We start from the raw sequence: 54,768 nt of genomic DNA on the forward strand, positions 1-54,768 counted from the left end.
CGCGAGGCCGGCTGCTGGTTTCTGTACCTGCCGCCGTATTCGCCCGATCTGAACCCCATCGAACAGGCCTTCTCCAAGCTCAAGGCGCATCTTCGTAAGGCCGGAGCAAGGACATTTGCCGAGTTGTTCAACACACTCCGCAGGATATGCGACCTGTTCTCTCCGGTTGAATGCAGAAACTATTTCCAGGCTGCCGGATATGCGCCAGGTTAACCCCGAAAGACTCTAGTTTGAACGTACGCCAGCCGGGCAAGAGATTCCCCGTCGACCTGCCCATGAGCATGGAATAAGTTCGGCCTGCCGGACCGGTACTGGGAGATGCGGATGAAGTACTATATCGCGGGCCATCGAGGCATGGTCGGGGGCGCGATCATGCGCCGGCTACAGGCGCGGCAAGCGCGCGGCGAGGCGATGGAGATTGTCACCCGCACCCACGCCGAGCTGGACTTGACCGATCAGGCGGCCGTGCGCGGCTTTTTCGCCGAGGAGCGCCCCGACGTGGTGATACTGGCCGCCGCGCGTGTAGGTGGCATCCAGGCCAACAACAGCTACCCGGCGGATTTTGTCTACGACAATATGATGATCGCATGCAACGTGATCCACCAGGCCTTCTCCGCGGGTGTCACGCGGCTGCTGCAGCTCGGATCCTCCTGCATCTATCCCCGCCTCGCCGATCAGCCGATGCGCGAAGACGCTTTACTTACCGGCCCGCTGGAGCCCACGAACGAACCCTATGCCATCGCGAAGATCGCCGGGATCAAGCTGTGCGAGAGCTACAACCGCCAGCACGGCACGGATTTCCGCTCGGTGATGCCCACCAACCTCTACGGACCCGGGGACAATTTCCATCCCGAGAATTCCCATGTCCTGCCCGCCCTGATCCGCCGCTTCCACGAGGCGGTTCAAGATGGCCGTGCGGAGGTGACGGTCTGGGGCACCGGACGCCCGCGGCGGGAGTTCCTGCACGTGGACGACATGGCAGAGGCCTCGCTGTTCGTGCTGGAACTCGATAAGGCCACATACGACGCTAACACCGACCCGATGATCAGCCACATTAATGTGGGCTCGGGCAGCGATGTGTCCATCCTGAAATTGGCGCAGATGGTGGCAAAGGCGACCGGCTTCACGGGCCGTATTACCACGGATCCCTCAAAACCCGACGGCACGCCGCGCAAGCTGATGGATGTCTCCCGCTTGGCGCGGATGGGATGGACCGCCCGGATCGGACTGGAAGAGGGCATCGCGGAGACCTATGACTGGTTCCACCGAGCCGAGACACTGCGCGCATAAGGCGACAGCGCGGGAGAAGGTCCTTGAATTCAAACCGGTTTTCCTTTTCTGCGGCTCCAGACCGAGTTTCTTGGCGTTGCGATACCTGAAGGACTGATCCATGCGCATTTCGGTTGTCACGGCTGTCTTTAATCGGCGCGGCACGATCGGCCAGACCATTGATAGCGTCAAGGCGCAGACATACCGCGACAGAGAACACATCATCCAGGACGGCGGCTCGACCGATGGTACGGCCGATGTCGTTGCAGAAAGGAATGCGCCCGGTCTTGTTTGGCTCTCTGAGCCGGACGGTGGAATATACGATGCGATCAACCGCGGGATCCAGCGCGCGAGCGGCGACGTCATCGGCCTGATGCACTCGGACGACTTCTTTGCGCATAACGAAGTTCTCGATCACGTCGCCGAAGCCTTCGCCGAACCAGATGTCGATGGTGTTTACGGGGATTTGGACTACGTTTCTGCCGCGGAGCCCAGTCGCATCATCCGGCGCTGGCGCTCGGGGCCGTATGATCCTACTCGTCTGACCAAGGGATGGATGCCGCCGCACCCGACACTCTATCTGAAGCGGGAAGTTTTCGAGACCTACGGGCTCTACGATACGTCATATCGCATTGCGGCGGATTACGATGCGATGCTGCGATATCTCGCCAAAGGAGAAATCAAGCTCGCCTATATCCCCGAGGTCATCGTCAAGATGCGGGTGGGTGGCGAGAGCAACCGGTCGATCCCGAAGATCCTCCGTAAGAGTCGCGAGGATCTCCGTGCCCTTCGTAGCAACGGCGTAGGTGGCATTGGAACGCTTGCCCTAAAGAACTTTTCGAAGGTGAAGCAGTTCTTTTGATTGCTACAGGTCAGCGCAAAAGACCGCCTAACAAAGTCTCCAGTCACCTACTCCCGGAATGTGACCTGCTATAGCCACACATTGTGCTCAGCATGCTCCAGGTAGCGGCCCAAAACATTCACGCATTTCCAGCCACCCGCTCGCATGATCGCGGCCGTGTCGTGCCCGGCGCACAGGAGGTCCTGAGCGGCACCCACGCGCAGGGAATGGCCACTGAAGGCGTTCACGAGGCTCGCGTCGAGGCCGGCACTTCGGGCGGCCGACTTGATGACCGCCTTCACGGTCGTCGTGCTGAGCGTTCGATTGATGGGTTTCAGCTGGTAGATCGGACAGAACAGCGGCTCGATAGCAATGCCCCGCCAGCCCAGCCACGCGTCCACGAGGTCGCATGTCCGCCGGGACGTGAAGGCGATCCGTCCCTCGCCGAATGGATCGGCCTTGCCTCGCCGGATGAGCACCTTGAGGGTGCCGTCGGCACGCCACGTCAGATCGGATTGTCGTAGAGCAACGAGTTCCGACCGCCGCGCCAGGATGTCGTAGCCGATCGACAGCAAGGCGCGATTTCGCAGCCCCCACGGGGTTTCGGGCTGTACCTCCAGAAATCGATCGAGATACTCACGGGTCAGGCCCTTTGCCTGGACCGGTCGGGTATGCTTTGCTCGGCGAACGCGGCGGAGGGTCAGGTTGATGTCTTCGTCCTGGGTCGGATCTGGAAGTCGGAGCAAACGGTGGGCTTTTCGAATGGCATAGAGACGGCGCCGGACGGAGGCGGGGGCCAGTTCCGGCGCCTGCGCCTCAAGAAAGGCGCAGACGGTTCGGACCTCTGCCGGAAAGGGGGGCAGGCCGCGCTCGGAACACCAGGCCACGAAAATCTCGACGTCCGAGTAGTAGGAGCGCATGGTGGCGGGCGCATAGGCGCCCTCGAGGCGCTGGAATTCGGAACGCCAGTTCATTTGTCGGTTAACACCATCCATAGCCAATATATGAGCTATTTCAGCTCATATGGCAAGCCTTGAGCCTCACGGGCCAGCAACTTCGGGCGGCGCGGGGGGCTCTGACATGGTCTCTCGAAACGTTGGCCGCTGCATCTGGTGTCTCAGTAGCCACGCTGAAACGGTACGAAGCTGTGGATGGTCAGCCTAATTCGCGAAAGGATCATCTTCGACGTCTGAGGGAAGTATTCGAGGCTGCTGGCATCGAGTTCATTGGCACGCCGGAGGACCGCCCCGGTATTCGCATCGGGCCGCCGCCCTTGGGGCCGGAGTGAGAGCACCGGCAATTATTCCCGTCAGTCTTCGCGTGAAGCGGAAACGTCGGCAGCTGGCCTTGGCACTGACAGCGCTCGTGTCGGTTGCCTTGCTCGTCCTGACGTTGACGCCGATCGAAGGACCCCCCGGTCATCCTCATGCCGATAAGCTCTATCATTTTCTGGGCTTTGCCGTTCTGGCGCTGCCTTGTGCCGCACTGTTCCGGCGCGCCTTGCTCTGGGTCGTACTTGTGGCGGTGGCACAGGCCGGGCTGATCGAGCTCGTTCAGCCCCATATCGGGCGCGACGCCGAGTGGTTCGATTTCTGGGCCGATCTGGCCGGGATCGCGGTCGGCGCCGGCCTCGGGCTCTGGCTTCCTCGGCAATTGCCGGCCTCCAACGCTTAGGTGAGCTTGCGGCAGCGCGCTCTCCTCGAGCCGAGAGTGGCCTGCCTCCACAAGTCGTCGTCGACGAGAGCATGACCCGACCGCGACCGCCCCATTCGCGCGGTCGTAAAAAGCTCCCTTGACTCCGGCTACATGTAGCGTTATACATCCACCATCACCACAACCAAATCTTGGAGAGCGACGTGAAACCAAGAAGGGAGTGGTGTTATGTCACCCAAAGATCATGGACCCAAGGCCGAACTGCTCGCGCTGATTCCACGCGTGCAGCCTTTGCCCGGAGAAGACGGCGCGCAGCTTGAGGCGCTCAGGAAGGCCATCATGGCGCAGCTTGAGCCGACATTGCCGCTGCAAGTCGCCTTGGTCGAGCGGATTGTCGAGTGTCACTGGGATCATTTCCGGAGCCTGACGCTCACGCGGGACCTGGAGATCGCAAACCGTCGCAAGGCGGTCCTTGGGTTGCTGTCGAGCAATGGTACCACGGTCGTTCCCGAACAGGAGCACCTAGGGCTTGCCGAAGCGGCTGTCTCCGAAAACAGCGCAGCACGTAAAAGCGCCATGATAACACTCGAAGTGAAATACCGCATCTCCGAAAGCGACATACGCGCCCAAGCTTACCTCGATCATATGACCGCCATGGAGGCGATGGAACGCAGGCCGATGCGGAATGACCAACGTCTACGCGACCTGATGAAATACTATTGGGACCTCAAGCAAGCAGATACGCTCGACCAGGTGCCCGATGCCGAGGTCATGTAGGATCATGACGACTGACCGCCAGCGCGCCGCCAATCGCGCCAATGCCCGCAAGAGCACGGGGCCGAAGTCGGCCCGCGGAAAACGCGCGGCCGGGCAGAACGCCGTGAAGCACGGGCTGACCCGTCCACCCCCGCTTAACGAGGTCCTGAGATGGGTCCGGATTTACCTTGAGGATGCCACAGTGACCATGGCGGATCTGGGCGAGGACCCGCTGTCACGCGCCGTGCTTGATCTGACGCAGGCGGAAGCCCAGCTGGAGCGCGCCTATGACGCCGAGCGCCGCTCGACCGCCGAGCTTGCCAGATATGCCCGGACCGACAAGGAGCGCGATCCGCGCCGGCTTGCCGCTGACGGGGTCGATCTGGACGACCCCGCCGTGCTGACCTTTCTGCTGGGTCGTCCGCTGGAGCTTGAGGCTGGCATGTCGCACAAGGAGAAGGAGAAGGCGAAAAAGGTGCATGAGATGGACCAGGAGACGTTTCGCATTCTCCTGGCCCGGAGCCGGGGGCACCTGAAAAAGCGTGCGGACGAGCTGGAGCGGCTGCAGCGCTATATCCGGGCGGCCGAGCGGCGGAAACGAGAGGCGTTCAATGTGTGGTTTGCGGCGCGGGCCGAGGCGGCCGATCAGAATTTACAAAACGAAGCCAATTTCTAGTCAGGGTTGTATTTCGGCGAAGTGTCAGGGGGCAAGTGATTGGTGTCAAAGCAAAAAGGCGGCTCGCATGACCTCGATGCAAGGCCGCCCCGGCGACTCCAATTCCCGATAACGCCAGGCATCGGTTTCGGACAAGCGGATCACCTCCGAAAGAGGTCATTCCGAATGAGCGTTGCGCGCCAACCGGTTCGAGCGCTCCCGCGAACGGGTACCGGTTTTCAGCCGAGAAGTTGGATGACGCGAGCGCGCTGCTCTCCGGACGAGAAGTCCTTTCCCCACGACAGACCCGCCTCACGCCACGCGCGCCTGCCAGACGACCGACGCATCAGCGGACGTCGTAGTAGTCCTTCCCATAACTGCCATAGGCGCCATACTTGCCGCCATAGCCATATTTCTTCATCCCCTTCGGATCGATCTGGGACAGGACCGTTCCGGTGACCCGCAGCCCGACCGAACCGAACTCGCGCAGCCCGGCCTTGACCTGCGCCGCGGCGGTCTCGTCCCATTTGACGGTATAGAGGATCGCGTCGGCCTCGCCGCCCATGATGCGGGCGTCCGGCACGACGAGCGATGGCGGCGCGTCGATGATCACGTAGTCATATGCGGCGCGCGCGGATTCCAGGAAGTCGTGGAACCGCTGGGACGAAAACAGGTCGCCGGCATTGATCGAGGACTTCTCGCCCAGCAGCACATCGGCCCCGAGGCGGCTATCGTGCAGCACCGCCTCCGCGAGCGTCAGCGTGCCGGAGACCACCTGGACCAGGGTGCCGGGCGGCTTGCCCCGGAAGTATTGGTAAAGCGTGCGGCGCCGGATGTCGCCTTCGACGAGCAGCACGTTCTTGCCCAGGCCCGCGAGATTGTGCGCAAGCGCGATGGCCAGCGTCGTCTTGCCCTCTCCGGGGATCGAGGACGTCGACAGGATCACCTTCGGCGGGCGGTCGACATTCGACATCAGCAGCGAGGTGCGCAGGTTGCGGATCGCCTCTGCCGCCGCGGATGTCGGGTTCTTGTCCAGATAGTCGATCAGGGCCGCGCGCCGGCGGATCGGAATCCGCGGCACCTGTCCCACGACCGTGTGGGCGGTGGCCTGTTCGAGGTCCTCGGCGGTCCGGAAGCCCTTGTTCAGGAACTGGCGCAGCAGGATGACAGCGGCCCCCAGCATCAGCCCCAGAACCAGGGCCAGGGCCAGGATCATCGAGGTCCGCGGCGCCACCTGTTTACCCGGCAGGGCAGAGGCCAGCATGCGGCTGTCGGCCTGTTGCAGACCGATCTGGATCGAGGTCTCCTTCAGCCGTGTCAGGAAGGTCTCGTAAAGTACCCTGGTCGCGTCGGCATCGCGCATGAGCTGGGAGAGCTCCTGGCGTTGCCCTTCGCGCTCCTCGATCTGCGCCAGCAAATCGTCATGACGCGGCTCGAGCGATGTCAGCTGTTGCTCCGCCGCGTCGGCCCGCTCCCGCGCGTCTTCGATCAGCGTGTCGAGGCGGGCGCGGAACGCCGCAGGCTCCCCGGCCACGGCGGCGTCCAGCGCCCCCTGCAGCGTCGCGTCGCCGGCGAGCGCCGCAGCCGCTTCGAATTCGCCGGTCTCACGGAACTCTTCGAGTTGAGCCGCCCGCGCGGAGGCGGCCTCCGCCGTCTCGCGAAGCTCCGTCATGCGCTCTTCCAGATCGCGCTCCTGTAGCTTGAGCGCCTGCAACCCGGCCTGTGTCTCGAAAGCGCCGCTCGACTGAAGATCGAGGATCGCATCCTCTTGTTCCTTCAGTTCGTGCTCCAGCTCGCTGACCCGCTCGGACAGCCAGTCCACCGCGTATTCGGTGGCCGCGAACTTGGTCTCGATCTGGTCGTCGAGATAGATCTGGGCCAGCCGGTTGACCATGTTCGCGGACTTCTCGGGATCGCCGGTCGTCGCGCGGAGGCTGAAGATGTAGCTTTCTCGTTCGTTGCTCGCCGTGATCGCGGCCGAAACGTTTTCGACCGTCTTGTCGAATATCTGCCTGTCCGTCGGCGGGGCCTCTTCTGCGGCGTCCATGCCGAGCCAGGACTTGGCCAGTGAGATCACGGTCGACGGGGAAAACGCGGACGGTTCGGTCAGCGAAGGGTTGAACTCCGGGTCTTCCAGCAAATCCAGGTCCCGGACCAGTTCTTCGATCAGGGGCCGCGCCACCATGATCGACAATTCGGTGTTCAGCGCCGGCGCATCGGTCGAAACGCCCGAGACGACGCTCTCGACGTCCACGACCTGCTGGTCGCGGGCCTCGAGCACCAGGCGCGACGTCGCCGAGTACTGCGGCTCGGCGACGCCGAACGCATAATAGCCGCCCGCCGCCACGGCCAGAATCGCGAAAAGGGCAATGACCCACTTGCCGCGCCACAGCGCGCCGAACAGTTCGAGCAGGTCGATTTCGTCGTCCGCTGCCGGAACCGGGGCTTCTTCGCGCGCATGCGGGAACCGAACAACCGGGCTACTGGTGATTTCTGTCAAGACCTGCTTCCGCTGACATTGTCTTTCCTCCGGCGACATTCGCACAAAGGCTGCACGCCGGCAAGCGCCACTCGGCGATCGACGGTCCTGAATTTCCCTTGCGGAACACAACCACAGGGCGCGGGCGCCATCATGTCGCACGTCGTCGACACGGCGCTGGACACCGCATTATTCCCGATGATCCGCCAAGGCGAGTTGGCTCGTCCTTCCGACGCGGGATGCGACGGCCCGGGACGCGATGCAGGGGAGGGTTGAGTGGTGGGCTCCCCAACATCCAAACGGACACTTGCCCGCTTGTGCCGCGCGCCGGACCCACGGCATGGAACACATAAAAAAACATTGAGAAATTTTCGGACCAGCACGGAACATTTCCGGACCTGCACGTGTTCCCCGTGATCAGCATATCGTGATCCGGGAGGTACCATGCAGGCCACGCGCAGGCTCGAGCCACCGCACGTCGCCAGCCAACCCACGCAAGCAACGGACCCGACGGCGCATTCCCGCCGACACATATTCCGCCGATCGCTTGCAGTCTGCCTCGCATTGATGGCCGGCCCGGCGCTGGCCCAGCAGCCCCCCATCCTAGAGGACGGCGACCTCGCCGTCACCGGCTTTCCCGGAACGACCGCTCCGCCCAACGCCGCGTCCCTGCCGGCGGGCGAGACCCAAACAGACGAAACCTTCATCGACACAGCCGGCGCCTCGCTTCGCGTCTTCGACGTCTCGGACCCGGCCGGCGCGCCGCAGGCCCAGGTGATGAACGCGCCCATCCGCTACGAGGCCGCGGCGCGCGATATCGGACAGGTCTTCGGCGTCGCCATCGACGATGCCGACCCCGCCAATATCTACGTCTCGGCCAGCGCGGCGCATGGCCTGAACATCGTCGCCCCCGACCGCGACGGCGACGGGCGGCCCGAACGCCTGCGCAGCGGCACTGCCCGGGCACAGTGGATGCAGGGGCAATGGGGCGACCGCCTCGGCGGCGGTCCCGGCTCGGTCTACCGGATCGACGGGCGGACCGGAAACGTCTCGCTCTTCGCACAGATCGCGCCGGGCGGCCGCGCCAATAGCGGCCCGGGCCTCGGCAACATCGCCTTCGACCCGGTCCACGGCCAGTTCTACGTCTCCGACCGCGACACCGGCTTCATCCACCGGCTCGACAGGAACGGGCGCGTGCTGGGTCGGTTCGATCACGGCCAGGACGCCCGGCCGCGGCTGGGCCTCGCGCCCGTGGCGCATGACCCGTCCGACCGGATGGACATCACCTCGTCCGCCTTCGACGCCACCGACCCCGCCACCTGGGGCCGGGCGGCCGAGGGCCGTCGAGTCTGGGGCCTGACCTATCACGGCGGCCGGCTCTACTACGCCTCCGACTTCGGGCCGCAGGTCTGGTCGGTCGCCATCGCCGATGACGGCCGCTTCTCGACCGACATCCAGTGGGAACTGGACGTGTCGCCCGATCCCACGGACCACCCGATCTCAGACATCGACTTCGACGAGGCGGGGCGCATGTACCTGACCCAGCGCGGCGGCGTGACGCCCAGCTACGACTATGCCCAGCATCACGATGCCGGACAGGTCCGCGTTCTGCGCTTTTCCCGCGAAAGCCCGGACGATCCGGCCACGCCCAGCCGCTGGCAGCGGCAGCCCGAGGAATACGCCATCGGCTTCCCCGGAAACTTCCGGAACACGGCGGGCGGCATCGCCATCGGCTACGGCTACGAGGAGCAGGCCGACGGCAGCTACACCTACGGCCCCTGCGACCGCACGCTCTGGACGTCCGGCGACGCGCTCCGCGACAGCACGCAGTACCGCGCCAACCTCTCCGCCGGCGGGCCGCTGGCCGTTCACGGGCTGCAGGGCAACGAGATCGCGCTGGTCCGCCCGGCGAACGAACCGCCGTGGCAGAGCCGCTATGTGGACTATGACGGCCAGGCGGGCGATCCCGACAAGCGCGGCCATGTGGGCGACGTCGCCGTCGTTCAGGAATGCGGCACGCCCGACCTGCGCATCGAGAAGCGCTACGATCCGCAGCGCTGCGACGAAGCGGGCCGCTGCACCTTCATCGTGCGCATCGTCAACGCGGGCGAGTTCCGCTATTCCGGCCGCATCCGCTTCCGCGACACCGCCGAAGGCCATGCGCGGCTGCAGGACCCGCCGCGGAACGAGAACGGCTGGACCTGCGAGGAACCGCAACCCGGTCTTGCCGAATGCGATGGCGGCCGGCGCGAGTTGGACCCCGGCGAAGGGATCGAACTGGAACTGGTCTGGCGCCTGCCGCAGACTTGGTCGCGCCCCGTGCTGGCCAACTGCGCCGAACTGGACTGGGCCGGCATCGAACAGGACGACGTCCAGTACAACGACCGTATCTGCACCTACGTCCCGCGCTGCGAGGACGGCGACCGGTACTGCAGCCCCGACCTGGAGCTGGAGAAATTCCCGCTCGCCTGGAACTGCGACTGGCACGACAACTGCCCCTATGTTGTCCGCGTGACCAATGTCGGCGCGCGCGACTACACCGGCCCCGTCGTGTTCAGCGACACCGCCCGCACGCCGGGCACCACGCTGAGCCGCTGGCGGCCCGACCCGCCGTGGCGCTGCAGCCCCGCCGGGGCGTCGCGGTTCGACTGCCGCCATCCCTCGACCACCCTTGCTCCGGGCGAGAATGTCGAGGTGGTGCTCTGGATGGAGGGCCCGCCTCTCGATGAGGGCTACCGCCAGGTACGCAATTGCAGCACGATCGACTGGCAGACGCGCGAGCCCGACAATTACCGGGGCAACGACTATGCCTGCGCCGACATCCCGCGCTATCCGCCGGGGCACGACCAGTCGCACCCCGAATTGCAGATCGGCAAGACGGCGCTGCCCAATTGCGCGCGGCTGCCGGCCGGCGACTGGGCCTGTACCTATGTCGTCGAGGTGCAGAATGTCGGCGGCGCGCCCTACAACTTCGGCTTCCGGCTGCGCGACATCCCCTCTGGCCCCGGCGCCGCCCGCCTCGTGCGCTATGGCGGCGATCCGGGCTGGAATTGCACCACGGGCAGTCCGCGGCCGCAGACCTGCACGCATCCGGCGGAACCCGGCGGCCTGCAACCGGGCGAGTCGCTGAAGCTCGAACTCGTATGGCGCATGCCGGCCACGGCCGAAAGCGGCACCCTGGAGAACTGTGCCCGGATGCAGCACGACCGTGACGATGACGGCACGGCCGAGACGCTGCAAGCGTGCGACACCGCGGTCATCTGCACCCCGGGCGCGCCGAATTGCCCCGAGGACATCACGGTGACCAAGGTGGCGGCCCCCGGCAACTGCGCGCCGGGCGAGCTTTGCTCGTTCCGCGCGCTGATCCAGAACATCGGGACGAATGCGCGCCCCGCCGGGCTGCCGTTCACCGACACCCTGGATCTGACGCCGCAGGTCATGCGGACGGTCAGCCCGGCGGGCACCATCTCCTGTAGCCCCGGTGGCAGCAGCGGCACCCTCAATTGCCAGACGACAACCCGCATCCCGCCGGGCGATCATCTGGAGATCGACGTCGGCCCGGTCCTCGCCGAGGACACGCCGGAGGATACGGTACAGAACTGCCTGGAGGTGAACCCGGTCAACCCGGACGCGGTCGCGTCGAACAACCGCGACTGTGCCACGGCCTTTATCGCAGCGGCCGACCTGTGGCCGCGCAGCCCGTCGACGACCTGCGAGCGCGGCCACGAGTGCCACGTCTACGCCGAGATCCGCAACGACGGGGCCCGCGGCTTCAACGGCACCGTCGGCCTCCGCGGCAGTTTCTCTCCATCGCTTCCGGTGAGCCGCATCGACGGCAGCGCCAGCGGGCTGGCCTGCTCGGCCACCGGCAGCGGCTGGGAGTGCCGTGGCAGCGGTGTCTCGATCGGGGCGGGCGATGCGGCCCATGTCAGCATAGTCCTGCAGATCCCGCCGGATTTCGGCCCCGACCGCGTGCCACACAACCAGGAGCTGTTCTGGCCCGTGGCCGCAGACCAGGACCGCACGCCGTCCAACGACCGCAGCAGCTCGACGATCCGCATCGAGGGCCGCACAGCGGTCAGCCCGTCGACCCGCGACGAGGAGGATGACGGCCAGGACGACGACGGTCGCGACCGCACCGACGACGGCGACGACGGCACCGGCGACGACGGGCCGCCGCCCGGCCGGCCCGATCTCGCCGTGAGCAAGCGCGCCAATGCCGAGGCCTGCGAGGCCGGGCAGGCCTGCGGCTTCGGCATCCGCGTCAGCAATGCCGGCAATGCCCCGTGGTCCGGTCCGATCGAGCTGTCCGACACGATCTCGCCGGCGGCGCGGCTGAGCTATGCCGGCCCCGGCGGCGTGTCCTGTTCCGGCTCGGGCAGCAACTACCGCTGCACCGTGCCCGGCGGCACGCTGGCGCCCGGCGAGACGGTCAGCTTCACGATGAGCTTCGTGCCCGGCTCGGGCGGCGAGATCCGCAACTGCGTCGGCGTGGTCGGGCAGGATATGCCCGACGGCGACCGGGTGCTGGCCGTGCAGCGCGAGCTGAACGCGCGCGGCTTCCGGGCGGGTCCGGAGGACGGGCTCTTCGGGCCGCAGACCCAGCGCGGCATCCGCGCCTATCAGCGCGCCAACGGCCTGCGGGTGACCGGTCAGGTCGACGCCGCGCTGCTGTCGAGCCTGTTCGGCGGCGCCGACGCGAACCCGGCCAACGACCGCGCCTGCGCCACGGTTCCGGTCGAGGGCCTGCCGGCCTGTACCGGCGGCCGCGTCCGCACCGGCGGGGGCGACTGCGTCTGTCCCAGCGACCGGCCGCGCTGGACCGGGCAGGAATGCCTGCCGCCGCGCGAGACCGGCGACGGCGGTGACGGCGGGGGCGACGGCCAGACCGGCCCGCTCTGCACCGGCGGCACCGTGCCGCGGGGCAGCGAATGCGTCTGCCCGGACAGCGCACCGGTCTGGAACGGCCAGCGCTGCGTTCAGCAGGACGACGGCGGAACCGGGCTGAACTGCACCGGCGGCCGGGTGCCGCGCGGCGGCGAATGCGCCTGCCCGGACAACCGCCCGTTCTGGACCGGCGAGCGCTGCGCCGTCGAGCCCCAGGGCGACGGCGGCGGCATCGACCCCGGCGACGTCATCGACGAGATCCCGGAGCTTCTGGGTGACGGTAACGGTGACGGTGACGATGGCGGCGGCGGCGAGCAGGGCCAGCAGCCCTGTCCCCCGGGCCAGGTTCGCGGCGTCGAGGGGTTCTGCCGTGAGGAGAACCAGGGCGTTTCCGACCCGCCGCTCGACAATCTCGACGGCATCGACCAGTTGAACGAACTGGGCGATCCCCTCCCGGGACTCAACTGACCCGAGAGCCCAGCTCGGAGATCATACCGCCCCGGCCGGCACAAGCCTCGGCCGGGGCGGCGCCGTGACCGGCGCTCCATGGAAGATCGGAGGATGTGCGGCGCAAGCCCGTGGCCCATTCTCCGGCCGCCTCGCGCCTCCGCGCCGCTTCCAGTGCCATCCGTATCACCGGCCGATGGATCGCAACCCGCCCTTGCGGCGTTGGTCCTATGACGGAACAGCCCAGGGAGGCTCCGATGCTACTATCCTACAACGATCTTCGCAGCTACGCGATCCGGGCCGTGGACGAGCGGACCGGCAACGTGAACGACGTCTTCTTCGACGACCACACCTGGCGGGTGCGCTACCTGGTGGCGCATACCGGCTTTCTCCTGACCGGACGCGAGAGCCTGATCGGCACCGCCCGGCTCGGCGAGCCCGACGCCACCCGCATGGAAGTCCCCGTCGACCTGACCGAGGAAGAGCTGAAATCGGCGGACAGGCCGGAGGCCGACGCCCCCGTCAGCCAGCAGCCCGGCCGCACCATGGCGGATTGGGAAGCGGGCGTCTGGCCGCCGTTCCTGGTGGGCACCGGGATGGCCTATACCCCCGGTCTCGCCCACGAACAGCTGGGCCTGGCCGTCGCGGCGAAAGAGGCCGATGCCGGCGCGGAGGAGGGCCGCCAGGGCGACCCGCACCTGCGCAGCATGTCCGAGGTGTCCGGTTATACCGTGGCCGCGACGGATGGCGAGATCGGCTCGGTCAGCGATTTCCTGATCGACCCCGCGGACTGGCGGCTGCGGCATCTGGTGATCGACACCGGCACCTGGCTGCCCGGCCGCCGCGTCGTGGTGACGACCGACTGGATCGAGGGTGTAAGCTGGCCGGACCGGCACATTCACGTCGATGTCGACAAGGAGCATATCGAGAACGCGCCGCCGCTGGACACGCTCGAAGATCTGCGCCTCAGCCCGGCGCAGAACGCGATGGAGCAATACGGCGCCATCGGCTACTGGCCGATATGAGGCGCCGAGACATCGAAGCGCCGCCGCGGCGGCGCTTCGGTGAACCGATCCCGCAGGCTGGCCGCGGGCTGGCCGCGAGCGGCATTCAGACGGCGCGCGACCTCGCCCCCATGGGGCTTCACGCGCCGCCGCTCCCAGCCTTCAGGCCGCCGCCTTGGCGTTGACCGTATCCTTCGCGATCTGGGTCAGCCGGGCATCGGCGCGCTTGTCCTCTTCCAGGATCGCGACCAGCGTCTCCAGGTCCGACAGGCCCAGCTGCTTCGCCCAGTCCGCCAGCGACCCGTAGACCGCCATTTCGTAATGCAGGATCCGCTGCGTCGAGGCGATCAGCGCCGCGTCGCGCACCGACGGATCGTCGATCTGCGCCGCCCAGTCGCGCGCCTCGCCCAGGATGCGCTGCATCGAGCCGTCGGTATGCCGCTCGGTCGCGCCATGCGCTTCCAGCAGGCCCGAGACGCGCTCGCCGTGCAGCCGCGCTTCCGGCATGTCGTCGGACAGGAACGCGCGCAGGGCGGGGTCAGAGGCGCGGTCGGCCAGCTCGGGCAGTGCGCCGGCGACCTGGCCCTCGAAGGAAGACGCCTCCTGCAATTCGCTGAGATATAGGGCCGTGAGGTCCTTGATCTGCATCTCTCGTTCCTTTCCTCGGGTGTTCGCTGCGTCGCCGGTCGGGCGCGCATCGCTGTCCGCGCCCCCGGCTCGGGACCAACGGTCGCGGCGCGCAGATGTTCCGGACCGGCCGTCGGTGTCGACGGCGGCGTAACAGGCGGGAACGCTTGGCCGCCGGGACTCGTTTGCTCCGTAACAGGCCGCTCCTTCGGATCGGCCGGAACGACCCGAGGAGAGACAGAATGGCGAAACAGCACGATCCCGACCCGTCCGGCAAAAAGCTCGTCTGCGTGGTGGGGACGGACGAGTTCCACCAGCGGATGATCTCCCGCGTGCCGGAGGCGAAGGACTGGCAGGTGGAACAGGTGCTGCACCGCACCGAGGTTCAGCCCCACCGCGGAACGTTCACCTTCGATGGTCTTTACGACCGGGCCCGCGAGATCATCGACGGGTTCGACCGGCCCCCCGACGCCATCGTCGGCCATCTCGATTTCCCCGTCACCGCGCTCGTCAGCCTGCTGTGCCGCGACTACGGCCTGCCCGGCGCCTCGCCCGAGGCCGTCGCGCGGTGCGAGCACAAGTTCTGGATGCGCAAGTGCCAGCGCGAGGTGCTGCCCGACGACACGCCCGAGGTCCGCGCCGTGAACCCCTTCGCGCCCGGGACCGGGGACGCGCCGCCCTTGCCCTATCCGTTCTGGCTGAAACCGGTGAAGGGGCATTCCTCGATGCTGGGCTTCCGCGTGCGCGAGCCCTCGGAATACGGCCGCGCGCTGCATGCCTGCCGGCAGGCGATCCACCGCTACGGCGAGCCGTTCAACGAGTTCCTGAACCACCTCAACGACACCGCCGTCCCGCCCGAGGCGAACGGCAACCACGCCGTCGCCGAGGAACTGATCGCGGCCGACCAGATGTTCACCATCGAGGGCTTCGTGAAGGACGGCGAGGTGATCGCCTACGGCGTGATCGAGACCCGCCGCACCGGCCGGCACATGTCCAGCCTGTCGAGCTATCACTACCCCGCCGAGCTGCCCGAGGAGGTGGTCGAGGCGGCCCGCGCGCAGACCGCGAAGGTGCTGGACAAGATCGGCTTCGATGACGGGCCGTTCAACGTCGAGTTCTTCCGCGACCCCGACAGCGGCGCGCTGAACCTCCTGGAGATCAACGCGCGGATGTCCAAGTCGCATTCGCCGCTGTTCCAGATGGTCGACGGCTGCACGCATCACCGGCAGGTCATCCAGCTGGCGCTCGGCGAAGAGCCGAAGATGCCGGCCCGCGAAGGCAAGAGCCGCATGGCCGCGAAATACATGGTCCGCACGCACGAGGCGAACGGCATCGTCCGCCGGGTGCCGCAGCAGGACGACATCGACAAGCTGCGCGACCTGCTGCCCGACATGATGGCGCAGGTGCTGGTCGAGGAGGGCCAGAGCCTGGCCGACCTGTCGGACCAGGACAGCTATTCCTTCGAGCTGATGGACATCTTCCTCGGCGGCGACGACGCCGAGTTCATCCAGGACGCCCACGACCGCTGCCGCGACTCGCTGATCTTCCTGATCCAGCCGATGCCGCGGGACCGCGTACGCTAGAGACATTCCCCGAGCCCATGGAGGCGCGATGAAGACCGTGACCGAATTCCCGCACGAGATCGTCGAAGAGGAGAACGTGTTCATCCCGGTGACCGACGGGCTGCACCTGTCGGCCCGCATCTGGCGGCCCAAGGGGTCGGAGGAGGCGCCGGTGCCGGCGGTCCTGGAATACATTCCCTACCGCAAGCGCTTCGGCACCGCCGTCCGCGACGAACGCACCCATCCCTACCTGGCCGGCCACGGCTATGCCTGCATCCGCCTCGACATCCGCGGCAGCGGCGAGAGCGACGGCGTGCTGACCGACGAATACCTGCAAAGCGAGCTGGACGACGGCGTCGCCGCGCTGCACTGGATCGCCGATCAGCCCTGGTGCGACGGCAATATCGGCATGATGGGCATCTCCTGGGGCGGCTTCAACGGGTTGCAGATCGCCGCGATGCAGCCCGAGCCGCTGAAGGCCGTGGTGACGATGTCCTCGACCGACGATCGCTATTCCGACGACATTCACCACATGGGCGGCTGCCTGCTGGGCGACAACCTGAGCTGGTCGTCGGTCATGTTCTCCTACAACACGATGCCGCCCGATCCCGCGTTGGTCGGTGACCGCTGGCGCGACATGTGGCTGGAGCGGCTGGACGGCTCCGGTCTCTGGCTGAAGACCTGGCTGCAGCACCAGCGGCGCGACGCCTACTGGCGCCACGGGTCGGTGCGCGAGGACTACTCGGCGATCAAGGTGCCGGTCTACGCGATCAGCGGCTGGGCCGACGGCTATACCAACTCGGTCTTCCGGCTGATGGAGAACCTGGACGTGCCGCGCAAGGGGCTGGTCGGGCCCTGGGGCCACATCTACCCGCATTTCGGCCGCCCCGGTCCCGCCATCGACTTCCTGTCCGAGCTTCTGCGCTGGTGGGACCGCTGGCTGAAGGGCATCGACACCGGGATCGAGGACGACCCGATGATCTGCGCCTGGATGCAGGACAGCGCGCCGCCGAACCCGGAATACGACTATCGCCCCGGCCGCTGGGTGGGCGAGGACGACTGGCCCGCGCCCCGCGTGACGCCCCAGCGCTTCGTGATCGCCGAGGGCCGGACCCTGCGGCCCGAAGGCGAACGCCCCTCGCACAAGGAGGGGCAGGTGGAGCTCGACGTGCAGTCGCCGGTCACGCTGGGCCTGCATTCGGGCAAGTGGTGTTCCTACGCCAACGGCCCGGACCTGGCGGACGACCAGCGCTCCGACGACGGCGGCGCGCTGGTGTTCCAGACCGAGCCGCTGGAGGAGGACATCGAGCTTCTGGGCCGGCCGGAGGTGGAGTTGGAACTCGCCAGCGACCGTCCCGTGGCGATGGTCGCGGTCCGGCTTTCGGACATGCGCCCCGACCACCAGGTGACGCGGATCACCTACGGGATGCAGAACCTCACCCATCACGAGAGCCGCGAAGACCCCGAGGAACTGGAGCCCGGCCGCTTCTACCGGGTCCGCGTGCCGCTCTGCTACATCGCGCAGCGGGTGCCGAAGGGGCATCGCGTGCGCCTGTCGGTCTCCACCGTCTACTGGCCGCTCGCCTGGACCCCGCCGGAGCCGGTGCGCCTGACCATCCGCACCGAGAAGAGCACCCTGACCCTGCCGTGCCGCGCGGCGGTGGCCGAAGAGACCATCCCCGATTTCGGCACGCCGGTGCAGTCGCCGGGCCCCGCGCTGACCACGGTGCAGCCGCCCGAGCACGAATGGCTGATCCGCCAGGATCTCGGCCGCCGCTGGACCGAGCTCTACGTCACCGACGACCGCGGCGTGATGCGGCTCGACGATATCGGCCTGACCGTGGGCGCGCATGCCGTCGAAAGCTACGGCGCGCGGCCGGGCGATTTCACCTCCGCCACCGGCGAGACCGAGTGGATCCGCACCCTGGAACGCGACGACTGGCGGATCGAGACGCGCACCCGCACGCGGCTGACCTCGGACCGCGAGAACTTCTACCTGACCGCCGAACTCGACGCCTGGGAGGGCGACGCGCGCGTCCGGTCGCTGAGCTGGAACGAGACGATCCCGCGCGACATGCTCTGACCCCCGCACGCGGACGTGTGGACGTGAGGGAACGGGGCGCCGGGGCCGCGCGTTGACCCGGGGAACGACGGAAAGGACGCTCCGTTGACCCGGACATCCGACATCGACCGGCTCCGGAGCCCCGACGGCCACTGGATCGGGCCGGAGAAGCTTCAGGAAATCCTCGCCGAAGGCGGCTATTCCGCCGGGCAGCGCGAGCAGTTCCTGAAGGCCGTGCTGACCGAGCTGACCCGCCGGGACGCGGAGAGGCCGGGCGGCGACCGCGCGGCGCTGCTGGAAGAGGTCCGCACCATCCTGTCGAACGAGCAGGGCAAGACCGACCAGACCCCGATCTCCGACGACACGCTCTAGGCGCGTCGAGCCGCAGCCGGGGACTCCAGCACCACCGATTTCCAAAAAAAAGGCGTCTCGCCACCACGGCTCCATGCTCGTGGCCGTGCGGCCAAGGATGCGTGCTGACGCGAATGATGCGCCGCGGCGGTCACAGTGGGGGTAGGGGACAACTCGAACGCCGCCGCGACGCGACGGGCGCCGCCTTGCCGGCGGCACCCTGTCTCCGGCCCGCCCCGCGAGGCGGGCCTATTTTCTCTCTACCGGCCGCGCCGGGCGCAGCCGGCCCGAACCGGCCACCGGCGGCGTCAGGCGGAGATATCCTCCAGCGCCACGCCGGCGGCCGAAGGGTCGCCGTTGCTGGACAGATCGCCCAGCGACACGATGCCGACGAGCCGCTTGTCGCGGTCGACCACGGGCATCCGGCGCACCTGGTTGTCGCCCATGTTGCGGGCGACCTCGGCCACCTCCTGGTCGTCGAAGCAATACAGCACGTCGCCGGTCATCACCTCGGCCACCGCGCTGTCGCCGCCCTTGCCGGCGGCCAGCCCGTTCACGACGATGTCGCGGTCGGTGACGGTGCCGGTGAGCGTGTCGCCTTCGCCGACCGGCAGGAACCCGGTCTCCATGCGCCGCATGATCTCGGCCACCTCGCCCAGGGTCTTCTGCGGGGTGACGGTCAGGGCGTGCTTGCTCATGACGTCCTTGACTTGCATCCTTTCCTCCTTTGTCCGTTCGGCGGGCGGCGCAGGGGCCGTCCGCGTCGATCTCCCCCGGGGAACAGCCCGGCGCCCGGAATGTTCCTGTATGTTCCTGCGCGGCGGCCACACAGGAACATGCGGGGCGCAGACCGCGTTTCGGTCATGCCACCGGGAGGAACGGATCCCCGCATGACCGTGCGAGACGACATCGTCGACCTCATACCCGCCTTGCGCGCCTATGCCTGGGCGCTGACGCGGCGCCACGAGGATGTCGACGACCTGGTGCAGGACACGCTTCTGAAGGCCATCGCCAAGATCGACAGCTATCAGCCGGGCACCAACCTGCGGGCCTGGCTGATCACGATCATGCGCAACACCTTCCGCAACGACATCGCCCGGTCCAAGCGGTCGCGGACCGGCGAGGAGGATTGCGTCTCGACGACGCTGACGACGCCCGCGACGCAGGAATGGACCGTGCGCGGGGGCGAGATGATGCAGGCCGTGGCGCGGCTGCCGCTGCATTACCGCGAGATGCTCATCACGGTGGTGATGCTGGGCGAGAGCTACGAGTCCGCGGCCGAGATATTCGGGGTGCGGATCGGCACGGTGAAAAGCCGGGTGAACCGCGCCCGCGCGATGGTCGCCGAGGATCTGCAGGCGCGCGCGCCGAACGACCCGCTGGGCGCGGCGGCGGAGGACGGCGCCTCGGCCGCCGGGACCGGCTGAGCGTCAGCCGGTCTCGTCGCGCTGCCGCAGGAGATCCTGCAGCCGCCGGGCGAGGTCGGTCAGCCCCTCGGGCGTCGCCTCGGCCCGGATGCCGTCGAGCCACAGGCGAAGGTCGTCGTCCAGCGGGCTATCCTGCGGGTCTTGTCTGAGGCTGTCTCTCATCTCGGCGTCCAACACGACGGATACTGCGGAAGATACTGCGGAAGATACTGCGGACACGGCCGGCCGGATCGCCCGCGCCGATCTCCGCGACCTGTCCGAAGCCTAGTCCCGGGGGCCCGGCCGACCAGAGGCCGGCGCCCTCAGGGGCACCGGCGGGGACAATCGTGTTGTGTCATTGCATCGGCGGCCTGGGCGGCGCCGGTGTCGGGCCCCCGGGCGCCGGCGTCACTCGATGACGGCACAGGCGATGCGGTCGCCCGCGGCGCCGGAGGGCTGGCTCTCGTAGTCGTCCGGCCCCCCATGGAGCACCAGCGCGCGGCCCGAGACGTTGTCCGCCGCGTCGCCGAAGAAGGCATAGGGGGTGAAGACCTGCGCCTTCAGGGTGCCGTCGGCGGCCACGTACTGGTTCGGCATGTCGCCGGAATGCGGCCCGCCGGGGACGAGAAAGCCGTGCTCGGTATCGGAGACCGAGAAATGGCCGCCGGCCGAGCGGAACCCGTCCTCGGGATCGCATTCGCCGGTCTCGTGGATGTGAAAGCCGTGCCAGGTCTCGGGCGGCAGGTCGTGCAGGTCCAGCTCGATCAGCAGGCCCACCGGCGTGCCGGTGAGCGTGGCGGTGCCGATCTCGGCGCCGTCGGCCGCGACGAACGCGATCTCGTGGCCGTCGACCTGCGGCGTGTCCTGCGCGGCGGCGGCCGAGATCAGGCCGGCCCCCAGCCCGGTTGCGAGCATCAGCCCGCCCAGAAGCGGCCAGGGGCGCGCGGCGGGGCGGGCCATGGCGACGGCGCGGGAGGCCTCGGGGCGGGGCGGCGTGGTGTCGGTGTGGGTCATGCGAAGTCCTTTTCGGGGTATGGGTTTGGCTTACGGGAAAGGGCGGGGCGACCCGGGGCCGCCCCGGTCGGCGGTCAGGGCCGTCCCGTCGGCTCGGCCGGTTGGACGCGCAGGTTGTTCTGCACGTGGACGACGCCGGAGACGTCGTCGGCGCAGTCCTCGGCCCGGCGCTTGGCGGCGCGCGAGTCGACCGTGCCGTCCAGCGTGATCTCGCGGTCCTTGACGGTGACGGCGATTTCGGTGGCGTCGACCAGGCGGTCGTCGGTCAGCCGGTCGTTCACGTCCTCCTCGATCCGCGCGTCCGAGCGGACATAGCCCTTGGGCCCGCGGCCGCGATGGTCGGCCTCGCGCCGGGCCTCGGCGGCCTCGTCGCCGAACCACGAGGCGATCTCGTCGCCGGCCCGGTCCAGCATGTCCCGCTCCTCGCGGTCGCGCGGCATCCAGTCGCCGCCGCCCCAGGGGCGCATCCGGTCGCGGCGCCAGTCGGCGCCCGGCGGCATATAGGGGCCATAGCCGGCCTCGGGATAGGGCGGCGGCAGGAACGGCCAGCCATAGCCCGCGCCGAACACGCCGCCGCGGCCATAGCCGAACGGTCCCCACCAATCGAAATCCTCCTCGCGCCGCTCGCGGTCGCGGTGCCGCGGGTGCTGGCGCCGCTCGAGTTCGGCGCGCGCCTCGCGTTCCGTCATTTGGTCAAAGCGTCTGGCCATGTCGGTCCTCCAATCCGGCCGGCCTCCGCCCATCGCGGGGCCGGCGCATTCGAAGACGGAGAACAGGCGCGTCCGGCGTTTTGTTCCCGCCGCCGGGGCCACGGACCCTGGCCGCAGGAGGTCCGATGCGCGTCAGCCCGCAAGGGCTTCCTCGCCGCGTGGCCGGGCATGAGCGGTAGGCGGTGGCCGGGCAGACCGCGCCCAGACCCCGCCCCGGGCGCTCGTGAAAGGGGGGGACCACGGCGCGGCGCAGCCGTGGTATCATCGCGCCGGATTCGGGCCCCAGTCTCGGATGCCAGTCTCGGGCGCCTGTCCGGGCCGTCCGAGCAAAGCAGTTACCGCTATCAATATAGATATCAACACCTTAGACCCCCGTCCAACCTCGGACACTCCGCACCGCCCCCATCCGAAAGGACCCCGCCATGCCGCAGCCGTCCCCCGTCATCGTCCTCCTCGGCACCAGCAAGGGCGCCTTCCTCGTCTCCGGCAAGGCCGACCGCTCCGGCTGGTCCGTCTCCGGCCCGCATTGCGAGGGCTGGCCCATCAACCACGTCATCGGCGACCCCGAGACCGGCACCCTCTGGGCCGGCGGCGGCGGCGAGTTCACCGGGGCCGGGGTCTGGCGCTCCGACGACGGCGGCGAGAACTGGACCAAGACCCGCCTGACCCGCGGCATGATGGACGACTGGGCCGCCGGCGATCCCGACTTCGCCCAAATGATCGGCTGGACCGACGCGTCCTTGCCCTTCGCCGATGCGTTCCAGCAGGTCTGGAGCCTGAACCATGCCCACGGCACGCTCTACGCCGGCACCAAGCCCGCCCGGCTCCTGGCCAGCCGCGACGGCGGGGAGACGTTCGAGCATCTCGACGGGCTGGCCAACCATCCTTCGGCCGACAGCTGGAACCCCGGCGCCGCCGGGCTGACGCTCCACACCATCGTGCCGCATCCCGCGAACCCGCAGGCGATGTGGGTCGGCATCTCCGCCGCCGGGGTCTTCGCCACCGAGGACGGCGGCGCCACCTGGGAGCGCCGCAACCGCCTGTCCAACGCCGAAGCCTGCGAGGGCCATTCCCACCCCGCCGCGCCGGCCGACGGCGAGACGGGCCATTGCGTCCACAACATGATGCGCGCGCCGGGCGCGGCCGATGTGCTCTACCAGCAGAACCACCACGGGGTCTGGCGCTCCGCCGATGGCGGGCGGTCCTGGGACGAGATCACCGCCGGCCTGCCGTCCACCTTCGGCTTCCCGATCCGGGTACATCCACGCGACCCCCAGACGGTCTGGACCGTGCCGCTGAACGGCGACATGGCGGGCCGCTTCCCGCCGGACGCGGCCTGCGCCGTGTACCGCTCGCGCGACGGCGGCGAGAGCTGGGAGGCCTGCCGCGAGGGGCTGCCGCAGGAGGGCTGCTTTTTCACCGTGCTGCGGCAGGCGATGGCCGGCGACGGCCGCGACCCGGCGGGGGTGTATTTCGGCACCAATTCCGGCTCGGTCTTCGCCAGCTTCGACGAGGGCGACAGCTGGGACGAGATCGCTCGCCACCTGCCCACGATCCTGTCGGTGGAGGTGATGGACCGGGCCTGACCCGCACCGGGCGTCTCCCGGCCCATGCCTGCCGCGACGGCCGCGACGGGGCGAGGCCGGCCGGCCGCGCCGCGCGTCAGTGCGCCTCGGCCCAGTTCGCGCCCCGGCCCGCATCCACCACCAGCGGCACGCTCAGCTTGACCGCCGGCATCGCGGCGCCCTCCATGACCTCGCGCACGCGGTCGATGACGCGGTCCTCGGCGCCCGCGTCGACCTCGAAGATCAGCTCGTCATGGACCTGCAGCAGCATTCGCGCCGGCAGCCCCTCGATCGCCGCGTCCATCCGGATCATCGCGCGGCGGATGATGTCGGCCGCCGTGCCCTGGATCGGCGCGTTGATCGCGGCGCGGCGGGCGAAGCCGGCATGCGGCCCGCGGGCGTTGATCTCGGGCGTGTTGATCCGCCGGCCGAACAGGGTGGAGACATGGCCGTGTTCCTTGGCGAACTTCACCGTGTCGTCCATGTAGGCCTTGATGCCCGGGAAGCGCTCGAAATAGCGGTCGATGAAGCCCTGCGCGTCGCTGCGCGGGATGCGCAGGTTCCGCGACAGGCCGAAGCCCGAGATACCGTAGATCACCCCGAAATTGATCGCCTTGGCCTGCCGCCGGATTTCCGGCGTCATCTCGTCCAGCGGTACGTTGAACATCTCGGACGCGGTGGCGGCATGAATGTCGAGCCCGTCGGCGAAGGCCTCCTTCAGGGCGCCGATATCGGCGATATGGGCGAGGATGCGCAGCTCGATCTGCGAGTAGTCCAGCGACAGCAGCACCTTGCCCGCGTCGGCGACGAAGGCCTCGCGGATGCGGCGGCCTTCCTCGGTGCGCACCGGGATGTTCTGCAGGTTCGGGTCGTTCGAGGCCAGCCGGCCGGTGCTCGCCCCGGCGATGGAATAGCAGGTGTGGACCCGCCCCGTGTCGGCGTTGATGTGGGTCTGCAGCGCGTCGGTATAGGTCGATTTCAGCTTCTGCACCTGGCGCCAGTCCAGCACCCGCGCCGGCAGGTCGTGGGTCGTGGCCAGATCCTCCAGCACGTCCGCCGGGGTGGAATACTTGCCCGTCTTGCCCTTCTTGCCGCCGTCCAGACCCATCCGCTCGAACAGGATCTCGCCCACCTGGGAGGGCGAGCCGACGTTGAACTTCTCGCCCGCGAGCTCGTGGATCTCGTCTTCGAGCTGCGCCATCTTCTGCGCGAAGGCCCCGGACATGCGGGACAGCGTGTCGCGGTCGACCTTGATGCCGGCCATCTCCATGCGTTTCAGGACCGGCACCATCGGGCGTTCCAGCGTCTCGTAGACCGTCGTGACACGCTCGCGGTGAAGCTGCGGCTTGAACTGCTGCCACAGGCGCAGGGTGATGTCGGCGTCCTCGGCGGCGTATTTCACGGCCTCGCCGATCTCGACCTTGTCGAAGGTGATCTGGCTCTTGCCGCTGCCGATCAGCTCCTTGATCGGGATCGGCTGGTGTCCGAGATAGCGTTCGGACAGCGTGTCCATACCGTGGCCGTGGATGCCGGCATGCATGGCGTAGGACATCAGCATGGTGTCGTCGATCGGCGCGATCTCCACCCCGAGGCGGGCGAAGATCTTGGCGTCGTATTTCATGTTCTGGCCGATCTTCAGGACCGCGTCGTCCTCCAGCACCGGCTTCAGCATCGTCAGCGCGGTGTCGAGGTCGATCTGCCCCTCGGCGCGCTTGCCGTCGTCGAACAGGTCGCCGTTGCCCGCATGATGCGCCAGCGGGATATAGCAGGCCTGCCCCGGCTCCACCGACAGCGAGATGCCCACGAGCGCGGCGGTCATCTCGTTGAGGCCGGTCGTCTCGGTGTCGATGGCGACATAGCCGCGGTCGTTGATCCGGTCGATCCAGCCCTGCAGCGCGGCGGCATCCTTCACCCATTCGTAGTCGTCGGGCACGAAGGGCAGTTGCTCCTGCTCCTCCTCCGGCATGTCCTCCGAACGCGCCTCCTCGATCGCCGGGGCCTCGACGCCCAGCGCCTCGGCCACGCGGCGGGTCACGGTTCGGAACTCCATCTCTTGCAGGAAGGACAACAGCTTGTCCGGATCGGGCGCGACCACCTCCAGGTCGTCCAGCGTCACCTCGACCGGCGTGTCGCAGTCGAGCGTGACGAGCTGCTTCGACAGCTCGATCTGATCGCGGTGCTCGATCAGGGTCTGGCGGCGCTTGGGCTGCTTGATCTCCTCGGCGCGGTTCAGCAGCTCTTCCAGTGTGCCGTATTCGTTGATCAGCAGCGCGGCGGTCTTGATCCCGATCCCCGGCGCGCCGGGGATGTTGTCGACGGAATCGCCGGCCAGGGCCTGCACGTCGACCACCCTGTCGGGGCCGACGCCGAACTTGGCCTCGACCTCCTCCACCCCGATCCGGTTGTTCTTCATCGCGTCGAACATCTCGACCCCGCCGCCGACGAGTTGCATCAGGTCCTTGTCGGACGAGATGATCGTGACCCGCCCGCCGGCATCGCGGGCCTGGCAGGCCAGCGCGGCGATGATGTCGTCGGCCTCGTAGCCCTCCTGCTCCAGGCAGGCGATGGAGAAGGCGCGGGTGGCGTCGCGGGTCAGCGGGATCTGCGGGCGCAGGTCCTCGGGCATCTCGTCGCGGTTCGCCTTGTAGGCGTCGTACATGTCGTTCCGGAACGTGTGGCTGCCCTTGTCGAAGACCACCGCCACATGGGTCGGCGCGTCGGGGCCCTTGTTCTCCTCCACCATCTTCCAGATCATGTTGACGAAGCCCGAGACCGCCCCGATCGGCATGCCGTCGGAGCGGCGCGTGAGCGGCGGCAGGGCGTGGAACGCGCGGAAGATGAAGGCCGAGCCGTCGATCAGGTGCAGGTGGCATCCCTTGCCGAAAGTGGTGCTCATGGGTCCGTCCGCGCGTGAATGTGTGTCGACCGTGCTTTTGACATGAACGCCGCGCTGCCGCCAGTCGTTGCCGCGAATTGTCCGGCTGCCGGGCTGGGGCGGGGGCCGGGCGGGTCGGCCCGTCACTGTGCCGATGCGCGCCGCAGTCCGGTCCCGCCACCCGTCATCGGTGCCGATTGGGAAACGATTCACCGTATTTCGCCCCGACTCTCCCGCCTTTGCCCCGCATTCCGAAAGGAAGCGGTGCAACCGTCGGTGGCTTTCGTTAGGGTCGCGCCGGGGGCGTTTCGGGGGAGGGCGTTCGGGACCGCAGGAGGCGTGGCCGTGGTATCAGTGCGCATGTTCAAGAGTCGAAACCTGACCGTGGCCCTGGCCGCGCTGACCCTGGTGGCGGGGCTTGCGGGCGGCGCCCGGGCGAAGTCGTCCCGGATTCTGGCCCTCGGCGACTCGCTGATGGCGATGAACGGCATCACCGGCCACTCGATCGCCGATTACCTGCGCAGGTCGCTCGGCGCCCAGGTGGTGAACCGCTCTGTCCCCGCGGCGCATATGGTCTACCGCCTGCCGATCACCGGCAGCCTCGGCATGTCGATCCCGGCGCAGTTCCGCAAGAGCGACCGCGGCTGGGACTGGGTCGTGATGACCGGGGGCGGCAACGACCTGTGGCTCGGCTGCCAATGCGCGGTCTGCGACCGGCGGATCGACAAGATGATCTCGGCCGACGGCACCCGCGGCGAGATTCCGCAGCTGTTCCATCGCGTCCAGCAGACCGGCGCGCAGGTCGTCTATGTCGGCTATCTGCGCAGCCCCGGCATCCGCACGCCCATCGAGCACTGCAAGGACGAGGGCGACGAGCTGGAGGCCCGGATCGCGCGGCTGGCGGCCCGCGTGCCGGGGGTGCATTACGTCTCGCTCCACGACCTCGTGCCGCCGGGCGACACCAGCTATTTCGCGATCGACGGCATTCACCCCTCGGTCAAGGCCAGCCGCGAGATCGCGGCGCGGGTCGTGGCGCTGATGACGAAGCACGGCGCCCGTCCGGCCCCGGGGCTCGTGACGCGCGACGTGGCGCAGTAACGGTCGGCCTATTCCGGCCGCGGCGCCAGGCGGGCGGCAATGGCCGGAAGCTCGGACCAGTCGTCGAAATGGGCGTCGTGGTACAGCTCTTCCACCGGCGTCTTGCGGAAGCCCCTGGTATAAAGCGCCATCGGCACCTTGGCCGCCTGCGCCGTCGCCGCGTCGACCTCGCTGTCGCCGACATAGAGAACCCGGCGCACGGGCAGCTGGTCGATGATGTGCCGCACCGGTGCCGGGTCGGGCTTGCGCGGGTAGGGGCCGTCGCCATAGGCGAAGGCGTCGAAATAGCGCTCCAGCCCGAGATGCCTGAGCACGCCGTGCGTCGGCCCCTCCGGCTTGTTGGTGCACAGGCCCAGCCGGTAGCCTTCGGCCTTCAGCGCCTCCAGCGCGTCGACGGCGCCGGGAAAGACGACCGTGTGCTCCACCGCCGTCTCGTAGCGGGCGTGGAACCGGTCGTACATCCGCTTGTGGCGCGCGGGGCTGTCCTCCAGCCCCGACGCCTCGATGCAATGGGTGATCAGCTTGCCCAGCCCGTTGCCCACGAAGCCCTGGATCGTCTCGGGCGACAGCGGCGCCAGCCCCTCCGCCTCCAGCATCTCGGTGGCGCAGGCATGGATGTCCAGCGTCGCGTCGATCAGCGTGCCGTCGAGGTCGAAAACGACCCCGCTCATGCGGCCTTCCACTTGATGCCGCAGCCCATCGACGGCACCTGCTCGGCCGGACCCTCGCCGGTCCTGGCGATCTGCCGCATCGCGTCCAGCAGGTCGGTGGTCGTGTCCGGCCCCGCCGGGTTCTTGCCGGCGTCGTCCAGCCGGCCGCGGTATTGCAGCTTCAGATCGGCGTTGTAGCCGAAGAAATCCGGCGTGCAGACCGCGCCGTAGGCCTTCGCCACCTCCTGGCTCTCGTCGTAGAGATAGGGGAAGGGAAAGCCGTGTTCCTCGGCGACGGCCTTCATGTTCTCGAAGCTGTCGTCGGGATGGGTTGTCACGTCGTTCGACGAGATCGCGGCCACGCCGATATGCATGTTCTGGAGATCCTGCGCGACGACGATGAACCGCTCCAGGATCGCCTTCACGTAGGGGCAGTGGTTGCAGATGAACACGATCAGCGTGCCCTTCTCGCCGGCCACGTCGGCCAGCGAATAGGTCTTGCCGTCGGTCGCGGGCAGGGTGAAATCGGGGGCGGGGGTGCCGAAATCGCAGACGGGGGGACGTTCAGCCATGGGTTCCTCCTTTATCCTTCGCGGCGGAGTATAGCGCCGGGGACGGAACGTGCCATGGGGTGGGAGTGACGCAGGGCGGAGAGAACGGAGCCGCGCGAGGGTCGACGCGCGCGGGGGCGCACCGGCAATTGAGCTTCTCGTTTTATGGCTGCCAGGTTCGGACGACCTCCGAACTCTGCGATAACGTCCACCACAGCGCCGCCGCTCGGGTGCGCGTCGGCGCTTGCGCGGCGGCTTCGCCTTGTTCCGCGCTGGGGCCACGTACGGAAGCCCCGCGCGAACGTCCGGTCGCCGCTCGGAACTCCCTCCCTCAGATCGGCGTGCGCGGGTCCGAGATGAAGCCGTCGATCCGGTAGACGCTGCCATAGGCGCCGGGGTTGGTCATCACCCGCACTTCCGACCAATCGTTGGCGGCCGAGACATCCTTGACCGGCATCGACAGCGACACCTGGTTGCGGTGCCAGTTGGCATGGTGGATGCGGATCTCGCGGTCGGACACCACCTCGGAGACCACCGCGATATGCCCCATCGGCAGCTTGCCCGTGCCGCTGAACGCCATGACTGCCCCGACCAGCGGCGTCTTGCCGCGGTGGTACAGCCCCTTCGCCTGCGGCCACCAGGTGTCGGCATTGCCGCGAATCTCGATCCCGCTGGCATTGCGCGCGAAGGGCACGCACCACACCCGCGCGCCAGTCGCCCGCAGATCCGTCGCCGTGCTGATCGCGCGGCTGACAAGCTCGGGGTTCAGTGCGCCGGACGGTTCCTCCGGGGCGCGCGCGCAGGCGGCGCCGAGCATGAGAACGGCACACAGGCCCATCAGGCGCAGCGGCGACGGCTGCAGGAAGGTGGCGATGGTCATTCTGTCCCTCGGCATTCTCGTGACGGCCGCGGCCCTTTCGCGGGCCTTGTGGACAAGTTTCGGCAAATCGCCGGAAAAATCAAGGCCTCAGGCGGCCTGGCCCGTGGCCAACTCCGCCGCCTGGCGGATCGCGCGGATATTCTCGCCGTAGACACCGGCCTTTGCGACCGACCCGCCTTTGAACACGGCCGAGCCCGCCACCAGCGCGTCGGCCCCCGCACGCGCCACCAGCGGCGCCGTCTCGGGCGTCACCCCGCCGTCGACCTCGATATGCACCGGCCGGTCGCCGATCATCGTCCGCAGGGCGCGGATCTTCCCCGTCATGTCGAGGAAGGACTGCCCGCCGAAGCCCGGATTCACCGTCATCACGCAGACCAGATCCACGAGGTCTAGCACATGCGCCACCGCCTCGGCCGGCGTGCCGGGGTTCAGCGCGACGCCCGCCCTGGCACCCGTCGCGCGGATCGCCTGCAATGTGCGGTGGATATGCGGGCCGGCCTCGACATGCGCCGTGATGATGTCGGCGCCCGCTTCGGCGAAGGCGTCGATATAGGGGTCGACCGGCGCGATCATCAGGTGGACGTCCATGACCGTACTCACATGCGGCCGGAACGCCTTTACCGCCGGCGGACCGAAGGTGAGATTGGGCACGAAATGCCCGTCCATCACGTCCACATGGACCCAGTCGGCGCCCTGCTCCTCGATGGCGCGAATCTCGCGGCCGAAATCGGCGAAATCGGCGGAGAGGATCGAGGGGGCGATCTTGATTCTGCGGTCGAAGCTCATGCGCGGGGTCTCCGGAGGCTGGCGTGCGCGCCGCTCCTACAGCGGAACCGGCCCGGGCGTCCAGAGCCGTGGGGGAAAGCGGCTTCGAAGCCGCTTTCCTGCGCCGCCCCCGGACCGCGCGGCCAAGGGCCTTGCAAGGCCCTTGCCCCAAGGCGCTTGCAAGCGCCTTGCCGTGCGCCGGTCGGGCACGGCAGGATGCCGCCCGACAGGGAGGACCGCCATGACAGACCCCGACACCACGGATTCCGAAACCATTGCCTTCGCCGATGTGGTGCGCCAGCGCCGCTCCACCCGCAAGTTCGAGCCGGGCCGCGCCGTCGGCCGCGATGTGCTGACGCGCATCGTCGATTGCGGCCGCTGGGCCCCTTCGGGCGCCAACACCCAGTGCTGGGACTTCATCGTCGTCGACGACCCCGACCGGCGCGAGGCCGTGCGCCAGGTGTTCCTCGACCAGGCGCATCGGCTGGTGGATCACGCCAAGGGATTCCCGGCCGTGTCGAAGAACTACCTCGCCAACACCGTGGCCATCGTGCTGGTGCTGGGCGACCCGCGCTGGAAGGTCTGCTTTCCGCAGCCGACCAGCCCGGACTGGGAGGCGGAATACGACGACAACAACGAGGCGATCTTCCTGTGCTCGCTCGGCGCCGCGATCCAGAACATCCAGCTGGCGGTGACGGCAGAGGGCCTGACCTCGGCCTGGCTCTCGGGCGGCGGCGAGGAGACCACGAACCGCGAACTGGCCGCGATCCTGGGCTATCCCGAGTGGATGCGTGCCTATGGCACGATCCCCATCGGCTACCCGGTCGCCACGCAGGACCGCCGGTATCGCCGGCCGATCGAGCAGGTCTGCCACTGGAACGGCTACGAGCCGCAGCACTACCGCCGCCATGCGCAGGTGGATTTCTACGAGAGCACCCTGCGCCCCTTCGCGATGTACCGCGACATCGAGGATCTGCGCGACTGGGACGACTATGCGCAGAAGCTGGGCGACTGGGGGCCGGCCTTCACCACCGGCACGGCGAATCCCGACGGCCGGCTGGAGCCGGAGGCGGATTTCACCCGGCCGCGCACCGCCGGACGGGCGACAAAGGCGCGCAACCGCTGATCCGGGACGGCGGCGCCCCGAGCGGCCGCGGCGTGTTGCGACGGCACGGGGCCCTGCCAAGCCTCGACAAGCGGCCCGAAAACCGGTCACCTGTCGCGAGACCCACGACCGGAGACGCCCCATGCCCGACGCGCCGCTGACGCTCGACGCCCTGACCCTCGCCGCCGAGGCCGGAGAGATCGACACCGTCATCGTCGCGCAGGTCGACATGCAGGGTCGGCTGATGGGCAAGCGGTTCCACGTCGCGGACTTCCTCGACCATGCCCGCGATCACACCCATTCCTGCAACTACCTGCTGACCGTCGACATGGAGATGGAGCCGGTGCCGGGCTACAAATCCGCCTCCTGGGCGCAGGGCTACGGCGACTACATTATGAAGCCTGACCTCGCGACCCTGCGCCGCATCCCCTGGGCCGCGGGCACGGCGCTGGTCCTGTGCGACCTGCTCGACCATGCGGGCGAGGCCGAGGTGCCGGTCTCGCCCCGCGCGATCCTCAAGCGGCAGCTCGCGCGGCTGGCCGATATGGGGCTCTCGGCGATGATGGCCTCCGAACTGGAATTCTACCTGTTCCGCCAGTCCTTCGAGGAAGCCCACGCCTCGGGCTACCGCAGCCTCGACCCGGTCAGCCCCTATAACGAGGACTATCACCTCTTCACAACCGTGCGCGACGAGCCGGTGATGCGCCCCCTGCGCAATGGCCTCTACGGCGCCGGCATCCCGGTGGAGAACTCCAAGGGCGAGGCCTGGGCCGGGCAGGAGGAGATCAACGTGCGCTACGCCGACGCGCTGACCGCGGCGGACAACCACGTGCTGACCAAGCAGGCCGCCAAGGAGATCGCGCTTCAGGCCGGCCACGCCGTCACCTTCATGGCGAAATACGCCGATGCGCCCGCCGGATCCTCCTGCCACGTGCACCAGTCGCTCTGGACGCCCGAGGGCAACCCAGCCTTCCTGGACGCGGAGGCCCCGCATGGCATGTCCGCGCTGATGCAGCGCTATGTCGCCGGGCTGCTGGCGCATCTGCCCGAGATCACCCTGTTCCTCGCGCCCAACATCAATTCCTACAAGCGCTTCGTCGCCGGCACCTTCGCGCCCACCCGCGCGGTCTGGTCCCGCGACAACCGCACCGCCGGCTTCCGGCTGGTGGGCGAGGGCACGAAGGGTATCCGCATCGAGAACCGGATCGGCGGGGCGGACCTGAACCCCTATCTCGCCTTTGCCGCCCAGATCGCCGCCGGCATGGCCGGCATCGAGAAGGGGCTCGACCTGGAGCCCGAATTCACCGGCGATGCCTATGCCGCCGAGGCCGCCCGCGCCATCCCGGCCACGCTGCGCGACGCGGCGGGGCGGGCGAACGGCTCGAAGATGCTGCGCGCCTCCTTCGGCGACGACGTGGTCGACCACTACGTCCACGCCGCCGAATGGGAGCAGTCCGAATACGACCGCCGCGTCACCGACTGGGAGGTGGCGCGCGGGTTCGAACGGTCTTGACCGCTGCCGGCCGCGCCCCAGACTGACAATCATGGCCAGGGGCATCCTCCTCGACATCGCCGGCCTGCTGCATGACGGCGGCACGCCGATTCCCGGCGCGGCCGAGGCCGTGGCGCGGCTGCGCGCGGCCGGTCTGCCGGTGCGGTTCCTGACCAACACCACCAGCAAGCCGAAACGCGCGGTGCTGGAGCAGATCGCGGCGTTGGGGATCGACGTGGAGCCTGAGGACGTGTTCACCCCGGCGCAGGCGGCCCGCGACCGGCTGATCGCCGAGGGCCGCGCGCCGCACCTGCTGATCCATCCCGACCTCGCCGAGGATTTCGAGGGCTGGCCGGAAGACGGCCCGAAGACGGTCGTCGTCGGCGATGCCGGGCGGTATTTCACCTACGAGGCGCTCAACGCTGCCTTCCGCGTGCTGGCCGAGGGGGCGCCGTTCCTTGCGCTGGCGGCCAACCGGGTGTTCCGCGACGGCGACGGGGCGCTGTCGATGGACGCCGGCGCCTTCGTCAAGGCGCTGGAATATGCCTCGGGCACCGAGGCGGTGGTTCTGGGCAAGCCGGCGCCCGCGTTTTTCGCGGCGGCGGCCGAGAGCATGGGCTGTGCGCTGGACGACACCGCGATGATCGGCGACGACGCCGAGGCGGACGTGGCCGGCGCCCTCCGCGCCGGGGTCGGGACGGCGGTTCTGGTGCGCACGGGCAAGTTCGCGGAGGGGGACGAGACCGCTCACGAGCCCGCGCCCAGCCAGGTGGCAGACGATCTCGCGGCTGCGGTCGACTGGCTTCTGGAGTGATGACCGGACCGCGCCCGCCGGCGCGGAACACGATCTTCTAGAAGATCGTGCCGCGCGGAATTTTCTAGAAAATTCCGTAATGTCAAAATCTTCTAGAAGATTTTGCCCCCGGGAGGCCGGTGAAGCGAAAGCAGCCCGCGCGGGCCGCCGATCCCGCGACGGGCACCGCGGGAGGGATGTTCCAGCCGACACGGCTTGACGCGCCTCCGGCCCCGCCGGACAGTGCCCGCCGGGGAGGAGAGCATGCACGCATTGTCCAGGCGCGACGGGTCTTGGCCAAGAACACCGGGCGGGTGCGTGCCGGGCTCGGCCGATGCCGGCCCCACGGGCCCCGTCCGCCCGGCTGCTCATGCAGGCTGATGTCGCCATCATCGGCTGCGGCCCGACCGGCGCGCTTCTGGGCAACCTGCTGGGCGCGCGCGGCCTGAGCGTCGCGATCTTCGAGAAACAGCCCGCTATCTACGACCTCCCCCGTGCCGTCCATTTCGACGGCGAGACGATGCGTGTGTTCCAGTCCGCCGGGCTGGCCGAAGCGGTGCTGCCGGAAACCCGCGTGAACCCGGGGATGCTGTTCAAGGATCCCGCGGGCCGGACGCTCATCGACTGGTCCCGCGACATGTCCATCGGCCCGATGGGCTGGCCCGAAAGCTACCGCTTCCACCAGCCGGGGCTAGAGCGGGTGCTGCGGGCGGGGCTGGCCCGCTACCCGAATGTCAGGCTCCACGAGTCGACCGCCGTCACCGCGCACCGGCAGGACGATACGGGCGTGACGCTGACCACCGACAAGGGCACCTACGGCGCTGCCCATGTCGTCGCCTGCGACGGCACCGGCTCGCCCACGCGCGAGGCGCTGGGGATCGGCCTGCACGACCTGGGCTTTCACGAGCGCTGGCTGGTGGTCGATCTCCGTCTCACCCGCGACCGCCCCGACCTGGGCGACCACTCGATCCAGTTCTGCGACCCCGAGCGCCCGGCCACCTACGTCCGCTGCGTCGGCCCGCGCCGCCGCTGGGAGATGCGGATCGACTCGGGCGACCCCGATCACTTCGCGCCGGACGAAATCTGGCGCCGCCTGTCCCGCTGGATCACGCCCGCCGACGCCGACCTGGAACGCGCCGCCGTCTACACCTTCCGTTCGCGCCTCGCCGCGCGCTGGCGCGAGGGCCGCGTCTTTCTCGCCGGCGACGCCGCCCACCAGACGCCGCCCTTCATGGGGCAGGGGATGTGCGCCGGCATCCGCGACGCGGCCAACCTCGCCTGGAAGCTGGCGGCGGTGCACCACGGCGTCGACCCCGCGATCCTCGACACCTACGAGTCCGAGCGTGCGCCCAACGCCCGCGCCTTCATCCAGCTTGCCGCCGATATGGGCCAGCTCATCAACCAGACGGTCCAGGGCCACCTGCCGCAGGGCCGGATGCGTTCGATCTGGCCCGACCTCGGCCCCGGCCTCGGCCCCCGCGACGGCATCGGCGGCGCATTGGCACCGCAGGTCGGCCGCGCCGACGACGCCGCGCCCACCGGCTTCCACCTCCTCACCCGCGCGCCCTTCGACGCCGACCTGCCCGCCGCCCAGGGCGCCGAGGACTGGCTCGCGGAACGCGACCTCTTCGGTGTGATCCTGCGCCCCGACGGCTACGCGCTCGACCACGCGGCGACGCCGGAGGGTCTGCACGAGGCGCTGGCGCGGCATGCCGACCTGCTGGATGCCGTGCCGCCGCGCAGGCTCTGATCTGTTCTCGCCCGTCCGACTGGATTACAGAACGTCCATGACAGGACGACCGGACATCATCGTGGCGATCGACGGCGGCGGCTCGGGCTGCCGCGTGGCGCTTTGCACGGCCGACGGAACCCGCATCGCACAGGCCGAGGGTGCCGCCGCCAACGTCGCCTCGGATTTCGATGCCGCGGTCGGCCATCTCGCCGCAACGCTGGAGACGGCCCGCGCGCAGGCCGGCCTCGCTCCGGCCGACCTGCGCCGCGCGCCGGCCTGGGCCGGTCTCGCCGGTGCCATCGAGCCCGCGATATGCGCCCGGGTCGCCGCCGCCTTGCCGCTCGACGATGTGCATGTCAGCGACGACCGCCCCACGACCATGGCCGGGGCTCTGGGCGGGGCCGACGGCTGCCTCGCCGCCGCCGGCACCGGCTCGTTCTTCGGCCGCCAGGTAGACGGCCGCCACCGCTTCGTCGGCGGCTGGGGGCTGCAGCTCGGCGATCAGGCCTCCGGCGCCTGGCTCGGCCGCAAGCTGCTGTCGGCCGTGGTCGACTGGCAGGACGGCCTCCGCCCGCAGACGCCGCTGCTCGAAGAGACCTTCGCCGGTTTCCGCACCCCGGCGGAGGTGGCCTATTTCTCCCTGCGCGCCACGCCCACCGACTATGCCGCCTTCGCCCCGCGCATTGTCGCCGCGGCGGGGCAGGGCGATGCGCTGGGCCGCAGCCTGATGCAGGAAGGCGCCGACTGGATCGCCCGGTGCCTCCACGCTCTCGGCGCGGAAGCGGGAGAGACGGTCTGCCTCACCGGCGGCATGGGCCCGCATTATGCGGGCTATCTGCCCGCCGACCTCACCGCCGCGCTGATCCCGCCGCGGGGCACGCCGCTCGATGGCGCGATCCTGCTGGCCGCCGACCGCGCCCGGCGCGCCGCGTGAGCCGCCACGTCCATATCGCCCGCGCCGTGTTCGACGGCACGCGGCTGCACGAAGGCCACGCGCTGCTGGTGGAGGACGGCCGGGTCGCCGGCCTTACCGCGGAGCCGCCCGCGGGCATGCCCGTCACCGACCACGGCGACGCGATCCTCGCCCCCGGCTTCGTCGACCTGCAGGTCAATGGCGGCGGCGGCGTGATGCTGGACTGCAGCGCGACGCCTGGCACGCTCGCCCGCATCGCCGAGGCGCACGCCCGGCGCGGCACCACGGCGCTCTTGCCCACGCTGATCACCGATACCCCGGACGCGACCCGCGCCGTGATCGACGCCGTCGCGCAGGCCATCGCCGCGGGCACCCCCGGCATCGCCGGCTTGCATCTCGAAGGCCCGCACCTGTCGACCGCGAAGAAGGGCGCCCACCGTGCCGACCTCGTCCGTCCGATGACCGACACCGACCTCGCGCGCCTGCGCGAGGCTGCCGCGCGCCTGCCCGCGCTGATGGTCACCGTCGCGCCGGAGGCCGTCCCGCCCGACCGGATCGCCGCGCTGGTCGAGGCCGGCATTATAGTCTCCCTCGGCCACAGCAACGCGCCCTACGACAGCTGCATCGCGGCCGCCGCGGCGGGCGCCCGCTGTGTCACGCATCTGTTCAACGCGATGAGCCCGCTCGACTCCCGCGCCCCCGGCCTCGTCGGCGCTGCGCTCGACTGCGGCACGCTGGCGGCGGGTGTCATCGCCGACGGCATCCACATCCACCCCGCGACGCTCGGCGCGGCGCTCCGCGCCAAGCGGGGGCCGGCCCGCCTGTTCCTCGTCACCGACGCGATGGCCGTCGCCGGCACCGACCGCGATTGCTTCGCGCTGAACGGACGCCGAATCGCGCGCCGCGACGGGCAGCTGATGCTCGAGGACGGCACGCTCGCTGGCGCCGATCTCGACATGCCCCGCGCCCTCGCGCAGGTCGCGGCGCTGGGCGTCGGTCCCGAACAGGCGCTCGCCATGGCCACGTCGATCCCGGCCGCGGTGATCGCGCAGGGCGACCGCCTCGGCCACCTCGCCCCGGGGCGCGCGGCCGACTTCGTCGCCCTGACCCCGGACTGGCAGCTCGGCTCCGTCTGGCGCGGAGCCGACAAAATCTTCCAGAAGATTTTGCCCCGCCGAGATTTCTAGAAATCTCGGCCCCGCACGATCTTCTGGAAGATCGTGCCCCCTCTCGACCCGCCGCCCGCCGCCGCGCTATGCTCGGCCGCAAAACCACGAACGGCAGGTCGCGATGCAGTTTCCCCCGACTCACTCCCGCCGCGCCGCGCTGGCGCTCTTCGCCGCCGGCGGCCTCGCCGCCTGTTCCGGCGGCCCCGGCCGGTTCGCCACAGGCCCCGCCGACGAGGCGCCCGGCACCGATTACCGGCCCGTGCCCAACCCGGGCTTCGACGCCTGGGTCGCGTCGTTCCGCAATCGCGCCCAGGGCGCCGGCATCTCCGAGGCGACGCTGGGCCGCGCCCTGCGCGATGTGGGCTTTCTGCCCGACGTGATCGAGCGCGACCGCAACCAGGCCGAGGTGCAGCGCTCGCTGCAGGACTACCTCGCGCTGGCGGTGGACGACGACCGCGTGTCGAACGGCCGCGCGGCGCTGCGCCGCCACGACGCCACGCTCTCGGCCATCGAGGCGCGCTATGGCGTCGAGAAGGAGGTGGTCACGGCCATCTGGGGCGTGGAAAGCCGCTATGGCAAGCGCCGCGGCGATATCCCCGTGGTCTCCGCGCTGGCGACGCTCGCTTATGACGGCCGCCGCGGCGGGTTCTTCGAGAAGCAGCTGATCGCCGCCCTGCGCATCCTGCAGAACGGCGATATCACCGTCGACCGGATGACCGGCAGCTGGGCCGGCGCCATGGGGCATACGCAGTTCATCCCCACCTCCTACCAGGCCTATGCCGTGGATTTCACCGGCGACGGGCGCCGCGATATCTGGTCAGAGGATCCGACCGACGCGCTGGCCTCCACCGCCGCCTACCTGCAGAATTCCGGTTGGCGCCGCGGCCAGCTCTGGGGGGTGGAGGTGACGGTGCCGGCCGGCTTCGACGCCGGGCAGGCCGGGCGCGGGCGCAACCGTTCGGTGGCCGACTGGCAGGCGCAGGGCGTGCGGCCGGCCGCCGGCGGGGCGCTGCCCGATCACGGGCCGGCGGCGATTCTGCTGCCCGCGGGACCGAGCGGCCCGGGCTTCCTGACCTTCCGCAACTTCGGCGTCATCGCGCGCTACAACAACGCCGACAAATACGTGATCGCCGTCGGCCACCTCGCCGACCGCATCGCCGGCGCCGGCCCCCTGCGCGGCACCTTTCCGCCGGATGCGCAGGGGCTGACGCTGGCCGACCGCAAGGAACTGCAGCGCCGCCTGACCGCCGCCGGCTTCGACACGGACGGCACCGACGGCGTGGTCGGCCCCGACACCATCGCCGCCATCGAGGCATACGAGCGGGCGAACGGCCTGCCGGTGACCGGCACGGCGACGCGGGCGCTTTTGCAGCGGCTGCGGGGGTAGGGCGCCCGGTTCGCGCGGGCGTTGGCGCGCTGGAATGGAAGGGGCGGTTTCCCGTCCGGCACGACGTTCCGCGCCTACCGAATGGCAGGCTGCGGGTCCGGTGCGTCCTGTGCCGACGTGCCCTGTGCTACCGGACCCTCGCGGGCCGCGGCCGCCCGCGGGTTCAGGCGGCCTGAAGGTCGGCGACGGCCAGCATGCGGTCGCGCTCTGCGCCGTACAGCACCGCGCGGGCACGACCGGCGCCGCGGGGCACCACGGCGATGCGGCAGGCGGCTCCCACCTCCAGCGGCGCCATGAACCGGCAGGTCAGGCGCGACAGCGTGCCGTCCAGCACGGGCTCGGCCAGGGGCTGGATCAGCGCGAGCAGCAGCATTCCGGGCACGATGGGCGCGGCAAAGCCGAGGGCCGCGGCCGCCTCCGGATCCCGGTGAATCGGGTTTTCGTCGCCGGAAAGCGCAAGGTAGCGATCCGTCTGCGACCGGGACACGGTGACGGGGGCGGTTTCGGCGGCCTCGGCCAGCATCGCGGCGCGGAAGGGCGCAGCGGCCGCGCCGGCGACCTGCGCCACGTCGTAGAGCCGCAGCGCCGTGGTCAGCGTCACAGCGACGCTCCCGGCCTCCAGGACAAAGGTATATTCGGTGCCGCTGGCGCCATCGGTGGCGCGCGCCGTGGCGCGCAGGGGGCTGTCCGGCGGCAGCGGGCCGGAGCGGTCGATCCGCTGGTAGTCATGCACCAGAACCTGCCCGTGTGCCGCCTCCGGCACCGGCAGCGCGGCCTTCACGGCCGGGTCGGAGAACAGCATTGCCGGGGCGGTCCAGGGCTGATCCCGCGGGGCCGCGCCGGTGATCTCTGCGATCAGTGCCGAAAGCGCCTGGGTGGCGGCGGCGGGAAGGGACAGGGAAAGCGTCATCTGCGGTGCGCCCGTCCGGGTCTGCGCGATGCCGTCCGTCGCGCGACGACACGCAATGGCCCGAGGCGCGCGCGTGGCCCGTGACCGCCCGTCATCCGCTAGAGCCGCGCGGCGCTGCCGAGGATCAGCGAGGCGTTGATGCCGCCGAAGGCGAAGGAGTTGCACATCGCCGCGGGCGCGTCGAAGGCCCTTGCCGCGCCATGCACCGGTTCGAACCCGATGGCCGGGTCGAGTTCGCCGAAATTGCCCGAGGGCGGGGCGAGGCGGTTGCGCAGGGCCTGCAGCGTGATGATCGTCTCCAGCGCGCCGGCGGCGCCGAGCGCGTGGCCGTGGATCGGCTTGGTCGAAGACACCGCGACCTCGTCGAAACGGTTGCCGAAGACGCGGCGCATCGCCTGCGTCTCGGACAGGTCGTTGGCGACCGTGGCGGTGCCGTGAGCGTTGACATAGCCCACCTCGTCCGCCCGCAGCCCGGCATCGGCCATCGCGCGGGTCATCGCGCCGGCGGCACCGTCGGGGTCGGGGCGCAGCAGGTCGCCCGCGTCCGTCGTGGTACCGTAGCCCACGATCTCGGCCAGCGGTTCGGCGCCGCGGGCCTCGGCGGCCTCCAGCGTCTCCAGGATCAGGATGCCGGCGCCTTCGCCCAGCATCATGCCGTTGCGGTCGCGCGAGAACGGACGGCAGGCGTCGGGCGACAGGACGCGCAGCATCTCCCAGGCGCGGAACACGCCGGCGACGACGCAGGCCTCCGACCCGCCGGTGATGCAGCGCTCCATCGCGCCGGCGCGGATCAGCTGATAGGCGAGCCCGATCGACTGGCTCGCCGAGGAACAGGCGGTGGAGATGCAGTAGGCCGGCCCGCGCGCGCCCCAGGTCATCGAGATCCAGGACGCGGCGGCGTTCGTCATGATCTTGGGGATCGCCATCGCGTCGAGGCGCTGGGGCGACCCGCCGTAATGCTGGGTGAAGAATTTCAGGTAATTGGCGTCGAGCGTCTCGGCCCCGCCGAAGCCGGAGCCGACGATCACGCCGCAGTCCTCGCCGAAGTCCGCCTCGGTCAGGCCGGCCTGGGTGATGGCCTCGTCCGCGGCGATCAGAGCGAAGCCGGCGACGCGGTCTTGCATCCGGGGCTTCAGCCGGTCGGCATAGGGGGCGAGCATCGCCGCGTCGATCGACGCGGCGATCTTCACCTTCTGGTCGGGAATCGTATCGAAGTCGATCTCGCGGGCAGCCGACACGCCGTCGCGCGCCGACGACCAGAGGGCATCGACGCCGGCGCCGCAGGGCGAGAACGCCCCGGCGCCCGTAATGACGATCCGGGGCGGCGTCATGCTTCGGATTGTTCGAGTATCTTGCGCGACGCGACGGAGAGAAGGTCCTGAACGGTCTTCAGATCGGCCATCTCGTTATCGACCGAGATGTAGATTCCGTATTTCTCCTCGATCGCCATCAGGATCATGATGAAATCGGCCGATGCGATATCCAGTTCGGCCAATTGCGCATCGCGCGACAGCGCGTCGCGTTCGATCATGCCTTCCTCGGCGACGAGGTCCAGGAGCTCTTCTTCGAGCTTCTCGTTGTCTGTGGCGTTGTCGTTGCGCATCTGCGCTCCCTGCGCGATAAGGCCCGGCGTCATTACTCAAGCAAAGCAGTCCGGATTGCAACACATGACCGCGCTTTCTCGAACACCGGCGGCAATCCGGGCACGGTCGGTTGCTTTCTATCTGCTGTGCGTGGCCTCGACCCTGCCGTTCCTGCCGCTGCTGGTGCTGATCTTCGCGCCCGTGCGGGTCGGATGGCCGGTGCTGCGGGCCTATTTTTCGGTGCAGATATGGCTGTTGCGGGTGGTCTGCGGCCAGCGGGTCCGGGTCACGGGGGAGGAAAACCTGCCCGACGGGCCTTGCCTGATGGCCGCGCGGCACGAGTCGGCCTGGGAGACGCTGTACCTGCCGTGGCGCTTCGGCAATCCGGCGGTGATGCTGAAGCGCGAACTGCTGGACATCCCGCTGGTCGGCAATATCGCGCGCAAGCTGAAATACATCCCGATCGACCGGTCGGGAGACCTCGAGACGGCGCGCGCCTCGTTCGACGCGGCGAATGCCGAGGTGGCGGAGGGGCGGCGGATCCTGATCTTTCCCGCCGGCACGCGCGATCCGGCGGGGCGCGACGCGATGCAGTCGGGGGTGGCGGTGCTGTATCGCCAGCTCGGACTGCCCTGCGTGCCGGTGACCCACAACTCGGGCGACATCTGGCCGCACAGGTCCTGGCTGCGCCGTCCCGGCGAGGTGGAGATTCGCATTCTGCCGCCGATTCCGCCGGGCGAGAAGACGCGCGTGTTCCTGGAGCATCTGGGCGCGGCGCTGGGGGCGGCGAACCGCCCGGGCGCGGCCGGTGCGGGCGCGCCCGTGGCGACGCGGGGCCCGGTGACGCCGCGCGCCTGACGGGCGCGGCGCCGGTCAGCGTCAGGCGTCCGCCTTCACCTGCTGGCGCTGGCGGCCGAGGCCGGCGATTTCCAGCTCCATCACGTCGCCCTCCTTGAGGTAGACCGGCTCGGGCTTCATGCCCAGCCCGACGCCCGGCGGGGTGCCGGTGGAGATCACGTCGCCCGGATGCAGGGTGAACAGCTGCGACAGGTGGCTGACGATCTGCGCGACGGTGAAGATCATGGTCTTCGTGTTTCCGGTCTGCATCCGCTTGCCGTTCACGTCGAGCCACATGTCGAGGTTCTGCACGTCCTCGACCTCGTCGCGCGTCACCAGCCACGGGCCGGTGGGGCCGAAGGTGTCGCAGCTCTTGCCCTTGGTCCATTGGCCGGAGATCTTCGCCTGGAAATGCCGCTCGGACACGTCGTTGAGCGTGCAGTAGCCGGCGACGTGGTTCAGCGCCTCGGCCGCTGAGACGTATTTCGCCCTGGTGCCGATGATCACGCCCAGTTCCACCTCCCAGTCGGTGGAGGTGGAGCCCCGCGGCATCACCACGTCGTCGTTCGGGCCGGTGATGGCGGAGTTGGCCTTCATGAACAGGATCGGGTGCTCGGGCGGCTCGGCGCCGGTCTCGGCGGCGTGGTCGGAGTAGTTCAGGCCGATGCACATGAACTTGCCGATGCCGCCGACGCAGGGGCCGAGGCGGGGTTTGGTCTGCACGACCGACAGGGTCTTGACGTCGATCCCGCGCAGCCGGTCGAGACCGCGGTCGGACAAGACGTCGCCGGCGATGTCTGGGACATGCGGGCTGAGGTCGCGGATATGCCCGTCGGCGTCGATCAGGCCGGGCTTTTCCTCGCCCGGGGCGCCGTAGCGGCAGAGTTTCATGATGTCGTCTCCTCGTTTCGTTGCGCGGCGGGCCGCGAATTTTCGTCGAAAATTCGGCGCCGCCGCGGCTGTCGGGTCAGTGGTTGTCGGGTCAGTGGTTGTCGCGGGGCGTGTATTTCTTGCCGATCTCGCGGTAGGCGTCCGCGCCCTGCAGGGTCATGCCCTCGGCGAAGGGGCGAACCTTCTCGCGGAAGATCTCCTGCCAGGGCGACTGGCTGTCCGGCGCGAAGGGCATCTGACCCAGCGCCCGGCGGCGGGCGTCGAGGTCGGCGTCGCTCACCTGCATGTCGGCGGTGCATTTCTTCAGGTCGATCCGCACCCGGTCTCCCGTCTGCACCAGCGCCAGGCCGCCGCCGTCGGCCGCCTCGGGCGAGGCGTTCAGGATCGACGGCGACCCGGACGTGCCCGACTGCCGCCCGTCGCCGACGCAGGGCAGGGCGTGGATGCCCTTTTTCAGCAGGTAGTTGGGCGGGCGCATGTTTACCACCTCGGCCCCGCCGGGGTAGCCGATGGGCCCGGCGCCGCGCATGATCAGGATGCAGTGCTCGTCGATGTCGAGCGCGGGGTCGTCGATCCGGGCGTGATAATCCTCGATCGAATCGAAGACGATGGCGCGGCCCTCGAAGGCCATGGGATCGTCGGGGTTCTCCAGGTAGCGCTGGCGGAACTCGTCCTTGATCACGGACGTCTTCATGATCGCGCTGTCGAACAGGTTGCCCTTGAGATTCAAAAAGCCCGCGTCCTTCAGCATCGGGTCCGAGACCGGTTTGATCACGTCGGGATTCTCCGACCGCTTGTCGCCGCAGTTCTCCACCATCGTTTGGCCGTTCGCGGTCAGCGCCTCGGGATGCGGCAAGAGACCGGCGGCCAGCAGTTCGCCGATCACCGCCGGAACGCCGCCGGCGCGGTGATAGTCCTCGCCCAGGTACTCGCCCGCCGGCTGCAGGTTCACCAGCAGCGGCACCTCGTAGCCCAGCCGCTGCCAGTCGTCGTTGTCGAGCGGCACGCCCAGGTGGCGGGCGATGCCGTTCAGGTGGATCGGTGCGTTGGTCGACCCGCCGATGGCGGAGTTGACGACGATGGCGTTCTCGAAGGCCTCGCGTGTCATGATCTGCGCGGGCGTCAGGTCCTCATGCACCATCTCCACGATGCGGCGGCCGGTGTGATAGGCCATCTGCCCGCGCTCGCGGTAGGGCGCGGGGATCGCGGCGGAGCCCGGCAGCTGCATGCCGAGCGCTTCGGCCAGCGAGTTCATCGTCGTGGCCGTCCCCATCGTGTTGCAGTAGCCGGTGGACGGGGCCGACGAGGCGACGAGCTCCATGAACTCGTCGTCGTCGATCTCGCCGGCCGCGTGCATCTCGCGCGCCTTCCAGACGATGGTGCCCGAGCCGGTGCGCTCGCCCCGGAACCAGCCGTTCAGCATCGGGCCGACCGACAGCGCGATGGCGGGGATGCCGACGGTGGCGCAGGCCATCAGGAGCGCCGGCGTGGTCTTGTCGCAGCCGATGTTCAGCACGACACCGTCGAGCGGGTAGCCGAAGAGCGACTCCACCAGGCTCAGATAGGCGAGGTTGCGGTCGAGCATCGCCGTGGGGCGCTTGCCCGTCTCCTGGATCGGGTGGACGGGGATTTCCATGGTCACGCCGCCGGCCGCCGTGACCCCGTCGCGGACGCGCTTGGACAGTTCGACATGGTGGCGGTTGCAGGGGGAAAGGTCGCTGCCGGTCTGGGCGATGGCGATGATCGGCTTGTCGCCCTGCAGTTCCTCGCGCGTGAGGCCGTAGTTCAGGTAGCGCTCGAGATAGAGCGCGGTCATCTCGCGGTCCTCGGGGTTGTCGAACCACTGGCGGGAGCGGAGCTTCGGCTTGTCGGACGGTTTGTCGGTCATGGCATTCTCCGGGTGTTCAGATCGACCAGCCGCCGTCGATGGCATAGGCTTGGCCGGTGACGAAGGCGGCGTCGTCCGAGGCGAGATAGACGACCAGCGCGGCGATTTCCTGCGGCTGGGCCAGCCGGCCCATCGGCTGGCGGGCGACGAAGGCCTGCATCGCCGCCTCGTAGTCGCCGGTGGCGCGCAGGCGCTCGTGCAGCGAGGGGCTTTCGACGGTGCCGGGGCAGACCGCGTTGCAGCGGATGCCCTGGGTGACGTAGTCGGCGGCGACCGATTTGGTGAGCCCGATGACGGCGGCCTTCGACGCGCCGTAGACGCAGCGGTTCGGCACGCCCTTCAGCGACGAGGCCAGCGAGGACATGTTGACGATGGCGCCGCCGCCGCGCTCCAGCATGCCGGGCAGGGCGGCGCGGATGGTGCGGAACATCGCCTTGGTGTTGAGGTCGAAGGCGAAGTCCCAGTCCTCCTCCGTCGCCTCCAGCACCGAGCCGTTATGGACGAACCCGGCGCAGTTGAACAGGATGTCGGGCTGCGCCTTCGCGACGCCGTCGGCGATGGATCCGGCGCTCAGCGCGTCGAGCACCAGCGTCTCGATCCGCGGGTGGTCGAGCGTGGCCAGCGCGTCGGCGTTGACGTCGCTGGCGAAGACCTGCGCGCCCTCGTCGGCCATCGCCAGCGCGGCGGCCCGGCCGATGCCCTGCGCGGCCGCCGTCACCAGCGCGCGCTTGCCCTCAAGCCGTTGTTTCGTCATGGTTTCCTCCCCGATCGGCCGCTGTTTCGGTAGCCGAAATCCGCGCTTTGATCTCAGGCCTATTCCAAAGCCCTGCAAAAAGCTAGGGTCGCCGGCGGCGGAACGCAAACAGCAGGGAGAGGCAGATGCGGCGGATACTGATCATCGGTGGCGGCGGCATGGTGGGGCAGAAACTGGCGCACCGGCTGTCGGCGCACGGGCTGGACGGGGACCGCAATATCGAGGTGACGCTGTTCGACATGGCGTTCCCCGAAGGCGGCGCCCCGGCGGCGGAACGGATCACCGGGCAGCTCGGCACGCCGGCCGACATCGATTCGCTGGTGGCCGCGCGCTACGACGTGATCTTTCACCTCGCCGCGGTGGTCTCGGGCGATGCCGAGGCGAACTATCAGAAGGGGTGGGAGATCAACGGGGCCTCGGTGCTGCACTTCACCCGCGCGGTGCAGGCCGAGCACGCGGCGTCGGACGGCGCCTGGGTGCCGCGGATCGTCTTCACCTCGTCGATCGCGGTGTTCGGCCCGCCGTTCCCCGAGAAGATTCCCGACGACCAGCCGCTGACCCCGCAGACCTCCTACGGCGCGCAGAAGGCCTGCGCCGAGTTCATGCTGAACGACCTGGGCCGCAAGGGCGCCGCCGAGGTCGTGGTGATCCGCCTGCCGACCATCGTGGTGCGGCCGGGCAAGCCGAACCTCGCCGCGTCGTCGTTCTTCTCCGGCATCATCCGCGAGCCGCTGAACGGGCAGGAGGCGGTGCTGCCGGTGGAGGACGACGTGCGCCACTGGCATGCCTCGCCCCGCGCGGCGACGGGGTTTCTGGTGCATGCCGCAGGGCTGGACATGGCGCTTCTGGGCGACAACCGGGTGCTCACGATGCCGGGCGTCAGCTGCACCGTGGCCGAGCAGATCGAGGCGCTGCGCCGCGCCGCCGGCGACCGGGCCGTGGCGCTGATCCGGCGCGCGCCGGACGAGACGATCCGGCGCATCGTGGGCGGCTGGCCGCGCGACTTCGCGCCCAAGCGCGCGCTGGCGCTGGGGTTCACGGCGGACCGCGACTTCGACGAGATCGTGCGCATCTACATCGAGGACGAACTGCCCGACAGCCCGCCGTGAGCCGGCGGAAATGGCGGGAAGCGAAAACGATTTAGCTTGCCTGTTGTCGAGCCGTTTCCCGGTTGCTAGGGTCTTGGGACGTCTTGCGTGTGAGCGCAAACGTACATGTGATTTAGGGAGGATAAGCATGAACTCGATCAAGACGACCATGTTGTCGGTCGCCGCGGCCGCTCTGGCCACCGCGTCGCTGACGACGATCGCGCAGGCCCAGGAGGTCACCCTGCGGATCCAGACGCATTATGCGCCGGAAACGGTCTCGGGCCAGCTGGCCGCGGATTTCGTGGACGATATCGAAACCATGTCGGGCGGCGATATCGCCATCGAGATGTTCTATTCCTCGTCGGTGGTCGCCACCGTCGAGACGTTCGACGCCGCCGCCACCGGCATCCTGGACTGCGACATGACCGGCGGCGCCTATCAGACCGGCAAGAACCCGGCGTTCCAGTTCGTGGGCGACATCATGGGCGGCTACGACACGCCCTATCAGCAGCTGAGCTGGCTGTATCACGGCGGCGGCTACGACGCGGCACAGGAGCTTTACAACCAGCACGACATGCAGCTGATCGGCTGGTGGATCTACGGCCAGGAATCGCTGTCCTCCTCGACGCCGATCGAGGGGCCCGAGGACCTGGTCGACTGGAAGTTCCGCTCGCCCCCGGGCCTGGAGACCGAGATCTTCGCCGAGCTGGGCGCCTCGCCCATCGTGATGGACTTCACCGAGATCTTCACCGCGCTGGAGACCGGGATCATCGAGGGCGCCGACGCCTCGGGCCTGGCCAACAACGTGGGCCTCGGTCTGTACGACATCGTGAACCACGCGACCTTCCCCGGCTTCCACTCGATGCCGTCGGACCACCTGGCCTGCAACAAGGCCGTCTGGGACGGGCTGAGCGACGCGCATAAGCGGATCATCGACACCGCCATGCAGAAGCTGGCGCTGCAGACCGCGCTGACCTTCGAGAAGGCGAATGCCGAGGCCGCGGCGAACCTGCGCGAGCAGGGCGTGACGCTGCACGACTGGTCGGCCGAGGACCGCGCCGCGTTCCGCGAGGCCGCGCAGTCGGCCTGGGAAGGCTGGGCCGAGAAGACGCCCGAGGCCCGCGCGCTGGTCGACAGCCACCGCGAGTACCTCACCCAGCTGGGTCTGATCGCAGAGTGATCCGGGCGGTTTCCGGACCGGAGTGACAAGAGTGCGGCGAGCCCCGATCGGGGCTCGCCCGTTTTCGCTTTGGCCCCGGGGCGACGGGGCCGCGATGGGAGGTGTGCGAGATGACTGGCGAAAGCGTCTGGCTGGGACCGCTGCGGCGGCCGGTTCAGATCCTGATGTTCCTGTTCGTCGCGGCGGCCGTGCTGCTCTTTGCCTGGCTCGCCGTGAACCGGGTTCTCGACGCCGACGCGATCGGCATGTCGGAGATGCTGCGGCCCGAGGGGCGGCCCCTGGCCGTCGCGATGCTGGGCCTTCTGTTCGGGGCGCTTCTGTTCACCGCGCTGTTTTTGTCCGACACGATCGGCGCCATCGAACCGCGGCCGGACGGCTTCTTCGACCTGGTGTCGCTGGTGCTGTCGCGGCTGGCGATGGTGGGAATCGTGCTGGTCGTGATGGTGATGTTCTACGAGGTCGTCTCGCGCTACGTGTTCGAGAAGCCGACGCTCTGGGCGAACGAGCTGTCGCTGTGGATCGCGGCCTTCCTGTTCCTGCTGGCGGGGCTCTATGCCATGCAGCAGCGCAGCCATATCCGCATCTACATCATCTATGACGTGATGCCGCGCTGGGCGCAGAAACTGTCCGACTGCGTGTCGGTCCTGCTGATCTGGGCCTTCACCGTGTCGCTGGTCTGGGGCGGCTACAACGAGGCCTATGCCAAGCTGTTCCGGTGGGAGACCTTCGGCACCGCCTGGGACCCGCCGATCCCGGCGACGGTGAAACCCGGCATCCTGATCATCATCGGGCTGGTCGCGATCCAGGCGCTGTCGAACCTGATCGCCGACTGGAACAAGGCGCCCGAGCATCACTCGCCGGCCGACGAGATCGACGAGACCGAGATCGAAACCATCAAGGCCACGCTGAAGGGATCCGACAATGGTTGATATCGGCACCCTGTCGCTGTTGCTGCTGCTGGGCATGTTCGTGCTTTTGGCCATCGGCATGCCGCTGGGCTTCGCCTCGGCCTTCCTGGCACTGGCCACGCTGGTGATGAAGTTCGGGCCGGACCTGCTGTTCTCCGACTTCGGGCGCGGGCCGCTGGCCGTGCTGGGGCAGGCCGTCTACCGGCAGATGACGAATTACGTCCTGATATCGGTGCCATTGTTCATATTCATGGCCGCGCTGTTGGAGCGATCCGGCATCGCGCGCGACATGTATTCGTCGCTGAACGTCTGGCTCAGCCGGACGCGCGGCGGCATCGCCATCGTCACCTCGGTGATGGCCGTGATCATGGCGGCGATGTCGGGGATCATCGGCGGCGAGGTGGTGCTTCTGGGCCTGATCGCGCTGCCGCAGATGCTGCGGCTGGGCTACAACCAGAACCTCGCCATCGGGACGATCTGTGCCTCGGGCTCGCTGGGCACGATGATCCCGCCGTCGATCGTGCTGATCTTCTACGGCCTGGTGACCGAGACCTCGATCAAGGCGCTGTTCACCGCGTCCTTCCTGCCGGGCTTCATGCTGGCGTCGTTCTTCATCATCTACATCATCATCCGCTCACGGCTGCAGCCCGACCAGGCGCCGCTGCCGCCGGACGATCCCGACGACCCGCACGGCTCGGAAAAGGGGATGTTCTTTCTGGCGTTCCTGGCCTGCCTCGTGTTAATCGCCTCGGCGGTGCTGACGCTTCGGGCGCTGTTCTTCACGGTGACCGGGGCTAACACGATCCGCGAGGGGGTGGACCCGATCCCGCTGGGCATGGTGGCGGACCTGCCGTGGCTGATCGGCGCGGCGGCGCTGTCGGCGGGGCTGATCCTTCTGGTCTTCGGGCGCGAGCGGACGATGACCGGCTGGCAGATGGGCAAGGGGCTGGTGGCGCCGATCATCGTGATCGGGGTCGTTCTGGGCTCGATCTATGGCGGCATCACCGGGATCACCGAGGCCGCGGGCATGGGCGTGATCGCGGTGTTCCTGATCGGGCTGGCGCGGCGCGAGATGACCTTCGCCATCGTCTGGGACAGCCTGATGCGCACGCTGAAATCCACGGGCACGATCATCTGGGTGACCATCGGCGCCGCGGCGCTGGCGGCGGCCTACACGCTGTCGGGCGGGCCGACCTATGTGGCCAACCTGATCGTCGGGACCGAGCTTCCGTCGATGGGCGTGATCCTGATCATGATGCTGATCTTCCTGATCATGGGGATGTTCATGGACTGGGTCGGCATCGTGCTGCTGATCATGCCGGTGTTCCTGCCGATCGTGCTGCGCCTGCCGGTCGAGGAGCTGGGCGTGCTGGGGCAGCTGGAGCCCAACCACGTGGCGATCTGGTTCGGCGTGGTGTTCTGCATGAACATGCAGGTCAGCTTCCTGTCGCCACCCTTCGGACCGGCCGCGTTCTACCTGAAGTCGGTGGCGCCGCCGCACATCTCGCTGACGGATATCTTCAAGGGATTCCTGCCGTTCATCGCCATCCAGATCCTGGCGCTGAGCGTGTTGCTGATCTGGCCGCCGATCGTGGCGATCCTGTTGTGAGGGCGCAGGGATCGCCGCGCCTTCGGCGCGTCGATCCGCTGGGGGGACGCTGTCCCCGTCGTCCATCGGGCTCGAACCGATGGCGCTTCGATGGACGACCCCCCTGCAGTATTTGCGCCAAGCTGAAGCAGGGGGTGCCGGGCCGGGCCGGGGACAGGTTGTGCGTCGGGCTGTCCGGGGGCGAGCACGTGCTGTCGCCCGCTGACGCCGCAGGCCGTGCCGGTGAGCGTCACGCAGGGCTTTCGCCGGACCTTCGATCTGCGCTATCAGGTGACCGGCCAGCCCTCGGGCCGGCCGCAAATCCCGCTCTTCTTCGCGCGGCCGGAGAGCGCGCAGCGCGACGGGCGGGTCTGGAAGACGATATGGGAGGACGCCCGCGCCCGGCTGGCGCGGAACCCCATGTCGAGATACACCGTTGGACATGTGACGCGCCCTGTCGCGCGTGACGGCGGGCCGGTGCCCGCCAGCTAAGGAAGGCCCCTCATGGATTTCGTCCGCCTCGATCCCTCCGACAACGTGGTCACCGCCACCCGCGCGCTGGAGGCCGGCGTGCAGGTGGAGGAGGCCACGACCACCGGCCTGATTCCCTCGGGCCACAAGATCGCCACCCGCGCCATCGCCAAGGGCGACCCGGTGCGCAAATACGCCCAGCTGATCGGCATCGCGCACGAGGACATCGCCGCCGGCGACCACGTGCACACCCACAACCTCGACTTCGTGGGCACCGACGTGGAGTACGAGTTCGGCACCGACCAGCGCCCGGTGGAGATGGTGCCGGAGGACGCCCGCGACACCTTCATGGGCTATCGCCGCGAGAACGGCGCCGTGGGCACGCGCAACTACATCGCCATCGTCACCTCGGTGAACTGCTCGGCCACCGCCGCGCGGCGCATCGCCGACCATTTCACGCCCGACAGGCTGGCCGATTATCCCAATGTCGACGGCGTCTGCGCCTTCGTCCACGGCACTGGCTGCGGCATGGCCGGCGACGGCGAGGGGTTCGAGGCGCTGCAGCGCGTGATGTGGGGCTATGCAAGGCATCCGAACCACGCGGGCGTGCTGATGGTGGGGCTGGGCTGCGAGATCAACCAGATCGACTGGCTGCTGGAGGCCTACGGGCTGCAGCAGGGCCCGACCTTCCAGGTGATGAACATCCAGGGCGTCGCCGGCCTGCGCAAGACCATCGAGACCGGCATCCGCAAGGTCGAGGAGATGCTGCCGGTGGCCAATGCCGCAAGGCGCGAGCCGTGCCCGGCCTCCGAGCTGAAGGTCGCACTGCAATGCGGCGGCTCGGACGCGTGGTCGGGGATCACCGCGAACCCGGCGCTGGGCCATGCCTGCGACCTGCTGGCGGCCCAGGGCGGCACCGGCGTGCTGGCCGAGACGCCCGAGATCTACGGGGCAGAGCACCTGCTGACCCGCCGCGCCGTGTCGCAGGATGTGGGCGAGAAGCTGGTGAACCTGATCCGCTGGTGGGAGGATTACACCGCCCGCAACAAGGGCACGATGGACAACAACCCCTCGCCCGGCAACAAGAAGGGCGGGCTGACCACCATTCTCGAAAAGTCGCTGGGCGCCGCGGCGAAGGGCGGGACGACGCCCCTGACCGGCGTCTACAAGTATGCCGAGCCGGTGACGGCGAAGGGCTTCACCTTCATGGATTCGCCGGGCTACGACCCGGCCTCGGTGACGGGGCAGATCGCGGGCGGCTGCAACCTCGTCGTCTTCACCACCGGGCGCGGCTCGGCCTTCGGGTCGAAGCCGGCGCCGACGATCAAGGTGGCGACGAACACCGAGATGTACGGCCGGATGATCGAGGACATGGACATCAACGCCGGCGCCATGTTGACCGAGGGGCTGAGCCTGGAGGAGAAGGGGCGCGAGATCTACGACACGATCCTGCGCGTGGCCTCGGGCGAGGTGACGAAGTCCGAGGCGCAGGGCCTGGGCGACTACGAGTTCGTGCCGTGGCAGATCGGCGCGGTGATGTGAGCCTGGCGCGCGTGACCGGGGCTGCCAGCTTTGCCGCCGAGGCCCATGCGGGACAGATGCGCAAGGGCGGCGGCCGGCCCTATATCAACCACCCGCTGGAGGTGGCCGCGGCGGTCGCCGAGGATGGCGCCGACGCGGATATCGTCTGCGCCGCGCTGCTGCACGACGTGGTCGAGGACACGGACGTGGCGGCGCCGGAGATCGCCGCGCGGTTCGGCGACCGGGTCGCGGCGCTGGTGGACGAGCTGACCGACCGACCGGAATGGGAGGCGCTGCCCACGCCCGACCGCAAGGCGCGGCAGGCCGAGGAATTCCGCAGCGCCTCGGCCGCGGCGCGACAGGTGAAGATCGCGGACCAGTGGTCGAACGTCGCCGAACTGGCCGCGGTGGAGACGGGGCACGACGCCGGCTGGCTGGCGGCCTACCTGCGCGCGGCACGGGCGACGGTCGCGGTCTGCCGGCCCGCGTCGCCGGGCCTGGCGGCGCGCTTCGACGGTGCGGCGGAGAAACTTGAACGAAAGATCGGGGGAATGGGACAATGAGCAAACCGGAGATCGGATTCATCGGGCTGGGCCTTATGGGCTCGGCCATGGTCGGGCGGCTGCAGGACAAGGGCTATGACCTGACCGTCATCGCCAACCGTTCGCGCGCGAACGTCGACAAGGCGGTGGCGCGCGGCGCGACGGAGGTGGACACGGCGCGCGCGCTGGCGGCGGCGTCGGACATCGTGATGCTCTGCGTCGGCACGTCGGACCAGGTGGAAAGCCGGATGCGCGGGCCGGACGGGGTGATCGCCGGGCTGCGGCCGGGGGCGGTGGTGATCGATTTCGGCACCTCGCTGCCCGCCTCCACCCGCGCGCTGGGCGAGGAGGTCGCCGCCGCCGGCGGCACCTACCTGGATGCGCCGCTGGGCCGCACGCCCTCGCACGCGGTGGAAGGCAAGCTGAACATCATGGGCGCCGGCGACCGCGACGCCTTCGACCAGGTGCGGCCGGTGCTGGACGACCTGGGCGAGAATGTCTTTCACCTGGGCGCGCTGGGCGCCGGCCACACGATCAAGCTGATCAACAACTTCTTCGCGATGACCACCGCCAACGCCATGGCCGAGGCCTTCGCGATGGCCGACGTGATGGGGGTGCCGCGCCAGGGACTCTACGACGTGATGTCAGCCGGCCCGCTGCATTCGGGCATGATGGATTTCGTCAAGACCTATGCCATCGACGGCGACCCGAACGCACTGGCCTTCTTCGTGCAGAACGGGCTGAAGGACGTGGGCTACTACGCCCGGATGGCGCGCGAGGCGGGGGTCGAGAGCCTGATGGCCACCGGCGCGCTGGCGGCGCTGGAGGAGTCGGAGAAGACCGGGCGGGGCGAGACGCTGGTGCCCGAGCAGGTCGATTTCTTCGCCGACCGGTTCGGGCGCGGCTGATGCGCGTCGCCTGCATCGGAGAAGCGATGGTCGAACTGTCGCTGGAAGGGCCCGCGGCGGACCGGGCGCGGCTGGGCTATGCCGGCGATGTGCTGAACACCGCCGTCTACCTGAAGCGCGCGGCGCCGGAGCTACAGGTCGATTTCGTCACCCGGCTGGGGCGCGACGGCTTTTCCGACCGGATGCGCGCCTTCATCGCGGGCGAGGGGGTCGGCACCGGCGCCATCGAGACCGACCCGGACCGCCGCCCCGGTCTCTATGCCATCGAGACGGATGCCGAGGGCGAGCGCTCCTTCACCTACTGGCGCGACAGTTCCGCCGCGCGGGCGATGTTCCAGACCGGGGACGGGCCGGATTTCTCGGCGCTGGAGGACTACGACGTGGTCTACCTGTCGGGGATCACGCTGGCGATCCTGCCGAAACCGGTGCGCTCGGCCTTCTGCGCGTGGCTGGAGCGGCGCCAGCGCGACGACGGCGGGATCGCGTTCGATTCCAACTACCGCCCGGCGCTCTGGCCGGACCAAGAGACGGCGCGCGGCGCGGCGGGGCGGATGTGGAAGGCCTGCACCATCGGGCTGCCGTCGCTCGACGACGAGATGGCGCTGTTCGGCGACGCGGACGAGGCGGCGGCGGTGGACCGGCTGGCGCGCTACGGCTTCACCGGCGCGCTGAAGCGGGGCGCGCGCGGACCGGTGTCGCTGGGCGCGCCGGACCCCGACGACCCCGCCTATCTGCAGATGCCCGTCGCGCCTGCGCCAGAGGACTTCCCGCCCGCGCGGCAGGTGGTCGACACCACGGCGGCGGGCGACAGCTTCAACGGCGGCTACCTCGGCGCGCTGCTGACGGGCAAATCCCAGGACGAGGCGCTGCGGGCCGGCCACGCCATGGCAAGCCGGGTGGTCGGCGCGAAGGGCGCGATCATCCCGCGCTAAACCGGACCGGCTTTCCGGGCCTCCACTGCTTCTTCTGGCTCGAAATACTCCGGGGGGTCTGGGGGGCTG

General features: G+C 68.9%; 50 protein-coding genes. 32 read left to right on the top strand and 18 right to left on the bottom strand.

Going from position 1 to position 54,768, the window contains the following annotated elements:
- The 3 genes from P1J78_RS12475 to P1J78_RS12485 form a co-directional block, all read left to right on the top strand.
- A partial coding sequence (locus P1J78_RS12475) for a transposase (RefSeq protein WP_275567696.1) occupies positions 1-213 on the top strand: 213 nt, incomplete at its 5' end.
- A gap of 105 nt (positions 214-318) precedes the next feature.
- Entirely contained in the window at positions 319-1,290 is a 972-nt protein-coding gene (gene fcl, locus P1J78_RS12480; protein WP_275567697.1) for a GDP-L-fucose synthase, read from the top strand.
- 100 nt (positions 1,291-1,390) lie between these two features.
- Positions 1,391-2,131, top strand: coding sequence for a glycosyltransferase family 2 protein (locus P1J78_RS12485; RefSeq protein WP_275567698.1), 741 nt, complete (start codon positions 1,391-1,393; stop codon positions 2,129-2,131).
- Between the two features lie 68 nt (positions 2,132-2,199).
- Here P1J78_RS12485 and P1J78_RS12490 read toward each other — a convergent pair whose 3' ends face one another.
- Positions 2,200-3,084 carry a tyrosine-type recombinase/integrase gene (locus tag P1J78_RS12490; RefSeq protein WP_275567699.1) on the bottom strand — a complete coding sequence of 295 codons (885 nt, stop codon included), beginning with the start codon at positions 3,082-3,084 and terminating at the stop codon, positions 2,200-2,202.
- A gap of 59 nt (positions 3,085-3,143) precedes the next feature.
- Here P1J78_RS12490 and P1J78_RS25440 point away from each other — a divergent pair, with 59 nt between their 5' ends.
- From P1J78_RS25440 to P1J78_RS12505, 4 genes are all read left to right on the top strand, one after another.
- Entirely contained in the window at positions 3,144-3,398 is a 255-nt protein-coding gene (locus tag P1J78_RS25440; protein WP_374213265.1) for a helix-turn-helix domain-containing protein, read from the top strand.
- Between the two features lie 59 nt (positions 3,399-3,457).
- On the top strand, positions 3,458-3,784 hold the full coding sequence (locus P1J78_RS12495) for a VanZ family protein (protein ID WP_275567700.1): 327 nt from the start codon (positions 3,458-3,460) through the stop codon (positions 3,782-3,784).
- Between the two features lie 207 nt (positions 3,785-3,991).
- On the top strand, positions 3,992-4,540 hold the full coding sequence (locus tag P1J78_RS12500) for a hypothetical protein (RefSeq protein WP_275567701.1): 549 nt from the start codon (positions 3,992-3,994) through the stop codon (positions 4,538-4,540).
- Between the two features lie 4 nt (positions 4,541-4,544).
- Positions 4,545-5,195: a hypothetical protein gene (locus tag P1J78_RS12505; protein ID WP_275567702.1), complete on the top strand. Its 651-nt coding sequence runs from the start codon at positions 4,545-4,547 to the stop codon at positions 5,193-5,195.
- Between the two features lie 325 nt (positions 5,196-5,520).
- Here P1J78_RS12505 and P1J78_RS12510 read toward each other — a convergent pair whose 3' ends face one another.
- A complete protein-coding gene (locus P1J78_RS12510; protein WP_275567703.1) occupies positions 5,521-7,713 on the bottom strand; it encodes a GumC family protein in 2,193 nt (730 codons plus the stop codon).
- Between the two features lie 507 nt (positions 7,714-8,220).
- On the opposite strand from P1J78_RS12510, the gene P1J78_RS12515 reads away from it, so the two are divergent.
- Together P1J78_RS12515 and P1J78_RS12520 are read left to right on the top strand one after the other, a co-directional pair.
- On the top strand, positions 8,221-13,008 hold the full coding sequence (locus tag P1J78_RS12515) for a peptidoglycan-binding protein (RefSeq protein WP_275567704.1): 4,788 nt from the start codon (positions 8,221-8,223) through the stop codon (positions 13,006-13,008).
- Positions 13,009-13,244: 236 nt separating this feature from the next.
- Positions 13,245-14,012, top strand: coding sequence for a PRC-barrel domain-containing protein (locus P1J78_RS12520; RefSeq protein ID WP_275567705.1), 768 nt, complete (start codon positions 13,245-13,247; stop codon positions 14,010-14,012).
- 141 nt (positions 14,013-14,153) lie between these two features.
- Here the strand turns inward: P1J78_RS12520 and P1J78_RS12525 are convergent, their stop codons facing one another.
- Positions 14,154-14,639 carry a YciE/YciF ferroxidase family protein gene (locus P1J78_RS12525; RefSeq protein WP_275567706.1) on the bottom strand — a complete coding sequence of 162 codons (486 nt, stop codon included), beginning with the start codon at positions 14,637-14,639 and terminating at the stop codon, positions 14,154-14,156.
- A 221-nt stretch (positions 14,640-14,860) separates the two neighbouring features.
- On the opposite strand from P1J78_RS12525, the gene P1J78_RS12530 reads away from it, so the two are divergent.
- From P1J78_RS12530 to P1J78_RS12540, 3 genes are all read left to right on the top strand, one after another.
- Complete coding sequence (locus P1J78_RS12530; RefSeq protein WP_275567707.1) at positions 14,861-16,201, top strand: ATP-grasp domain-containing protein; 1,341 nt, start codon at positions 14,861-14,863, stop codon at positions 16,199-16,201.
- Between the two features lie 28 nt (positions 16,202-16,229).
- Positions 16,230-18,263: a CocE/NonD family hydrolase gene (locus P1J78_RS12535; RefSeq protein WP_275567708.1), complete on the top strand. Its 2,034-nt coding sequence runs from the start codon at positions 16,230-16,232 to the stop codon at positions 18,261-18,263.
- Between the two features lie 84 nt (positions 18,264-18,347).
- Positions 18,348-18,614 (top strand): hypothetical protein, encoded by a 267-nt coding sequence (locus P1J78_RS12540; RefSeq protein ID WP_275567709.1) that lies wholly within the window; start codon positions 18,348-18,350, stop codon positions 18,612-18,614.
- A 287-nt stretch (positions 18,615-18,901) separates the two neighbouring features.
- Here the strand turns inward: P1J78_RS12540 and P1J78_RS12545 are convergent, their stop codons facing one another.
- Positions 18,902-19,309 (bottom strand): CBS domain-containing protein, encoded by a 408-nt coding sequence (locus P1J78_RS12545; RefSeq protein ID WP_275567710.1) that lies wholly within the window; start codon positions 19,307-19,309, stop codon positions 18,902-18,904.
- Positions 19,310-19,483: 174 nt separating this feature from the next.
- Between P1J78_RS12545 and P1J78_RS12550 the strand changes: the two genes are divergently transcribed.
- Positions 19,484-20,020, top strand: a complete 537-nt coding sequence (locus P1J78_RS12550; RefSeq protein ID WP_275567711.1) for a sigma-70 family RNA polymerase sigma factor — start codon at positions 19,484-19,486, stop codon at positions 20,018-20,020.
- Between the two features lie 3 nt (positions 20,021-20,023).
- On the opposite strand, the gene P1J78_RS12555 is transcribed toward P1J78_RS12550, so the two are convergent.
- From P1J78_RS12555 to P1J78_RS12565, 3 genes are all read right to left on the bottom strand, one after another.
- A complete protein-coding gene (locus tag P1J78_RS12555; protein ID WP_275567712.1) occupies positions 20,024-20,182 on the bottom strand; it encodes a hypothetical protein in 159 nt (52 codons plus the stop codon).
- A 225-nt stretch (positions 20,183-20,407) separates the two neighbouring features.
- The gene (locus tag P1J78_RS12560) at positions 20,408-21,013 is read right to left on the bottom strand and encodes a superoxide dismutase family protein (protein WP_275567713.1); all 606 of its coding nucleotides are present in this window, start codon (positions 21,011-21,013) and stop codon (positions 20,408-20,410) included.
- 74 nt (positions 21,014-21,087) lie between these two features.
- Positions 21,088-21,723, bottom strand: coding sequence for a BON domain-containing protein (locus tag P1J78_RS12565; protein WP_275567714.1), 636 nt, complete (start codon positions 21,721-21,723; stop codon positions 21,088-21,090).
- Between the two features lie 422 nt (positions 21,724-22,145).
- Here P1J78_RS12565 and P1J78_RS12570 point away from each other — a divergent pair, with 422 nt between their 5' ends.
- Positions 22,146-23,309, top strand: coding sequence for a beta propeller repeat protein (locus P1J78_RS12570; RefSeq protein ID WP_275567715.1), 1,164 nt, complete (start codon positions 22,146-22,148; stop codon positions 23,307-23,309).
- Positions 23,310-23,385: 76 nt separating this feature from the next.
- Here P1J78_RS12570 and polA read toward each other — a convergent pair whose 3' ends face one another.
- Positions 23,386-26,184: a DNA polymerase I gene (gene polA, locus P1J78_RS12575; protein ID WP_275567716.1), complete on the bottom strand. Its 2,799-nt coding sequence runs from the start codon at positions 26,182-26,184 to the stop codon at positions 23,386-23,388.
- A 339-nt stretch (positions 26,185-26,523) separates the two neighbouring features.
- Between polA and P1J78_RS12580 the strand changes: the two genes are divergently transcribed.
- On the top strand, positions 26,524-27,261 hold the full coding sequence (locus P1J78_RS12580) for an SGNH/GDSL hydrolase family protein (protein WP_275567717.1): 738 nt from the start codon (positions 26,524-26,526) through the stop codon (positions 27,259-27,261).
- Between the two features lie 8 nt (positions 27,262-27,269).
- Here the strand turns inward: P1J78_RS12580 and gph are convergent, their stop codons facing one another.
- The 4 genes from gph to rpe form a co-directional block, all read right to left on the bottom strand.
- Complete coding sequence (gene gph, locus P1J78_RS12585; protein WP_275567718.1) at positions 27,270-27,932, bottom strand: phosphoglycolate phosphatase; 663 nt, start codon at positions 27,930-27,932, stop codon at positions 27,270-27,272.
- Positions 27,929-28,483 (bottom strand): thioredoxin family protein, encoded by a 555-nt coding sequence (locus P1J78_RS12590; protein WP_275567719.1) that lies wholly within the window; start codon positions 28,481-28,483, stop codon positions 27,929-27,931. Before P1J78_RS12590 ends, gph begins: the two co-directional genes overlap by 4 nt.
- Positions 28,484-28,793: 310 nt before the next feature.
- On the bottom strand, positions 28,794-29,342 hold the full coding sequence (locus P1J78_RS12595; protein ID WP_275567720.1) for a CHAP domain-containing protein: 549 nt from the start codon (positions 29,340-29,342) through the stop codon (positions 28,794-28,796).
- Positions 29,343-29,429: 87 nt separating this feature from the next.
- Positions 29,430-30,128, bottom strand: a complete 699-nt coding sequence (rpe, locus tag P1J78_RS12600) for a ribulose-phosphate 3-epimerase (RefSeq protein WP_275567721.1) — start codon at positions 30,126-30,128, stop codon at positions 29,430-29,432.
- Positions 30,129-30,348: 220 nt separating this feature from the next.
- Between rpe and P1J78_RS12605 the strand changes: the two genes are divergently transcribed.
- The 7 genes from P1J78_RS12605 to P1J78_RS12635 all read left to right on the top strand — a co-directional run bounded on the left by P1J78_RS12605 (position 30,349) and on the right by P1J78_RS12635 (position 38,698).
- On the top strand, positions 30,349-31,233 hold the full coding sequence (locus tag P1J78_RS12605) for a nitroreductase family protein (protein WP_275567722.1): 885 nt from the start codon (positions 30,349-30,351) through the stop codon (positions 31,231-31,233).
- 121 nt (positions 31,234-31,354) lie between these two features.
- Positions 31,355-32,725 carry a glutamine synthetase family protein gene (locus P1J78_RS12610; RefSeq protein WP_275567723.1) on the top strand — a complete coding sequence of 457 codons (1,371 nt, stop codon included), beginning with the start codon at positions 31,355-31,357 and terminating at the stop codon, positions 32,723-32,725.
- A gap of 31 nt (positions 32,726-32,756) precedes the next feature.
- Complete coding sequence (locus P1J78_RS12615; RefSeq protein ID WP_275567724.1) at positions 32,757-33,518, top strand: TIGR01458 family HAD-type hydrolase; 762 nt, start codon at positions 32,757-32,759, stop codon at positions 33,516-33,518.
- Between the two features lie 349 nt (positions 33,519-33,867).
- Positions 33,868-35,247, top strand: coding sequence for a bifunctional 3-(3-hydroxy-phenyl)propionate/3-hydroxycinnamic acid hydroxylase MhpA (gene mhpA / locus P1J78_RS12620; protein WP_275567725.1), 1,380 nt, complete (start codon positions 33,868-33,870; stop codon positions 35,245-35,247).
- A 37-nt stretch (positions 35,248-35,284) separates the two neighbouring features.
- Entirely contained in the window at positions 35,285-36,163 is an 879-nt protein-coding gene (locus P1J78_RS12625) for a glucosamine kinase nucleotide-binding domain-containing protein (RefSeq protein ID WP_275567726.1), read from the top strand.
- Positions 36,160-37,329 carry an N-acetylglucosamine-6-phosphate deacetylase gene (gene nagA / locus P1J78_RS12630; RefSeq protein ID WP_275567727.1) on the top strand — a complete coding sequence of 390 codons (1,170 nt, stop codon included), beginning with the start codon at positions 36,160-36,162 and terminating at the stop codon, positions 37,327-37,329. Before P1J78_RS12625 ends, nagA begins: the two co-directional genes overlap by 4 nt.
- A gap of 103 nt (positions 37,330-37,432) precedes the next feature.
- Entirely contained in the window at positions 37,433-38,698 is a 1,266-nt protein-coding gene (locus tag P1J78_RS12635; protein ID WP_275567728.1) for a lytic murein transglycosylase, read from the top strand.
- A 163-nt stretch (positions 38,699-38,861) separates the two neighbouring features.
- Here the strand turns inward: P1J78_RS12635 and P1J78_RS12640 are convergent, their stop codons facing one another.
- The 3 genes from P1J78_RS12640 to P1J78_RS12650 form a co-directional block, all read right to left on the bottom strand.
- On the bottom strand, positions 38,862-39,608 hold the full coding sequence (locus P1J78_RS12640) for a MaoC family dehydratase (RefSeq protein ID WP_275567729.1): 747 nt from the start codon (positions 39,606-39,608) through the stop codon (positions 38,862-38,864).
- 98 nt (positions 39,609-39,706) lie between these two features.
- Positions 39,707-40,939, bottom strand: coding sequence for a beta-ketoacyl-[acyl-carrier-protein] synthase family protein (locus P1J78_RS12645; RefSeq protein WP_275567730.1), 1,233 nt, complete (start codon positions 40,937-40,939; stop codon positions 39,707-39,709).
- Positions 40,936-41,211, bottom strand: coding sequence for a phosphopantetheine-binding protein (locus P1J78_RS12650; protein ID WP_275567731.1), 276 nt, complete (start codon positions 41,209-41,211; stop codon positions 40,936-40,938). Before P1J78_RS12650 ends, P1J78_RS12645 begins: the two co-directional genes overlap by 4 nt.
- Before the next feature lie 64 nt (positions 41,212-41,275).
- On the opposite strand from P1J78_RS12650, the gene P1J78_RS12655 reads away from it, so the two are divergent.
- On the top strand, positions 41,276-42,049 hold the full coding sequence (locus tag P1J78_RS12655) for a lysophospholipid acyltransferase family protein (RefSeq protein ID WP_275567732.1): 774 nt from the start codon (positions 41,276-41,278) through the stop codon (positions 42,047-42,049).
- A 21-nt stretch (positions 42,050-42,070) separates the two neighbouring features.
- On the opposite strand, the gene P1J78_RS12660 is transcribed toward P1J78_RS12655, so the two are convergent.
- From P1J78_RS12660 to P1J78_RS12670, 3 genes are all read right to left on the bottom strand, one after another.
- The gene (locus P1J78_RS12660; RefSeq protein WP_275567733.1) at positions 42,071-42,919 is read right to left on the bottom strand and encodes a fumarylacetoacetate hydrolase family protein; all 849 of its coding nucleotides are present in this window, start codon (positions 42,917-42,919) and stop codon (positions 42,071-42,073) included.
- A gap of 91 nt (positions 42,920-43,010) precedes the next feature.
- Positions 43,011-44,807, bottom strand: coding sequence for an IlvD/Edd family dehydratase (locus tag P1J78_RS12665; RefSeq protein ID WP_275567734.1), 1,797 nt, complete (start codon positions 44,805-44,807; stop codon positions 43,011-43,013).
- A gap of 16 nt (positions 44,808-44,823) precedes the next feature.
- Positions 44,824-45,561 (bottom strand): SDR family oxidoreductase, encoded by a 738-nt coding sequence (locus tag P1J78_RS12670; protein ID WP_275567735.1) that lies wholly within the window; start codon positions 45,559-45,561, stop codon positions 44,824-44,826.
- 125 nt (positions 45,562-45,686) lie between these two features.
- On the opposite strand from P1J78_RS12670, the gene denD reads away from it, so the two are divergent.
- The 9 genes from denD (at position 45,687) to P1J78_RS12715 (ending at position 54,699) form a co-directional block, all read left to right on the top strand.
- Complete coding sequence (gene denD, locus P1J78_RS12675; RefSeq protein WP_275567736.1) at positions 45,687-46,670, top strand: D-erythronate dehydrogenase; 984 nt, start codon at positions 45,687-45,689, stop codon at positions 46,668-46,670.
- Between the two features lie 127 nt (positions 46,671-46,797).
- Positions 46,798-47,829, top strand: coding sequence for a TRAP transporter substrate-binding protein (locus P1J78_RS12680; RefSeq protein ID WP_275567737.1), 1,032 nt, complete (start codon positions 46,798-46,800; stop codon positions 47,827-47,829).
- A gap of 110 nt (positions 47,830-47,939) precedes the next feature.
- Positions 47,940-48,758: a TRAP transporter small permease subunit gene (locus P1J78_RS12685; RefSeq protein WP_275567738.1), complete on the top strand. Its 819-nt coding sequence runs from the start codon at positions 47,940-47,942 to the stop codon at positions 48,756-48,758.
- Positions 48,751-50,346, top strand: a complete 1,596-nt coding sequence (locus tag P1J78_RS12690; RefSeq protein ID WP_275567739.1) for a TRAP transporter large permease — start codon at positions 48,751-48,753, stop codon at positions 50,344-50,346. Before P1J78_RS12685 ends, P1J78_RS12690 begins: the two co-directional genes overlap by 8 nt.
- Positions 50,347-50,568: 222 nt before the next feature.
- Entirely contained in the window at positions 50,569-50,817 is a 249-nt protein-coding gene (locus tag P1J78_RS12695) for a hypothetical protein (protein WP_275567740.1), read from the top strand.
- Positions 50,818-50,829: 12 nt separating this feature from the next.
- Entirely contained in the window at positions 50,830-52,338 is a 1,509-nt protein-coding gene (locus P1J78_RS12700; protein ID WP_275567741.1) for a D-arabinonate dehydratase, read from the top strand.
- Entirely contained in the window at positions 52,335-52,880 is a 546-nt protein-coding gene (locus P1J78_RS12705) for an HD domain-containing protein (protein ID WP_275567742.1), read from the top strand. Before P1J78_RS12700 ends, P1J78_RS12705 begins: the two co-directional genes overlap by 4 nt.
- A complete protein-coding gene (locus P1J78_RS12710; protein WP_275567743.1) occupies positions 52,877-53,767 on the top strand; it encodes an NAD(P)-dependent oxidoreductase in 891 nt (296 codons plus the stop codon). Before P1J78_RS12705 ends, P1J78_RS12710 begins: the two co-directional genes overlap by 4 nt.
- The gene (locus P1J78_RS12715; RefSeq protein ID WP_275567744.1) at positions 53,767-54,699 is read left to right on the top strand and encodes a sugar kinase; all 933 of its coding nucleotides are present in this window, start codon (positions 53,767-53,769) and stop codon (positions 54,697-54,699) included. Before P1J78_RS12710 ends, P1J78_RS12715 begins: the two co-directional genes overlap by 1 nt.
- Positions 54,700-54,768 lie beyond the last annotated feature (69 nt).

It is taken from the genome of Psychromarinibacter sediminicola, assembly GCF_029168335.1.
In the GTDB taxonomy this organism is placed as follows: Bacteria; Pseudomonadota; Alphaproteobacteria; order Rhodobacterales; family Rhodobacteraceae; genus Psychromarinibacter; species Psychromarinibacter sediminicola.

Coding starts and splice junctions, on each gene's coding strand:
- fcl (WP_275567697.1), top strand. CDS start 319: ATGCGGATGAAGTACTATATCGCGGGCCATCGAGGCATGGTCGGGGGC.
- P1J78_RS12485 (WP_275567698.1), top strand. CDS start 1,391: ATGCGCATTTCGGTTGTCACGGCTGTCTTTAATCGGCGCGGCACGATC.
- P1J78_RS12490 (WP_275567699.1), bottom strand. CDS start 3,084: ATGAACTGGCGTTCCGAATTCCAGCGCCTCGAGGGCGCCTATGCGCCC.
- P1J78_RS12500 (WP_275567701.1), top strand. CDS start 3,992: ATGTCACCCAAAGATCATGGACCCAAGGCCGAACTGCTCGCGCTGATT.
- P1J78_RS12505 (WP_275567702.1), top strand. CDS start 4,545: ATGACGACTGACCGCCAGCGCGCCGCCAATCGCGCCAATGCCCGCAAG.
- P1J78_RS12510 (WP_275567703.1), bottom strand. CDS start 7,713: ATGTCGCCGGAGGAAAGACAATGTCAGCGGAAGCAGGTCTTGACAGAA.
- P1J78_RS12515 (WP_275567704.1), top strand. CDS start 8,221: ATGGCCGGCCCGGCGCTGGCCCAGCAGCCCCCCATCCTAGAGGACGGC.
- P1J78_RS12520 (WP_275567705.1), top strand. CDS start 13,245: ATGCTACTATCCTACAACGATCTTCGCAGCTACGCGATCCGGGCCGTG.
- P1J78_RS12525 (WP_275567706.1), bottom strand. CDS start 14,639: ATGCAGATCAAGGACCTCACGGCCCTATATCTCAGCGAATTGCAGGAG.
- P1J78_RS12530 (WP_275567707.1), top strand. CDS start 14,861: ATGGCGAAACAGCACGATCCCGACCCGTCCGGCAAAAAGCTCGTCTGC.
- P1J78_RS12535 (WP_275567708.1), top strand. CDS start 16,230: ATGAAGACCGTGACCGAATTCCCGCACGAGATCGTCGAAGAGGAGAAC.
- P1J78_RS12545 (WP_275567710.1), bottom strand. CDS start 19,309: ATGCAAGTCAAGGACGTCATGAGCAAGCACGCCCTGACCGTCACCCCG.
- P1J78_RS12550 (WP_275567711.1), top strand. CDS start 19,484: ATGACCGTGCGAGACGACATCGTCGACCTCATACCCGCCTTGCGCGCC.
- P1J78_RS12555 (WP_275567712.1), bottom strand. CDS start 20,182: ATGAGAGACAGCCTCAGACAAGACCCGCAGGATAGCCCGCTGGACGAC.
- P1J78_RS12560 (WP_275567713.1), bottom strand. CDS start 21,013: ATGACCCACACCGACACCACGCCGCCCCGCCCCGAGGCCTCCCGCGCC.
- P1J78_RS12565 (WP_275567714.1), bottom strand. CDS start 21,723: ATGGCCAGACGCTTTGACCAAATGACGGAACGCGAGGCGCGCGCCGAA.
- P1J78_RS12570 (WP_275567715.1), top strand. CDS start 22,146: ATGCCGCAGCCGTCCCCCGTCATCGTCCTCCTCGGCACCAGCAAGGGC.
- polA (WP_275567716.1), bottom strand. CDS start 26,184: ATGAGCACCACTTTCGGCAAGGGATGCCACCTGCACCTGATCGACGGC.
- P1J78_RS12580 (WP_275567717.1), top strand. CDS start 26,524: ATGTTCAAGAGTCGAAACCTGACCGTGGCCCTGGCCGCGCTGACCCTG.
- gph (WP_275567718.1), bottom strand. CDS start 27,932: ATGAGCGGGGTCGTTTTCGACCTCGACGGCACGCTGATCGACGCGACG.
- P1J78_RS12590 (WP_275567719.1), bottom strand. CDS start 28,483: ATGGCTGAACGTCCCCCCGTCTGCGATTTCGGCACCCCCGCCCCCGAT.
- P1J78_RS12595 (WP_275567720.1), bottom strand. CDS start 29,342: ATGACCATCGCCACCTTCCTGCAGCCGTCGCCGCTGCGCCTGATGGGC.
- rpe (WP_275567721.1), bottom strand. CDS start 30,128: ATGAGCTTCGACCGCAGAATCAAGATCGCCCCCTCGATCCTCTCCGCC.
- P1J78_RS12605 (WP_275567722.1), top strand. CDS start 30,349: ATGACAGACCCCGACACCACGGATTCCGAAACCATTGCCTTCGCCGAT.
- P1J78_RS12610 (WP_275567723.1), top strand. CDS start 31,355: ATGCCCGACGCGCCGCTGACGCTCGACGCCCTGACCCTCGCCGCCGAG.
- P1J78_RS12615 (WP_275567724.1), top strand. CDS start 32,757: ATGGCCAGGGGCATCCTCCTCGACATCGCCGGCCTGCTGCATGACGGC.
- mhpA (WP_275567725.1), top strand. CDS start 33,868: ATGCAGGCTGATGTCGCCATCATCGGCTGCGGCCCGACCGGCGCGCTT.
- P1J78_RS12625 (WP_275567726.1), top strand. CDS start 35,285: ATGACAGGACGACCGGACATCATCGTGGCGATCGACGGCGGCGGCTCG.
- P1J78_RS12635 (WP_275567728.1), top strand. CDS start 37,433: ATGCAGTTTCCCCCGACTCACTCCCGCCGCGCCGCGCTGGCGCTCTTC.
- P1J78_RS12640 (WP_275567729.1), bottom strand. CDS start 39,608: ATGACGCTTTCCCTGTCCCTTCCCGCCGCCGCCACCCAGGCGCTTTCG.
- P1J78_RS12645 (WP_275567730.1), bottom strand. CDS start 40,939: ATGACGCCGCCCCGGATCGTCATTACGGGCGCCGGGGCGTTCTCGCCC.
- P1J78_RS12650 (WP_275567731.1), bottom strand. CDS start 41,211: ATGCGCAACGACAACGCCACAGACAACGAGAAGCTCGAAGAAGAGCTC.
- P1J78_RS12655 (WP_275567732.1), top strand. CDS start 41,276: ATGACCGCGCTTTCTCGAACACCGGCGGCAATCCGGGCACGGTCGGTT.
- P1J78_RS12660 (WP_275567733.1), bottom strand. CDS start 42,919: ATGAAACTCTGCCGCTACGGCGCCCCGGGCGAGGAAAAGCCCGGCCTG.
- P1J78_RS12665 (WP_275567734.1), bottom strand. CDS start 44,807: ATGACCGACAAACCGTCCGACAAGCCGAAGCTCCGCTCCCGCCAGTGG.
- P1J78_RS12670 (WP_275567735.1), bottom strand. CDS start 45,561: ATGACGAAACAACGGCTTGAGGGCAAGCGCGCGCTGGTGACGGCGGCC.
- denD (WP_275567736.1), top strand. CDS start 45,687: ATGCGGCGGATACTGATCATCGGTGGCGGCGGCATGGTGGGGCAGAAA.
- P1J78_RS12680 (WP_275567737.1), top strand. CDS start 46,798: ATGAACTCGATCAAGACGACCATGTTGTCGGTCGCCGCGGCCGCTCTG.
- P1J78_RS12685 (WP_275567738.1), top strand. CDS start 47,940: ATGACTGGCGAAAGCGTCTGGCTGGGACCGCTGCGGCGGCCGGTTCAG.
- P1J78_RS12690 (WP_275567739.1), top strand. CDS start 48,751: ATGGTTGATATCGGCACCCTGTCGCTGTTGCTGCTGCTGGGCATGTTC.
- P1J78_RS12700 (WP_275567741.1), top strand. CDS start 50,830: ATGGATTTCGTCCGCCTCGATCCCTCCGACAACGTGGTCACCGCCACC.
- P1J78_RS12710 (WP_275567743.1), top strand. CDS start 52,877: ATGAGCAAACCGGAGATCGGATTCATCGGGCTGGGCCTTATGGGCTCG.
- P1J78_RS12715 (WP_275567744.1), top strand. CDS start 53,767: ATGCGCGTCGCCTGCATCGGAGAAGCGATGGTCGAACTGTCGCTGGAA.